Below are 52679 nucleotides of genomic sequence, written 5' to 3'. Positions count from 1 at the left end.
ACCACGATCGCCGAGTTGAAGAAATACCGGCCCATGCTCGCGGTATTCCACGCGTCCGACCAGTTCCCGAAGTGCAACGACGAAGGCAACGCCCAGGGAGAGGTGAAAATCTCCTTGTCCGTCTTGAGGGAACTCATCGCCGCCCACAACAACGGCAGCGTCACCAAGAGCCCCCACACGGCCAAAATGCCATGCGAGAACACATTGAGCACCCGGCCGCCCAGCTCACCCCCACGCCCGCCGCCGGACGCCACCGGCGATGTCTTGGTGAGCGTAGCGGCGTCCCCTTTATCCACTTTTTCCACGTCCGGCAGGCCCGCGGCCTTCTGCGGTGGCAGTCCGGTCACTGTGCTTCACTCCCCACATCGCGGCGTCGGCCGGTGTTCGGCAGCTGGTGGTTTTCGCCCGGGTGAGGTACGTGAGACGGGTGAGCCATATCAGAACTCCAGCCTTTCCCGGCGGCCAAGCCGCATCACGATCATCGCGAAGAACATCGTGACAATGAGCAGCGCGACCCCGAGCGCGGTGGCGTAGCCCGCCTGCCCGTCCCGAATGCCCTTCGTGTACACGAACCACGTCAGGACCTCGGTTGAATAGTCAGGCCCGCCGGGGCCGACCGTCATGATCTGCACCACCGCAAAGGCGTCAAGGGCCATGATCCCCATGTACACCCAGCCGGTTTGCACCGTGTCCCACAGCAGCGGCAGGGTGATGCGGAAGAACGTCGTGAACCGGTTCGCCCCATCCAGCAGCGCCGCCTCATAAAAGTCCCGGGGAATCGTGCTCATCGCGGCCGAGAACAACACCACGTAGAACCCGACGTTGCTCCACACCATCACGCCCATCACGCACCACAGCGCCAACTTCGGGTCACCGAGCCAGTTCGGCTGCACCGAATCAAGGCCGATCCCCGACAGGAACGAGTTCAGGGCGCCGCTGTTCGGGTTGTACGCGAACTGGAAGATCAGCGCCACGATCGCGATCGACAGCACCTGGGGGAAGAAGTAGATCACCTTGTAGATCGACGAGCCCTGCACGCCGGAGACCACCGCGTTCTTCCGCCGCCCGCCCACGTTCAGCATGAAGGCGAAGAAAAGACCCATGCCGAGCGTCACCAGCGGCAGCACAAGCAGCAGCACCAGGTTGTTCCGCAGCGCATGCCAGAACACATCATCGTCCAGCAACTTACGGTAATTATCGAACCCGACCATCTTCAGGTCCGAGCTCAGACCGCTCCAGTTTGTGAACGAATAGTAGATGGCCTGCACAAACGGCGAGACCACGAACACCGCGTAGATCGCCAGCGGGAGAATCAAAAACCCTGCGATAAATCCGTTCTTACCGTGCCGCACTGCTACCGACCCCGTTCCTCGCCCGCGGGAACCGCCGCTGGTGACGCGTCATCACTTGTGCCGGTACTTCGTCACTGCGCTGTCCTTCGCGGTCTCATCCGCGAACTTCTGGCACTTGGCCATGCACTCCTTCGGCGACATGCGGCCGGCCATCATCTCGCCCAACGCGGCCACGCCGATCTTTTCCTTCTGGAGCGTCACGTACCAGTCTTGGAGCCGCGGGTTCACGATCTTGTCCGGGTTGGCCTTCTGCCACAGCTCCTGTGCCGATGCGAGACCGGGGGCGAGCTCGATGCCCTCCGTACCACCATTGAGGGAGGACAGCGAAGAAACCTGCTGGATGAAGTTTTGCGTGGACTTCTTCCCCAGCATGACCCGCAGCAATTCCATACCGCCCCGCGGGTTCTTCGCGTTCTTCGGCACAATGAATGGCTCACCACCGGATGCCCAGATCGTCCCGAACGGCATCTTGTCGCTCGAATCCAGCGATGAGGGCGCGCCAACTGCCATGTCGAAGTTCTTCGGAGTCGTCTTCTTCGTCTCGTTCTCCACCCATGACCCGTTGGGTATGAACAGCGCCTTGCCCTCATTCCAGGCCACCTGCGACTGGATGTGGTCAAGGCCAGGTGTGCCCTTGAGGATGTAGCCCTTGCGCTGCAACTCGTCGTACGCCTCGAACGCCGCCTTCACCGCGTCGTTCTTCCACGCGTTGGGCTCCAGGTTGTCGATGGCATCCAGCGTCTCGGGGCCACCGATCTTCGCGATGAACGGGTACAGGCTGAACGGCAGGTAGTACGGATACTTCCCCGGGTACGTCCATCCCGCGATTCCCTGCTTCTTCGCGTCCGCGCACAGCGTCAGCATGTCATCCCAGGTCTGTGGGTACTGCCAGTCGTGCTTGGCAAGCAGCGACTTTGAATACCACACCCCGTAGATGGTGTACGCGTAGTAGAGGACCCAGACCTCTTCCCCCTCGAACTGCCCCATCTCCACGACGCCCGGCCGCAGCGTGTCCCGCACCTTCTTCGACGGGTCATCAAGCGATGGTGCGTCCAGCAAATCACGCAGATCCGTGAGTTGCTTCTTGGACACCAGCGTGCCGAAGTCCATCTGCTCGGCGCCCGAGTTATCGATCAGGTCCGGCGGCGTGCCGCCGTTGAACCGAGGCGCCAGCTTGGACTGAATTTTCTGCGTGGCGGCGTGCTTGACCTTTCCCTCGGTCTTCGGGAAAGCCTTCATGTACTCGGCCTGGGCGTCCTTCGCGTACTGGTCGCCGAAACCGCCGTCGAATATGACGACATCCAGGCTCGCGCTCTCATTGATCGCCAGCGGGTTCTTCGCCGACTTCGTGCCCTTGTCCACCTGCTTCGTTTTATCGCCGTCACCCGTCGCGCACGAACTAAGCGCCGCCATGGTGGGAACGGAGATCAGCCCGAGCGCCGCCGCCCGTTTGACCAGATCACGACGGCCAAAATCAGAGGTGAATCCCATTTCAAGTCCTCGCCTTCTACAGGACTCAGGCGGTGTCAGGTCTCCCGTTCTTCGCTCGCCTATGGCGAACGGCCCGACACCGCGGGTCAGTTGGAGCTGATGTGTGCTGCATATGCGCCGGGACGCCCCGGGGCGGTAGCGTGCCAGTTCGGCGCGCGCATCCTCCGTCGGGTCCGCTGCCGTAGACAACGGCGGCTCAGACGCGACAGGTATAGTCCACTTGGCGCGTACTGGGCAAGATCGAAGCCAGTATTCGTCGGCAGTCTTTCCCGAGTTGAGACCTGCGAGACTTACGGTGAGGCCCATGGTCCGGGTGTGTCGTCAGCACACCGGGACCGCTTTTTGCCATGTGCCTGACACTTACGCCTCAGAGCTGTCCCGACGGCATCTGGCATTGCCTCCGCCGCAGCGCCGCCGACGCCCGTCCGGGCATCCGTGCCCGTGCGCTGGTGCCCGTCCGCAGACACGGAAGCGGGCCGCATTCCTGGGGAATGCGGCCCGCTGTGTTACCGAAGCCGGCAGCCGGGCTCGCGCGAAACCGCCGCCTCAGCCCGCGCGGAAGCCGGTACCGAAGGGGTGGCGAAAGGGCCGGTTTCCAGCGGCCATCCGCGAGCATTCTCGGGGCCATTGGGCGCGCCGAGAGCCAGTGCGGCTGGCCCCGGCGCGCCCGGCCGGATTCCTACTTGCGGATCAGCGACCGCAGCACGTACTGCATGATGCCGCCGTTGCGGTAGTAGTCCGCCTCGCCGGGGGTGTCGATGCGGACGATGGCGTCGAACTCCACGCCGCTGTCCGTGGTGACCTTGACCGTGCGCGGCGTGATGCCGTCGTTCAGCGCGGTCACGCCGGAGAAGGAGAACGTCTCCTCGCCGGTGAGGCCGAGGGCCTCGGCGGACGCGCCCTCCGGGTACTGGAGCGGAAGGACGCCCATGCCGATCAGGTTGGAGCGGTGGATGCGCTCGTAGGACTCGGCGATGACGGCCTTGACGCCCAGCAGGGCGGTGCCCTTGGCGGCCCAGTCGCGGGACGAGCCGGAACCGTACTCCTTGCCCGCGAGGACGACCAACGGGATGCCCGCGGCCTGGTAGTTCTGCGAGGCGTCGTAGATGAAGGAGACCGGTCCTTCCGCGACGGTGAAGTCGCGGGTGAAGCCGCCCTCGGTGCCGGGCGCGATCTGGTTGCGCAGCCGGATGTTGGCGAACGTGCCGCGGATCATGACCTCGTGGTTGCCTCGGCGCGAGCCGTAGGAGTTGAAGTCGCGCCGCTCGACGCCGTGTTCGGTCAGGTACGTGCCCGCCGGAGTGTCGGCCTTGATGGCGCCGGCCGGGGAGATGTGGTCGGTGGTGACCGAGTCGCCCAGCTTGGCCAGAACGCGCGCGTCCGCGATGTCCTCCACCGGTGCCGGGTCCATGGCCATGCCATCGAAGTACGGGGGCTTACGGACGTAGGTGGACTCGGGGTCCCACTCGAAGGTGTTGCCGGTCGGGATCGACAGCGCCTGCCACTGGGCGTCGCCCGCGAAGACGTCGCTGTAGGACTTGCTGAACATGTCCTCGCCGATGGTGCCCGTCACCACGTCGTTGACCTCGGCCTCGGTCGGCCAGATGTCGGCCAGGTAGACCGGCTTGCCCTCGGTGTCGATGCCCAGGGGTTCCTTGGTGATGTCCACCTTCATGGAGCCGGCGAGGGCGTACGCGACGACCAGCGGCGGGGACGCCAGGTAGTTCATCTTGACGTCGGGGTTGATCCGGCCCTCGAAGTTGCGGTTGCCGGAGAGCACCGAGGTGACGGCCAGATCGTTGTCGTTGACGGCCTTGGACACCTCGTCCGGCAGCGGGCCCGAGTTGCCGATGCAGGTGGTGCAGCCGTAGCCGACGAGGTTGAAGCCGACCTTGTCGAGGTAGGGGGTCAGGCCCGCCTTGTCGAAGTAGTCGGTGACGACCTTGGAACCAGGGGCGAGGGTGGTCTTGACCCACGGCTTGCGGGTCAGGCCCTTCTCGACCGCCTTCTTGGCCACCAGCGCGGCGGCGACCATGACGTACGGGTTGGAGGTGTTGGTGCAGGAGGTGATGGCTGCGACCGTTACGGCACCGTGGTCGATCTCGTACGTCGAACCGTCTGGGGCCGTCACGGTGGTCGGCCGCGTGGGCACGCCGTTGGCGGAGGCCGGGGCGTCGGAGGCCGGGAAGGACTCCTTGCCCGCCTCCTCGTCGTCGCTCACGTAGTTACGCACGTCCTGCGTGAACTTCTGGGCGGCGTTGGCCAAAACGATGCGGTCCTGCGGGCGCTTGGGGCCGGCGATGGACGGGACGACCGTGGCCAGATCCAGCTCAAGCCGCTCGGAGTAGTCGGGCTCGGCGGCCGGGTCCAGCCACAGGCCCTGCTCCTTGGCATATGCCTCTACGAGCGCGAGCTGCTGCGGGGGACGACCGGTCAGCTTCAAGTAGTTGATGGTCTCGGCATCGATCGGGAAGATCGCCGCGGTGGAGCCGAACTCCGGCGACATGTTGCCGATGGTGGCGCGGTTCGCGAGCGAGGTAGCGGTGACGCCCTCGCCGTAGAACTCCACGAACTTGCCGACGACGCCGTGCTTTCGCAGCATCTCGGTGATGGTCAGCACCAGGTCGGTGGCGGTGGTGCCCGGCTGGAGCTCACCGGTCAGCTTGAAGCCGACGACCCGCGGGATGAGCATGGAGACCGGCTGACCGAGCATCGCGGCCTCGGCCTCGATGCCGCCGACGCCCCAGCCGAGCACACCGAGGCCGTTGACCATGGTGGTGTGCGAGTCGGTACCAACGAGGGTGTCCGGGTACGCCTGGCCACCTCGGACCATCACGGTCCGCGCAAGGTGCTCGATGTTCACCTGGTGGACGATGCCGGTGCCCGGGGGGACGACCTTGAACTCGTCGAAGGCGGTCTGCCCCCAGCGCAGGAACTGGTAACGCTCCTTGTTGCGGCCGTACTCCAACTCGACGTTCTGCGCGAACGCCTCGGAGGTACCGAACTTGTCCGCGATGACGGAGTGGTCGATGACCAGCTCGGCGGGGGCCAGCGGGTTGATCTTCGCCGGGTCACCGCCCAGCTCCTTGACGGCCTCGCGCATGGTGGCGAGGTCAACGACACAGGGCACGCCGGTGAAGTCCTGCATGATCACGCGTGCCGGGGTGAACTGAATCTCCTGGCTCGGTTGGGCCTGCGAATCCCAGCCACCCACCGCGCGGATGTGGTCGGCGGTGATGTTCGCGCCGTCCTCGGTACGGAGTAGGTTCTCCAGCAACACCTTCAAGCTGTATGGCAGCCGGGCTGAGCCCGCGACCTTGTCCAGCTTGAAGATCTCGTACGACTCGTCGCCCACGCGCAGCGTGCTGCGGGCGTCGAAGCTGTTCGCCGACACGACAGTCTCCTTCATGCATGAATTCGCGCGTACCACCGCATCCTGTCGCCCCTGGACCTTGCCGATCCGCTAAGGTGTGCCTAACTTAGGTACACCTAACTTGCGCGACAGCGGTACGCCTTCCCGGCAGATATCTCGATGTCGAGATAACTCTAATACATCACCGCCGCGCGGTCATGCGCTGGCTGCCCGCGCCGGCCGCGCACACAACCCTCGACATACGGGCTACCACGCCCGACCGACCCCTTGCCCACACCGCCGCACAGGTGCGTTCACCTGCCCCCGGCAGGTCGGCCCCACCGGACGCGGGCCTCGCCCGATGGGCCACAGCCCGAGCCACCCGGGCGTTTCGCGCCGCACGCCAACGGGTGCAGCGCTGACCGGCGCCAGCGCTGCGTGCGCCGCACCACTCGCACCGCACCGCACCGCACTGCACCGCACTGCACCGCAGCACAGAGGAGACGAGGCGGAAGGTCTCCCTCCGCCGCGCGAAGGCGCCATTAGCGCGCCGCGCCGCACGAGCCCACCAGCGCGAGAACATCTCATATCTGAGATAAGATCGAACTCATGACAGACGCGTACCTCTCCCGCATCGGGAAGCTCATCCGCGACGCCCGCCAGCACCGGGGCTGGACTCAGACGGAGCTAGCCGAGGCGCTCGGCACCAGCCAGAGCGCTGTCAACCGCATCGAGCGGGGAAATCAGAATATCAGTCTTGAGATGATCGCCCGGATCGGCGAGGCCCTAGATAGCGAGATCGTCTCCCTCGGCTACTCGGGCCCGATGCACCTGCGGGTCGTCGGCGGCCGTCAGCTTTCCGGCGCGATCAACGTCAAAACCAGCAAGAACGCATGTGTCGCGCTGCTGTGCGCCTCGCTACTCAACGCGGGCCGCACCACGCTGCGCCGGGTCGCCCGGATCGAGGAGGTCTATCGCATCTTGGAGGTGCTCGGCAGCATCGGCGTACGCGCCCGCTGGATCAACGATGGCAACGACCTGGAGATCGTGCCCCCGGCTGAACTCGACCTGGCCGCCATGGACACGGACGCCGCCCGGCGGACCCGAAGCGTCATCATGTTCCTCGGCCCGCTGCTGCACCGGCTCGACCGATTCCGTCTTCCGTACGCGGGTGGCTGCGATCTCGGCACCCGTACCGTTCAACCGCATATGACGGCCTTGCGCCACTTCGGCCTTGAGGTGACCGCGACCGAAGGTACGTACCACGCCGAGGTCAACCGCGAGGTCTCCCCCACCCGCCCGATCGTGCTGACCGAGCGCGGCGACACGGTGACCGAAAACGCGCTCCTCGCCGCCGCCCGGCACGACGGCGTCAGCGTCATCCGCAACGCCAGCTCCAACTACATGGTCCAGGACCTGTGCTTCTTCCTGGAGCAGTTGGGCGTACGAGTGGAGGGCGTCGGCACCACCACGCTGACGGTGCACGGCGTCGCACACATCGACCGCGATGTGGACTACGCGCCATCCGAAGACCCGGTGGAGGCCATGAGCCTGCTCGCCGCGGCCGTGGTGACCCAGTCGGAGCTGACGATTCGCCGAGTCCCGGTGGAGTTCTTGGAGATCGAGCTCGCGGTCCTGGAGGAGATGGGCCTCGACAACGAGCGCAGCCCCGAGTACGCCGCGGACAACGGGCGCACCAGGCTCATCGACCTCACGGTCCGCCCCTCCAAGCTGAGCGCGCCCCTCGACAAGATCCACCCGATGCCCTTCCCCGGCATCAACATCGACAACGTGCCGTTCTTCGCGGCGATCGCCGCCAGCGCCCAGGGCTCGACCCTGATCCATGACTGGGTGTACGACAACCGCGCGATCTACCTCACCGACCTCACCCGACTCGGTGCCAGCGTCAAACTCCTCGACCCGCACCGAGTCCTGGTGGACGGCCCCACCCGGTGGCGCTCCGCGGAGATGATGTGCCCACCCGCGCTACGGCCAGCCGTGGTGGTACTGCTGGCGATGATGGCGGCCGAAGGCACCTCGGTGCTGCGCAACGTGTATGTCATCAACCGGGGTTACGAGGACCTGGCGCAGCGGCTGAACTCCATTGGCGCACAGATCGAGATCTTCCGGGACATTTAATAGGCGAATGCGCCGCACCCTGCCTGACCTGCTATTTAGCGTGCCAGGGTGGGTGCGGCGGCACCTTCGGGACTTCCCCAGGCGGGTTTCGGCGCGTGCGAGTTGCAGCCCGGTATCCGGCTCTTCGGGAAGCTGACCGGTACCCGGCCCAGCAAAAAAAGCGCGTCACCACGCCGACCAACGCGCCCCGGGGGCGGCAGACCGGCTTCCGCCCGCCTGCCGCCCCCGGGGGTCACGGCCATCAGCGCGTGACGTCCACGAAGATCGGGTTGGTGTAGAACCACGTGTCGAGCCACGGGTCACCCTTGCCGGGCTCGTGCGGCAGCGGGCCGTGGGGGTCGATCTTCGCGCCGAGGAAGCCCGCGCCGTGGCGCTTGCCGTCGCTGCCGCGCAGCCGCAGGTAGAACGGGTGATCCGCGCGCCCGACCGGGATGCGCAGCGTGTACGTACCGCGGCGGCCCAGTACGTCGGAGGTGTGGACGACCCGGGTGTTCGGGGCTCGCCAGTCGTCGCGGTCGGTGGCCGGTCCGTGGACCGCGCCGCGAATGACGTCGACGTGTTGCAGACGGGGCAGCACACCGTACGGGTTGCGGCGGGAGGCCGCGGTCACGGTCACGGTGAGGGTGAGCCGCTCGCCCCGCCGGGCCCGCAGCCGGCCGCCGAGGGTGGCACTGTTGCCGCGCTCGCCGCGCACCTTGACGTCGATGCCGTCGATGAGGTGGCCGTGGTCGGCCCAGACCCGCCCGGCACGCAGCCCTTCCATCACATGGCGGTAGCCGTACCGGGTGACCCCCACATGCGTGCGGCTGAACTGGCCGGGCCAAAAGTCGCCGCCGGGCTGCGGTTCGGTGGTGTTGTGCGGGTCGGGGAGGCGGCCGGTGTTGTCGAAGTTCTGCCCGGGCCGCCAGTCACCGTTGACCCAGGTGTCCTGGGCAACGCGGTGGACATCGGAGTTGGAGGTGATGGTGAAGAGCTTGCCCTCCGCCAGCATCGCGTCCCACATGCCGCCCACGGTCGCGGTCGCCCAGTCGAAGCCGCCGTGGGTGACGTACGCCTCGCGCGGGTAGCCAGGCCAGGAGTCCGCGGAGGGCGAGTTGGTGTACTCGCCGCGGACGTTGGTGTCCGCATGCCAGCCGGGGATCGCACCTGCTTGGGCGCCGGGAGCGCCCTCCATGCCGATCATGATGTCAGGGGCGGCGTCGCGCCAGCCGCGCAGCTCGTGCGGAGAGTCGATGCCGAGCCGCATGGGGTGGTTGGCGAGGACCAGGACGTCGTCCACGTACCCGGTGCGACGCTGCTCGGCCAGCCACTTGATGGCCTTGATCGCGTGCGCCTCGTTGCGCGGGGTGTCGGGGTGGTTCGGACCGCCGGCCGCGTAGCCGAGCAGCTTGCCGTCAAAAGCTTCCTCGAAGCGGGTCAACAGGTCGACCTCGTGCCGGCCGGGCGGTGAGAAGACGGAGCAGTGTTCGGCACCGGGGATGTACCACTCAAGGCCCTGGAAGATCAGCATTCGTCTGTTTTCGGCGCGGGCCCGCAGGATCTCGCGGTGCTCCCGCGCGGCACCGAACTTGGCGTGGCCGATGTTGCTGTGCTCGGTGAAGACCATCCAGTCAAGGCCGAACTTCCGCCCTGCCGAGGCTATTTGGGAGAACGTGTACTTGGCGTCGTGGCTGTAGACGGTGTGGTTGTGGTGGTCCCCGACCAGGTAGACCAGGTTGGGGACGTGGCCGTGCCCGCCGTGCCCGTGACCGGGGCCGTGATGACCGTGTCCCCCGCCGTGCCCGTGCCCGTGGGCCAGTGCGGGAAGGGGAAGTGAGGCGGCGGCGAACCCCGCCCCGAACAGGCCGGCGCGACGCATCAGCCCTCGACGGCTGAGCCCCTGCGGGTCGAGTGATTCCGCGGGCACCTGAGGGTCGGCCCATTCGGGCACAGGGTGGGTCATGACGTGCGGTTCTCCGTCGGGTAGGAAAATGTCGTGCAAAGAGGAGGATTTCTGGATCGCGGAACGATGGGGTGAATCAGGGGCGAATTCCGCGGATTCCCGCTGTGGAGTGCTGGCCGCGGGGGCGCGGGGTGCGTGACCCGTGATCAGGGCATCACCACTGGTCACGACTGTCTGGGGTACCGCGGGAGCCGGGTGCCGGGTGTCGTCGAGGGCGGAGGCCAACCCTCGAAGGGCACACCCTCCGGCGTGGGCCGGCCCAGCGGGCTGTCGCCGAAGGCGGCGAGCACGCCCGCGCCGACGACAGGCGGTTTCGAAGCGAAGCTCGCCCATCCCCAACCATGGGTGACACGAATCATCAACAGCGCTGCCAGGGAGCCGAGTTACGCCTCAACGCGGTGCGCAGAAGCCGCGGCGTTCCGTCAGCCAGCGTCGGAGTCGTACCTCGCACGGTTGGCGAACACGTCGTCCGTGTGCGTCTCGGCCCAGGTCTTGTTGCCGCGCACCATGTGATGAAACGACTGGCCCAGTGCGGAACCGTTCGTGCGTGACGGTGACGGGCACGGTGGGCGGCACGACGCGGCTGATGAGCCCGTCGCGCTCCAGCGCTCGCAGCGTCTGGGTCGGCATCTTCTAGCTGGCACCCGCCAGCGTGCGCGACAGCTCCGAGTAGCGCGTCGGCCGAGGCTCACCGACGCATGCCCCACCCGGTTGGTGCGATCCGCCGCCCGTACGCGGACTGTGCGCGCAACGTGGACTGCGCCCGTATGCGAGCTGAGCCCCGTACGCGAACCGCGGGCGGTACGAGAGCCCTGGCGGGCACCCCCAGGTCCGAGCCCGGCCGGCATCAGCTCACGGCTCGTCGCCGGGCTGGGGCCCGGCGGCCTCAGACGACGGGCCCGGGCGACGGGCGAGGGGGGCGGGACGGGCGGCGGGCGAGGAAGGAAGGGGCGTGGCGCGCTCGCCCCGTGCTCAGCCCTTTGTGGCCCGTGCCGCCTGCTCGGCCTACTCGGCCTGCTCGGCCTTCTTCGCCTTCAGCCGGACGGCCTCCTTGCGGACCTCGGCCTGCGTGGCGCGCTCGCGCTCCAGCCACTCGGGCCGCTCTTCCTTCAGCGCGTCGATCTGCTGCGTGGTCAGAGGCTCGGTGACGCCGCCGCGGGCGAGGCCCGACGCGGAGACACCCAGCTTGGCCGCGACGACGGGGCGCGGGTGCGGACCGTTCTGGCGTAGGTCGCTCAGCCACTGGGGCGGGTCGGCCTGGAGGGCGTTCAGCTCGGTGCGCGAGACCTCGCCCTCCCGGAATTCGGCGGGGGTGGCCTCTAGGTACACACCCAGCTTCTTCGCCGCGGTGGCGGGCTTCATGGTCTGGCTCATGGATTAAGGGTAACGAGCCAATGCGCAAGCGTTGACCACGAGGGCTCGCCGCCGCCCGTACCCTCCGGTGGGTCGGTCGGTGACTACGGCCGGTAGTCTGGCGAGGTGACAGGCTCGGAAGAATCTCCCGCGTTCCGGCTCGCCTGCGTACCCGGGGTGACGCCCTCGAAGTGGGTGCGCATCTGGAACGAGCGGCTGCCTCACATCATTCTCACCCTCACCCAGGTGCCAGCCGCCGAGGTCTGCGAGGCCCTGCGGAGGGGCGAGGCCGACGCGGGGTTCGTTCGGCTTCCGGTCGACGGGGACGACCTCAGCGCGATCCCCCTCTACGAGGAGACGACGGTGGTCGTCATCCCCAAGGACCACCTCTTCGCGGCGGCCGACGAGGTGGCCGTGGCCGACCTCGCCGAGGAAGTGGCGCTACACCCGCTGGACGACACCCTGGACTGGGAGCAGCCGCCGGGGCGCCCTGCTCTTGAGCGCCCTGCCACGACCGCCGATGCCGTCGAACTGGTGGCGGCGGGCATCGGCGTACTGATCGTCCCGCAGTCCCTGGCCCGGCTGCACCACCGCAAGGACCTCACGTACCGCACGATCACGGACGTGCCCACCTCCCGCGTGGCGCTGTCGTGGCCCCAGGAGGCCACGACGGACATGGTGGAGGACTTCATCGGCATCGTCCGCGGCCGTACCGCCAACAGCACCCGGGGCCGCCGCGCCGAGCCCGAGCCGAAGGCCAAGCGCCCGGAGAAGGGCGCCACGCGACGGCAGCAGCCCGCCGGGGGCAAGGGCGGCGGCAGGGGCGCCGGCAAGACGGCGGGCAAGCCCGCCGCCAAGAACGCACGCCGCGGCTCCGGCGGCCCGAAGGGCGGCAAGCCCCGCCGCAGGCCGTAACGCCTGCTGCCGGCCAGCAACCAGGGGACGGCCAAGGGGTGGCTTCTTGCTGCCCGCGAACCGATCACCCCCGGTGGGCAGCCCCCGAGAGGTCTCAGGGCGCCCAACCGCCGGCTCGCGCGGCCCCGGCCGCGGGGCACGGGTGGCCGCATCGCGGGTCACCGCATCGCGGGTCACCGCATCGCGGGTCACCGCATCGCGGGTCACCGCATCGCGGGTCACCGCATCGCGGGTCACCCGGCTCGACGCCGGGCGACCCGCGTGTTCTAGCCGGTGGTTAGAAGATCTGCGTGTACTGGTTCCAGCCGGCGGAGCCGATCTTGACCTTCGCCTGGTACGGGGCGGACGCCTTGCCCGTGCCCTTGTACAACCACAGGGCGCCGGCCTTGTCGCGGGCGAGCAGGTCGGTGCGGCTGTCGCCGTTGACGTCCCCGGTGGAGACGAGGTGGTTGAAGGCGTTCCAGCCGGGACCGACCTTGCTGCGCTGGGCGAACGGCTTGGCGGAGTCCCCGGTGCCCTTGTAGAGCCAGAGCACGCCGGAGCGGTCGCGGGCCACGATGTCCGCTCGGCCGTCACCGCTCAGGTCGTGCTGCCCGGTGATGTGCGTGTACTGGCCCCAGCCCAGACCGACCTTCTTGCGAGCGGACAGGGTCCCGTCTGACTTGGCCGGGTGCAACCACAACACGCCGGCGGCGTCCCGGGTCACCAGATCCGACTGCTTCGTCCCGCCGAGGTCCCCGGGAGACAGCAGCACGTTGTACTTGTGCCAGCCTCCACCAAGAACCCGGGTGTTGCCGAGGCTGTCGGAGTACACGAGCGTGCCGTCGCTGCCGCGCGCGTACAGGGCTGCGGACGAGCCATTGCTGTGCAGGTCCACCTGGGTCGTTGCGTCGATGCCCGCCCAACCGTCTTCGGAGCGCTCGCGCTGGCTCAGGCCCCCTCGGCCGTCGGGCCAGTACCAGTACTGGTCGCCGGACCGGGTCACGGCCCATACCGGCAGAAGAGGAGCGGACGAACGCGCGGCAGCGCGTGCGCCAGCGTCTTGCGTGGCGCCCGGTGCGGCGACGGACGGGGACGCCGCCCGATCCGGAGCAGGCACGGGCGTCGGGACGTGGGTAGCCGCTGACGCGGCGGTGCCGGTCAGGGCCGTGGCCGTCAGCACGGTCGCCAGCCCCGTCAGGGCTCGACCGATGTGATGGCCGAAGCGGTAGGTCACGTGTGCTTCCCCCCAAGGAAGGTGACAAGGACCGAGGGCGCGCTGACGCCCCCGGTGATCGCGATATCGCCTTGATCTTCACATGAAACCCATACATGTCAACTTGCGGCCCGCCAGGGCAGTTTCGGAGCTGCCACGCCTCGCCACCGAGAAGCAGGGCGTGAGCCAGGTGCAGGGCGAGCCAGGTCCAGGGCGAGATGGCGCACGTGCAAGCGAGACGAACGCGGATACGTCACCGCGCCGCACACCACGAGGGCCGTGTTCTGGAGGCCGGCGCCGCCACGCTCGCTGGTCCGACGCCACCGGCATCGTGCTCGGGCCGTCTGTGCTGGGCTGGATGGCGCCGAAGAGGCATCCCCGTCGTCGCGGTCCGGTGCGGTCAACTGCTTGTCAGCCGCTGCGGGGCGGCGCCCCGGAGGTGCGCCGGTAGGCGACCGGGGTCGTTGCCAGCGCTCGGTGGAAGTGTTGGCGCAGGCTGTCCCCGCTTCCCAGTCCGCTTCGCTCGGTGACCGTGTCCCACCCCCCAATCCGTCGTCTCCAGCAGCTCTCGCGCCCGCGCCAGCCGCTGCTGGTTGAGCCACTTCAGCGGCGTGACGCCCACCTCAGCGGTGAAGTGGCGGCCGAAGGCTTGGGTGCTCATCCCTGCTCGGGATGCCAACTCGGCGATCGTCAGTGGTCGGTGGAGTCGGGCCAGCGCCCAGCCAGGGACCGACCCAAGGCCCTCCGCCCGCCGGGGGCGGGGTCGGGGGTCGAGGGTCGGGGGTCGGGAGCGGTACGTACTGGGTTTGGTCGCCCTCCCAGTGCGGGGCCACGGCCATCCGGCGGCCGGCCTCCGCGCCGCCACCGCCGTGCCGTAGTCGCCGCGCACGATGTGTAGCCACAAAGCGATGGCCGCGGCCGTCCCCGCGCTGGTGCGGATCGAGCCGTTATCGACGGACAAGGACCGGTCACACCGCTCCCGGCCCCGCAGCGCCGACACGTTGGCCTATGTGCGACAACTGGCCAAGCCTGCCATCCGTCGTTGACAGCCCTGTGACGGCACGCGAGCATCCGTCTCGATCCGCGGACCTAGAGGGGGAACCACTGTGTCTAGATCCCTAGCCGGCAGACCGGAGGTCGCGCCGAGTCGCCGCACTGTCCTTCTCGGCCTCACGGTCGGCGCCGCCACCGTATGGCCGGGACTCCCGGCGGCGCGTGCCGCCGACGCACCGTATGAGCCGGTCCTTTACTGGAGCAAGATTCTTGAGGGCGCGGTCAAGCAAACCGGCGGGGCCCCGGGGCCCGCGGCCAGGGCGGCGGCCATCATGCACCTGGCGATGTACGACGCGGCGAACTCGATCGTGTCCATCGGCCGCCCCTATCTGGCCAAGCAGCCGGTGCTGGGCGTCGCCTCGCTCAACGCGGCCGTCGCCACCGCCGCCTACACCGCGCTGCGCGCGCTTTATCCGTCCGGTGCGTTCGACGGGAACTACGGGTTCGCCCTGTCGCAGGACACCAGCACGCAGACGGAGAAGGACAAGGGCGCGGCCGTTGGCCGAGCGGCAGCCCAAGCGCTGCTTCAGGCGCGCGCCACCGATGGTTCGGCCACCACGGTCACCTATGTCCCCGACGGCGTCCCCGGGGCCTGGCGCCAGACCAACCCGCTGGAACCGGCCGTGACGCCGCACTGGGGCAACGTCACGCCATTCGGCGGGTCTGCGCCCGGGCAGTTCCGCCCCGGCCCACCCGGCGGCTTCACCACTTACCAAGACCTTCTGCGCAGCAGCCAGTACGCCGAACAAGTCGATGAGGTCCGGGTGTTCGGCGGGCACTCCAGTACGGCCCTGACGACGGTGGTGCGCACCGCGGAGCAATCCGACATCGGCAGGTTCTGGGCCAATGATCTCGATGGCACCTACAAACCCACATCGCAGCTCTATCAGCACGCTCGCATCATCGCCCGTAAGAAGACGTTGACGCCCGCCCAGAACGCTCAGTTCTTCGCCGTGCTGTCGATCGCTCTGGCAGACGCGGCGGTTGTGGCCTGGGACGCCAAATACAACACGCCGATTGATCTGTGGCGGCCGGTGTCCGCGATCCACGAGGCCGGCTCCGACGCAAACGCCGACACAACGGCCGACCCCGCGTGGCGGCCCCTGTCCGCCGCCCTGGACGGGTCCAGTTTTACGCCGCCGTTCCCCGCTTATATCTCGGGGCACGCCACCTTCGCCGGTGCGTGGGCCGGCGTCCTGAAGACCTACTTCGCCACCGACGCCATCGCGTTCAGCGCGACCACCGACAACGGCGGGGCCACCCGACGGTTCGCCACCATCTCGACCGCTGCCAGCGAGAACGCCATCAGCCGCATTTATCTCGGGGTGCACTTCCGGTGGGATGCCGAACAGGGGCTGGCAGCCGGCGAGAACGTAGCCCAACACGTCACCACCACCTACCTCTGAGCTGCTTCGCACGCCCATGACCGCTCCCCTCCTCCGGTTCGGGGCCACGCGTGGCGAGGCGGCGCTGAACACGCGCCGCCGCGCCACGCACCCCCGTGCGGGCGGCTGGTGTTTTTCCCCCTCACCAGCCGTGCAACATCTTCGACGGTACGGCGTTGGGGACAGGCGGCACATCAGACGGCCGACCGAGGTCAGTGCACACCCAGCGGTGCATCGCCTCGTTGCCGTGCTACCAGGGAGGTACGGCGGCCTCCTCCCTCCGGTGCAGTTCGGCCGGGGGCCTCGGCCGGCCGAACTCGGGTTCCCAGTAGGGGACATGGGCGGCTGGGGGCTAGGGAAGCAACGCGATGCCGTCCAGTTCCACCAGGGCCTGCTCGTCCCAGAGTCTGACCACTCCCACCACCGCCATGGCCGGATAGTCCCGGCCAGCCAACCGGCGCCAGATGCTGCCCAGTTGGGCGGCGTGTGCGCGGTAGTCGGCGACGTCGGTGGCGTACACCGTGACCCGGGCGAGGTGTTCGGGCTCGCCCCCGGCGGCGCGTAGCGCAGTGAGTAGGTTGCTCAGGGCCCGCTCGAACTGGGCCGGCAGCGCCCCGTCGATGACCCGACCTACTCCGTCAAGCGCGGTCTGCCCCGCGAGCAGAACCAGCCGGGACCCGGTGACGGCGACGGCGTGGGTGAAGCCGGTGGGTGGCGAGAGCTCTGGGGGGTTGATGCGACGTATCACAGGGGCGGTGGGCGGGGGCGACACAGGGTGGGTGGGCGGGGGCAAGGGCACGTTCGGGGCGTCGCGCTCCGGGGACGGGGGCGGGGACAACACAGCGTCGGTGGGCGGAGCCGGAACAGCGTCGGTGGGCGGGGGCAAGGGCACGTTCGGGGCGTCGCGCCCCGGGGACGGGGGCTGGGGCGGGGTGGGGCGTTGGGGCGATGGGGAGTTCACCGGTACAGCTCCTTCGCGATGATGGTGCGCTGGACCTCCGTGGCCCCCTCGTAAATTCTGGGCGCGCGCACCTCGCGGTACAGGTGCTCCAGGGGGTGGCCGCGTTCCAGCGCGCGGGCTCCGTGGATTTGGACGGCGGCGTCAACCACGTACTGGGCGGTCTCGGTGGCCAGTAGCTTGGCCATCGCGGAGCGCCGCGCGATGCCGCTTTCGCCAGCGTCGTGTGCGGACGCCGCGGCGTAGACGAGCAGTTGGGCTGCCTCGGTGCGGGTGGCCATTTCGGCGAGTTGGTGCGCGACGGCCTGGAGGTCCTTCAGCGGGCCGCCGAACGCGGTGCGCTCCTTCGCGTGCGCGAGGGCGAGGTCGAGCGCGCTGCGCGCCATGCCAACGGCGAAGGCGCCGACGCTGGGCCGCAGCAGGTTCAAGGTGCGCATGGCGACCTGGAACCCGGCGTCCACCTCGCCGAGCACATCGGCGCGGGTGACGGGCACGGCGTCGAAGAACAGTCGGCCGATCGGATGCGGGCTGAGCATGTCCAGGTGTTCGCCGGTGAGGCCGGGGCGGTCGGCGGGGACGAGGAACGCGGTGATGCCCCGGCTGCCTGCGCCCGGTGTGGTGCGGGCGAAGACGGTGTAGAAGTCGGCCTCGGGCGCGTTGGAGATCCAGCACTTCTCGCCGGTCAGTCGCCAGCCCGCGGCCCGGGAGACGCCTGTGCTCTGCGCCCGCCCCGGCCCATCCGTGCGCCCCACCCGCCCCGCAGTCCCGGTACGTCCTACACAGCCCGCAAGCCCCGCAGGTCCCGTAGACCCCACAGGCCCCGTATCGCCGGCGCCGTTCTCGTCTGCGCCACCGGCCTCTTCGCCACCCGCCGCAACACCGCCAACGGGGTGGTCCCGACCAACACGACCGGCCAGTCCAGCAGAGCCGCGCGGGCCGCCCCGTGGCCCGCTTCGCGCACCGGCTGGTTCCGCCGCCAGGGTGAGGGCCGCGGCGTCGGAGCCCGCCCCGGGCTCGCTGAGCGCGAACGCCGCGACCGCGCGCCCCGCAACTACCTCGGGCAACCAGCGGGCGCGCTGTTCGGGGGTGCCGGACTGGACGACGGGGTAGCAGCCGAGGCCCTGAAGGGCGAGTGCCGTCTCGGCCTGCGTGCACTCCCTGGCCAGCGACTCGCGCAGCAGACACAGGTCCAGGGCGCGCACAGGGGCCTGACCGTCGAGGGGGAAGAGGCGTCGTAGCAGACCCGATTCGCCCAGGGCCGCTACCAGCGGCCGGTTCACCCGGCCGGGGTCGCAGCGCGCGGCGAGCGGGCGCAACTGTTCGGCGGCAATGGCGCGCAGCGTGGCGCACCACTCCCGCTGCTGCGGGTCGAGTGCGAAGGCGGTCACCGGCACCCCTCCTTTATCGCGACATGTTGACTGCCGTCATGAACACGTTACGCTTGGCATGCATCTTCGGGACAGGACTGCCGCACTTCCCCATCGGTTAGAGGGGGCGCATCCGCGATGGAGCTCACGCCTTCGGCGCACATCGATACCTTCGCCCGTGACCATCTGCCGCCCGTGCACCAGTGGCCCACGTTGCTGCGCGATCCGCCGGTCCCGGACTATCCGAAGCGGCTCAACTGCGCGGTGGAGTTGCTCGCGGAGACCGATGGCAGGCGCCAGGCGAATCGGGTGGCGCTGCGCGGCGGGGACGGGGAGGTGTGGACCTACGGCGAACTGCGCGGCCGGGTGGATCAGCTCGCGCACACGCTCACGGAAGATCTTGGGGTGCGGCCTGGCAACCGGGTACTGCTGCGCGGCCCGACCTCGCCTTGGCTCGCCGCCTGCTGGCTCGCGGTGCTCAAGGCGGGCGCGGTGGCGGTGACCGTACTGGCCAGCCAGCGGTCCCACGAGCTGGCCACCATCTGCGAACTGGCCCGAATACGGCACGCGGTGTGCGCCGCGGAGGTCCTCGACCATTTGCAGCGGGCCGGCGTGCCGGGGCTGCGGATCGCCGCGTACGGCTCGGGCGCACCAGACGATCTGCTGCGGCTTGCCGCCGCCCGGCCCGGGGCGTACGAGCCGGTGCGTACGTCTGCCGATGACGTGGCGCTGATCGCCTTCACCTCGGGCACCACCGGGCGGCCCAAGGGGTGCATGCACTTCCATCGCGATGTTTTGGCCATCGCCGACACCTTCTCGGCGCGGGTGCTGCGGCCCGCGCCAAACGATGTGTTCGCGGGCAGTCCGCCACTGGCTTTCACCTTCGGCCTCGGCGGGTTGGTGATCTTCCCGTTACGGGCCGGCGCCTCCACGCTGCTCGACGCCTGGGGCGGGCCGGCCAAGTTGTTGCAGGACATCGCGCGACACCGGGTAACGGTCCTGTTCACCGCGCCGACCGCGTACCGGGCCATGCTGGAGCGGCTGGGCGGCCACGACGTCTCCTCGCTGCGGCGCTGTGTGTCGGCGGGCGAGAATCTGCCAGCCGCGGTCTGGCACGCCTGGTACGAGGCGACCGGGCTGCGGCTCATCAACGGCATCGGTGCCACCGAGTTGTTGCACATCTTCATCTCGGCCGCCGATGAGGCGATCCGCCCCGGCACCACGGGCGTTCCGGTGCCCGGCTTTCAGGTACGGGTCGTGGATCACGACGGTGTACCGCTGCCGGACGGCGAACCCGGCCTGCTCGCGGTGCGCGGCCCCACCGGCTGCCGCTATCTCGCGGACGAGCGGCAACGGGAGTACGTACGAGGCGGCTGGAACCTCACGGGCGACACCTATGTCCGCGAACCAGATGGCTACTTCCGCTTCGTGGCACGTACGGACGACATGATCATCTCGGCCGGCTACAACATCGCGGGCCCCGAGGTCGAGGAGGCGTTGCTGCGCCATCCGGACGTGGTCGAGGTGGCGGTCACGGGCCAGCCGCACGAGGTGCGCGGCGCCGTGGTCGTCGCCCATGTGGTGTTACGGGACGGCGTGCCGCCCGGGGCCGGCACGGCCGCGGCGCTCAGGGAGTTCACCCGGGCGGAACTGGCCCCGTACAAGTGCCCCCGCGAGGTCCGCTTCCTGTCCGCACTGCCGCGCACTCCCACCGGCAAGGTCCAGCGGTACCGGCTGCGCGAGGGTGGCCCAAGGACCGCTCTAGAGTGACCGGGTGACCGATCCGCTCGCGCAGTACACCCCGCGTTCCCTGATCGTGACGTACTACGGTGCGTACGGCCGTGGCATTGGGCCCGCCTTGGAGGACCGTGGCACGGGGAACGGGCCGGGCGGCCGTGGCGCAGGCAGCAGCGCAGACGGCACCGTGCCGGTTGCTACGTTGATCCGGCTACTCGGCGCGGTCGGCGTGGACCCGCCATCGGTGCGCTCGGCCGTCTCCCGGCTCAAGCGGCGCGGGCTCCTGGTCGCCGCGAAGACGGCGGATGGGGCCGCCGGATACGCGCCGTCCGAGGCCGCTGTCCAACTGCTGGACGACGGTGACCGGCGCATCTTCGGGCGGTTGGACGCTTACTGCTGCGCTACGCGCCCCGGCGCGGGCGGGTTCGCCCAGTGCGCCCGATCCGGCCAGCCCGCTCAGCCCGGCCAGCGCACCCAGCCCGCTCAGCCCGACCAGCCCGCTCAGCCCGGCGAGTCCAGTCGGTCTGCGTCGCGGTCCGCGTCCGCGTCGGGGCTCGGGCCGGCATCCGGGGCCGGCCCCGGGCCCGGACCCGAAAAGGAGCCCGGTGACTGGCTTTTGGCCGTTTTCTCGGTTCCCGAGCAAGAGCGCCACAAGCGGCATCTGCTGCGCTCCCGGCTCGCCCGGCTCGGCTTCGGCACCGCCGCGCCCGGCGTGTGGATTGCCCCGGCCCTGCTGCGCGAGGAGACCCGGCACACCCTGGAGCGGCTCGGCCTGGCGTCGTATGTCGATCTCTTCCAGGGCGAGCACGCCGGGTTCGCGCCCACGGCGGACGCGGTGCGGCGCTGGTGGGACCTGGACGCGCTGGCCGCCCGGCATCACGCCTTCCTCGCCACCCATGAGCCGGTGCTACAGCGCTGGGCGCGCCGGAAGACCGTGCCACCGGCCGACGCGTACCGGGACTATCTGCTAGCGCTCGACTCCTGGCGCGCGCTCCCCTACGCCGACCCCGGGCTGCCTCCTGGGCTGTTGCCCGACGACTGGCCGGGCGAGCGGTCGGCGCGCGTTTTCGCGGGACTGCACGAGCGACTACGGGACGCGGGCGCGGAGTTCGTGCGTACGCAATCGGGCTGAGTGACGAGCCCAGCGCACGAGGGCGAGCGCGCAGCGGTGGACGGGAGCGTACGCGAGCGCACAGTGCGCCGTGAGCGAGGCGGGTGCGGCGCGGTGCCCTTCGCGGCCGACTCGGCGGGCCGCGGCCTCGCAAACCGCACGGGTACCAGTACGAGAGCACTACGAGAGTACGAGGCCCACCCTATGGACATCAGCACGGACCGACCGGGTGGGCACCAGTACGGACCGCATAAGGTGCTGATCATGCCTACGTCACACAGCCCTCAGAGGCCCCTCCAGCACCGTAAGCACCAACAGCACCATGGCTCAGGGCCGCTTCGTCGAAACAAGGTCTTGGTTGCGGCCGTCGGTATCGGCATGGTCCTCGCCGTGAGCGGATGCAACGACTCCGACAGCGGCGACGACAAGGGCGCCGGCAGCACCGCGCCGAAGAAGCCCGCGTCCGGGGCGCCCGCGCCCGCCTCCTCTGGCGCGACGGACCCCGCGGCCTCGGTGGCCCCCACCGGCGAGCAGCCGCTCGTCGCGGGATGGCAGACGCAGAGCCGCGCCGAGCACCACTTCCGCTACGACGTGCCCGCCAAGGCGGCGCAGTGGAAGCTGCTCACCCAGGACACCGCCCTGTCGTACACCGACGAGAGCGGCAAGCCGATCGTCGTGATGACCGGTGCCGCCAACTACCGTGAGGGCGGCTGCGCGTCGAGCCCCAACCCCAAGGCGCTCGGCGAGGCGGGCAAGGGCCAACTCGCCACGGTTGGCACCACGGGCGGCGGCAAGGACGGCACGCTTCAGGACAACGCCCGAAACTGGGCGGGCAACTGGGGCTTCGCCGCGTACGGCGGTGCGGACCACAAGCCCAAGGTCGAGGTCAGTGAGGCCAAGCCGTGGAAGCGGGGCGGCCTCGACGGCTTCACCGCGACCGCCAAGGTCACCGTTACCAACCGTCCGAGCGCCTGCGTCCCCGCGACGGCCATCGTGCACAGCATCGCGCAGAAGCTGCCGGACGGCACCATGCACGGTTGGGTCATCTACGCCGACCAAGGGGTCCCTAACGCGCTGACCAGCGCCGAGATCAAGAAGGTCATGGACACCGTGCGGTCCACGGACGGCTGACGGCAAACGCACCGGCCTCGGCAGCGGGCCGCACCACGGCCGTCAAGCCCCGTGCGCCGAGCCCGCCCACCGTGCCCCAGGTGCCGCACCCGGGGCGTCGAGCCCCGTCTCGTGGCCCGTCATCGAGCGGCTCGCCGCGGCGTATCGGCGGGCCAACCGTCCGCAGGCGGCGGCGAGTTCCGGTGGGCCGACCACCTCGATATCGCTGGCGAACGTGCCGATCAGGGCGGCGAGTCCGGTCCAGGACCAGGCGCCGAGGGTGAGCCGGCACCGGTTGGCCGTGACCTCTTCCACCATGGCGCCGCCGGGGGCCCAGCGGGCGACCACGGCCGCGGGGGCGTCGAGCAGCACCTCGCCGCGGCAGGGCCAGTGGCCGGGGGCGTCGCCCCGGTCGAGCTCGCCGGTGATAAACGTCGTCAGGTCGGCACTCGGCATCTCGCGGGGCGAAAAGCGGACCCCGGTGGGCGGGCCGAGGGTGATGCGGTCGGCCCGAAAGGCCCCCCACTCGCGCCGCTCCACGTCCCACGCCACGAGGTACCAGCGGCCCGACCAGACGGCGAGGCGATGCGGCTCCAGGCGGCGCGCTGATGACCGGCGCGGCGCGGCGCTTTCGTCCTCGGGCGGGTCCGCCGCGCTCGCGTAGTCGAGTACCAGCACCGCACCGTCGTGTACGGCGGTGCCAAGGGCGAGCAGCAGCGGGGAGTCGATCGGGGGCGCCGCGAAGTCCCAGGCGTTGCCGATCGAGGTGACGTGCACCGCGTCGATCCGGTGGCGCAGATGCGTCGGCATCACCTGGCGGACGGTGGCGAGCGCGCGGGCTGCGGCCTCCTCGATGCCAACGACGGTGGTGGGCGCGGTCTGAAGCGCCACGGCGACGGCTATCGCCTGGTCGTCGTCGAACAAAAGCGGCGGGAGCCTGGTGCCCGCATCCAGCCGGTACGCGCCACCCGGCCCCCTGCTGACGCGTACGGGATAGCCGAGTTGCCGCAGCCGGTCGATGTCCCGGCGCAACGTACGCGAGCTCACCTCCAACCGCTGCGCCAGCGCCGTGCCTGACCACTCCCGCCGCGACTGGAACAGGGAGAGCAGGAGCAGCAGCCGTGCCGAGGTCTCCGCCATGGCTCGATCCTGACATAAGAAGCATGAGAGGCGGACAGTATGTGGCCACCTCTGCTGCGACGGTGATCGTATGACCCCCTTTCCCACGCAGAGCGGCGAGGCTGCCCCCGGCGCGCCAAGCCCACCCCAACCCGCCACGGTCTCCGGTCGCTCGGCGGTGATCGCGCTGGTCGTGGTGCTGGTCGCCGCATTCATGGAACTCCTCGACGCCACGATCGTCAGCGTGGCGGCCCCCGTCATCGCCAGGGACCTCGCGGCGAGCGAGGCCGCGGTGCAGTGGATGGTCGCTGGCTACACCCTGGCGCTGGGCGCGGGGTTGATCACCGGTGGCCGGGTAGGCGACCAGTTCGGACGACGCCGGGTCTTCCTCCTCGGCCTGGCATCGTTCGCCCTCGCGTCCGCCGCCTGCGCCTTCGCGGCGAACCCGGCAACGCTCATCTGCACCCGCGTCGCACAGGGTGTGGCGGGCGGCCTGATGGTCCCGCAGGTGTTCGGGATCATCCGCTCGGTCTTCCCACCGGCAGCGCGGGCCCGGGCGTTCGGTGCCTACGGCGCGGTTCTTGGGCTTGCCTCGGTCGCGGGGCCGCTGCTCGGTGGTCTGCTCGTCGAAGCGGACGTCTTCGGCCTGGGCTGGCGCACCATTTTTTGGATCAACGTTCCCATCGCGCTCATCGGCCTCGTGCTGGGCGCCCGGGTGCTGCCCGAATCGAGCACGTCCGACCGTACGCGGCTCGACCTGCCAGGCGCGGCCCTCGCCGCGGCCCTCGCGGTGCTCGTCTTGCTGCCCCTGGTGCAGGGGCGCGACTGGGGCTGGCCCTGGTGGGGCTTTGCCCTGCTGGCCTTGGCCGTGCCCACAGGAGCGCTGTTTTGGTGGCGGGAGCGGAACCTGGTCGCCGGCGGTGGGCAACCCATCCTCGATCCGGCGCTGTTGCGCGTACGGGCGTTCAGCGGGGGGCTCGCCGCCTCCGGGTTGTTCTTCGGGGCACTCGGTTCGTTCTTCCTCATGTTGTCCCTGTACCTCCAGTGGGGCACCGGGCGTTCGGCCTGGCAGACGGGACTTGTCATCCTGCCGTACGCGATCGGCTCAATCATCACCTCCGGCATCGGCGTGCAGTTCGCGGCGCGCGCTGGGCGCACGCTCCTCATCTCCGGGGCGCTCGTGCTGGCCGCATCACAGGTGCATCTGCTACTGGTCGTACGAAGCGGGGCAGAGCCTTCCTACTGGCAGTTGGCCGCTCCGCTGTTCATCGGCGGGCTCGGCCTTGGGCTGACGGCGCCCTCGCTGATGAATGTGGTCCTCGCCGGGGTGCCGGCGAAGGACGCGGGCGCCGCGGGCGGCGTGCTCACCACCGTTGGCCAGCTGGGCAACTCCCTGGGCGTGGCCGCGCTCGGCGTGCTGTTCTTCGCCGAACTCGACGCATCGTTCGGCGACGGCGCGCCGCCGCACGCCGCCTACGGCGACGCCCTGACCGCGGTCCTCCCTTGGCAGGTTGCGTGCTACCTCGCGGCGGCGGCCCTGATGCTGCTGCTACCCAAGGCGGCGAAGCCCGACTGACGGTCGGCCCGGCCGACGTCACGGCCGGGCCCCGGGGTGTCGGCGGCGGCCGTCAGTCGCGGCCCGCGCCGGGTGTGGGGCCGCTCAGGGTCAGGCGCGGCCTGGGGTCGCCCGTGCGTCCCGTGGGTGGTCTGCGGCTGCCCGCCCGGTACTGCACCGGCCAGGGTGCGCCAGGCCCGGAGTACCCCTGCTCTGCCGCCGCGTGCAGGGTCCAGTGCGGGTCGTACAGATGCGGCCTGGCCAGCGCGCACAGGTCAGCGCGCCCGGCGAGCAGCAGGGAGTTGACGTCGTCCCAGGAGGAGATGGCGCCCACGGCGATGACCGGGAGGCCGAGTTCGTTTCGTATCCGATCGGCGAACGGAGTCTGATACGAGCGTCCGACCTCCGGCGTCTCGTGGGCGACGACCTGCCCGGTCGATACGTCGATGGCATCGGCCCCGTGCGCGGCGAACGCCGCCGCGATGGCGACCGCGTCGTCCGCCGTGGTGCCGCCGTCCGCCCAGTCGGTCGCGGAGATACGCACCGTCATCGGCGCGTTGGCCGGCCAGACGGCCCGTACCGCGTCGAAGACCTCCAGCGGGTAGCGCAGCCGCCCGGGCAGTTCGCCGCCGTAGCTGTCGGTGCGGTGATTGGTGAGCGGGGACAGGAAACCGGAGAGCAGATAGCCGTGCGCGCAGTGCAGTTCGAGCAGGTCGAAGCCGGCGCGGGCGGCGCGCTGCGCCGCGCGTACGAACTGCTCGCGGATCTCGGTGAGTCCCGCGGCATCCAGAGCCTGCGGAACCTGGTTGACGCCCGGCCGGTACGGCAGCGGGGACGGGGCCACAAGCGGCCAATTGCCGTCCGGCAGCGGCTCGTCGATGCCTTCCCACATCGGCCGGGTCGAGCCCTTGCGACCGCTGTGCCCGAGCTGAACGCCTAGTGCCACACCCGGTGACGCGGCATGCGCGAACTCGGTGATCCGCCGCCAGGCGGACTCGTGTTCCGCCGCGTACAGGCCCGCGCAGCCCGGTGTGATGCGCCCGGTGGGGCTGACGCAGACCATCTCGGTCATCACCAGGCCCGCGCCGCCAAGGGCCCGGCCGCCAAGGTGGACGAGGTGGAAGTCACCGGGGGCGCCGTCGATGGCGGAGTACATGTCCATCGGGGAGACGACGACCCGGTTGCGTAACGTCAGGTCGCGCAACCGCAGCGAGGCGAACATCGGGGGCGTATCGGGCGGCAGCTTCGCCTCGCGCTCAACGGCGGTGACGAAGTTCGGGTCCCGTAGCCGCAGATTGTCGTGGGTGACGCGGCGGCTGCGGGTGAGCAAGTTGAATGCGAACTGCCCTGTTGGCTGGCCGAGATAGTCGGCGAGGTTCTCAAACCAGTCAAGGCTGGCGCGGGCCGCCCGCTGCGTGGAGGCCACGACGGGGCGCCGCTCCGCCTCGTACGCGGCCAGCGCCGCGGCCACCGTGGGCTGCTCCTCCAGGCATGCGGCCAGCGCGAGCGCGTCCTCGACGGCGAGTTTGGTGCCGGAGCCGATGGAGAAGTGCGCGGTGTGGGCGGCGTCGCCGAGCAGCACGATGCGCCCGTGTGACCAGCGCTCGTTGACGACCGTGCGGAACGCCGTCCAGGTGGAGGCGTTGCTGCGCAGTGGCCGGCCGTCGAGCGCGGCGGCGAAGAGTTTGGCGCACTTGTGGGCGGACTCGCGCTCGTCGCAGCGGTCGAGCCCCGCCGCGCGCCACACCTCCTCGCGGGCCTCGACGATGACGGTGCTGGCCCCGGCGCGCGTGCCGGCGCGGGCCTCGGCGCGTACCTCTGTGCGGGCTTCGGCTCGCGTGCCAGCGCGGGCTTCGGGGCTGCGGGCTTCGGCCCAGGCTTCGGCGGGGGTTTTCGCGCGGGGAGGGCCGTCCGGTATGCCGGATGGCGGTAGGGCGTGGGCGTACGGATAACCGTGGAGTTGGAGCACGCCGTGCTCGGTCTCGGCGATCTCGAAGCGGAACGCGTCGAAGGCGAAGTCGGCGGCGAGCCAGATATAGCGGCAGTGGTGGGTGGTCAGGTGGGGCTGGAAGACGTCGGCGTGCGCGCTGCGGGTGGTGCTGTGTACGCCATCGGCGGCGATGACCAGGTCATGATGGCGGGCGAGTTCGGCTGCGGGTGGCGCGGTCGTACGCTCACGCAGCCGGATGCCCAGGGAGCGGCAGCGCTGATGCAAGATCTCCAGGAGCCGCTGCCGGCCGAGCGCGGCGAAGCCGTGGCCTCCGCAGGTGCGCACCTGGCCCCCGCGTACCACGTCGATGGCGTCCCAGCGTACGAACTCGCGGCGCAGCGCCTGGTAGACCACGGGATCGGCGTTTTCGATGCCGCCCAGCGTCTCGTCCGAAAGGACCACACCGAAGCCGAACGTGGTCTGCGGCTCGCCCCGCTCCCAGACGGTGATCTCGCGCTCCGGTCGCAACCGCTTGAGCAGCGCGGCGGCGTACAGGCCGCCGGGGCCGCCACCGATGACCGCGACCCGCGCGGCCGTTGGCGCCGTCACCGCCCCTGCCACTGGGGCGGGCGCTTGTCGGTGAACGCCGCGTGGAACTCGGTGTAGTCGGCGCTGGTCATCAGCAGCGCCTGGGTAGCGGCGTCCAGTTCGATGGCGGCGGCGAGCGGCATGTCCAGTTCGGCGGTGAGCAGCGCCTTGGTTTGCGCGTAACCGAGGGCTGGGCCCTGCGCGAGACGGTGGGCGAGCCGGGTGGCCTCGGCGTCGGCCTGCCCCTCGTCGGTGAGCAGGCTGAGCAGGCCGATCCGCTCGGCCTCGGGGGCACATACCGGCTCGCCTAGCATCAACAGCCGGGTGGCGTGCCCGAGTCCGACGATTCGGGGCAGCAGATAGGCGGCGCCCATGTCACCGCCGCAGAGGCCGACCTTGGTGAACAGGAACGCGAATCGGGCGGTCGGGTCGGCCACTCGGAAGTCGGCGGCCAGCGCGAGCACGGCGCCGGCGCCGGCGGCGATCCCGTGCACCGCGGCGATCACCGGGAACGGGCACTCGCGCAGGGCCCGCACCACCTGCCCGGTCATGCGGTTGAAGTCGAGAAGCGCGTCGGTCTCCATGCCGAGCGTCGCCCCGATGATCTCGTCCACGTCCCCGCCGGAACAAAACCCCCGGCCCGCACCGGCCAGCACCAGCGCGCGTACGGAACGGGCCCTGGACAGCTCGGCGAGCAGGTCCCGCAGATCGGCGTAGGCGCCGAAGGTCAGTGCGTTGAGCTTCTCGGGACGGGCGAGGGTGACGGTGGCCACGGCGCCGTCGAGGGTGAGGCGCAGATGCCGCCACTCCCGCGTATCGGGCGCGGACCCGGTGAACGGACTCATACGCATGGCCTCCTTCGGCCGAACGGTGGGTGCCCGCATCATCTCGAAGCTATCACTGTTATGTGACTGTCGTCATGAGTACGCGATAGCCGAAAGCGGGGCGCCGTCCACGCCGGCAGCGCGGTCCGATCGGGTCGGTACGCGGTCAGCTTTGGGATGAGTTGGTGGAGGCCCGCTTCTGGTGGGGCCCGGATGGCGTGGTGTAGGCGTCGCGTAGGCGCGAGTGGCGTCGCCCGTACGCCGCGTACAGCCCCATCCCCACCAGCAGGAACACCCCGAACTGAAGCCAGGCCGCCGCGCCCGTTCCGTAGATGAGGTAGCCGCAGCAGGCGATGCCAAGCAGTGGGGGCAGCGGGAAGAACGGCATCCGGAAGGGGCGGGCCAAACGTGGGTGGGAGCGGCGCAGGGCGATCACGCTGGTGTTGACCACCACCATTGCGGCCAGCGTGCCGATCGTGGTCAGGTCAAGGACCACGTCCAGCGGCACCACCGCCGCGGGCACAGCGAAGACCGCGGCGACGATCCAGGTGCCCGCTACCGGGGTCGCGGTAGCGGGCGAGATCCGCTCGAACACCCGCGGAATCAGGCCGTCCCTTGACATCGACATCAAGATGCGGGTCTGCCCGTACATCACCGCGAGCACCACCGATGCGATGGCGACGACCGCGCCGAAGGCGATGATCCCGCCGCCCACCGCGGAGTCGGTGACCCGGTTGACGATCAAGGAGAGCGCGGCCGGCTTGCCCGCCACGTCATCCGCGGACATGGCGCCGATGGCGGCGACCGCCACCAGGCAGTACAGCAGCGTGACCACACCGATGCAGATCATGATGGCGAGCGGGATGGTGCGGCGCGGATTCTTCACCTCCTCGCCGGCGGTGGTGATCGCGTCGAAGCCGATGTACGAGAAGAAGGCCACCGACGCCCCAGAGGTCACCCCGGCCACGCCATGCGCCGCGAACGGGGTGAGGTTTCCGGCCTCGAAGGCCGCGAAGGCGATGGCGCAAAACAGCGCGAGGACGCCGAGCTTGAGCACCGCCATGGCCGCGGTCGCACGGGCGCTCTCCCGAACGCCGCGCACCAGCAGCGTTGCGGCCAGCACGATCACCACGACGGCCGGCAGATTGAGGACGCCGCCCTCGCTGGGAGAGGTAGACAGCGCCGCGGGGAGCTGCCAGCCGGTCACGCTGTGCAGCAGCTCGTTCAGATACTGGCCCCAGCCCACCGCGACGGCCGAAACGGAAACCCCGTACTCCAGGAGGAGACACCAGCCGGTGATGAACGCCGCGCCCTCGCCGAGGGTGGCGTACGCATAGGAGTACGAGCTGCCCGAGACGGGGATCGCGCCGCCCAACTCGGCGAACGAGAAAGCGGTGAGTACACAGGTCACAGCGGCAAGGGCGAAGGAGACCACGGTCGCGGGGCCGGCCTCGGCAACCGTGTCCGAGAGTCCGACGAAGATGCCGGTGCCCACGATCGCACCGACGCCGAAGCACACGAGCTGAAACAGGCCCATGGAGCGGCGCAGGCCGTGCCCTTCGAGGTCCGCGCCGGATTCGGCGATGAGCACATCGGGGGACTTGACGCGGGTGAGGCGCGGGCGCATGGGGGGTTCTCTTCTCTGGGTCTGACAGGCGGTGCTGGTTGTGCTGGTTGTACTGGCGGGCTGGCGGGGCGGTGGGAAGCACGAGGTCGGCGGCGGAGCCTTTACGGGGAGCGGTTGGGAGCGGCACAACTCCGGTGGTGGTGGTGCTGGCGGGTGGCGGTGCTGGCGGCCGGCGAGGGCTGGGCCGACCAAGCCGGCTAGCCCGGCAGCGTTAGCGGGCCGGCACAGCACAATGGGGCCCGAGCCGGCAGGCCCGAACCCCACTGAATACGACCATTCTACCCACATGGACTGCATGGTCGCGCATTCAAGCGTATGATTATTCACTCATCGTGCGAGGGTGGCGACCATGATGGCCTTGATCGTGTGCATGCGATTCTCGGCCTCGTCAAAGACCACCGAGTGCGCAGACTCGAAGACCTCGTCGGTGACCTCAAGCGAGGTCAACCCGTGCCGCGCGTGGATTTCCCTGCCGACGCCCGTGCCGAGATCGTGATAGGCGGGAAGGCAGTGCAGAAAACGCACGCCCGGGTTGCCCGTGGCGCGTAGCACGTCCATGGTGACGGCGTACGGGCCGAGCAGCTCGATGCGCTCGTCCCACACTTCCTTGGGCTCCCCCATCGAGACCCAGACGTCGGTGGCGACGAAGTCCGCGCCGCGCACTCCCTCGGCCACGTCCTCGGTCAGCGCGATCCGCGCACCCGACGTCTCGGCGAGCCGCCGGGCGTGCGCCACGATCTCATCGGCGGGCCACAGCGCGCGGGGGGCAACGATGCGTACGTCCATGCCGAGTAGCGCGCCGGTGATCAGATACGAGTGGCCCATGTTGGCGCGGGCGTCGCCGAGGTACGCGTACGCCACCTCGCCCAGCGGCTTCGCGCAGTGCTCGGTCATGGTGAGCACGTCGGCCAGCATCTGAGTGGGGTGCCACTCGTCGGTCAGGCCGTTGTAGACCGGCACGCCGGCGTGCGCCGCCAACTCCTCAACGACGGGCTGGCCCGCACCCCGGTACTGGATCGCATCAAACATCCGACCGAGCACCCGGGCGGTGTCCTTGACCGACTCCTTGTGCCCGAGTTGCGAGCCCGCCGGGTCAAGATAGGTCGTGGATGCGCCCTGGTCGGCCGCGGCCACCTCGAAGGCGCAGCGGGTGCGGGTGGAGGTCTTCTCGAAGATCAGCGCGATGTTCTTGCCGGACAGCCGCTTGATCTCGGCGCCCGCACGCTTGGCGGTCTTCAGCTCGGCGGCCAGACTCACCAGGCTCACGAACTCATCCGCGGTGAGGTCCAACTCCTTGAGGAAGTGACGGCCGAAGAGGTCTGTCGCCATGGCAGGCTCCTAGGTCACAGCATTCGGGAACCTCGGAAGCATATACGAGGATCGGCATTTATATGCGATCGGTGATCAACGCATGTGCTTGCCGGCCCGGCCCCGGCCGCGCTCCGCACACCGACCGTACTCACACCGCGTCGCGCTCGACCGGGCAGCTCATACATCGCGGTCCGCCCCGGCCCCGGCCCAGCTCGCTGCCGGGGATGGTGATCACCTCGATGCCGCGCTTGCGGAGGAACGTGTTGGTGGTGACATTGCGCTCGTACGCGACGACCACCCCGGGTTCGACGGCCAGTACGTTGCAGCCGTCGTCCCACTGCTCCCGCTCCGCCGCGTGGACATCCTGGGTCGCGGTCAGCACCCGGATCGAGTCCAGGCCAAGCGCAGCCGCTATGGCCCGATGCATGTGCTCCGGCGGATGGTCGGTGACCTTGAGGTCGCTCTCTTCGGCGCCCGGCTCAATGGTGTACGAGGGCAGCATTCCCAGGCCCGCATACTGCGTGAAGGTGTCGCCGTCCACCATGGTCATCACCGTGTCCAGGTGCATGAACGCCCGGCCCTTGGGCATGTCGAGCGCCACGATCGTACGGGCCGACCCGGCCTTGAACAGGCCGCGCGCCAGCATCTCCACCGCCTGCGGCGTGGTGCGCTCGCTCATTCCGATCAGCACCGCGCCGTTGCCGATGACCAGCACATCACCGCCCTCGATGGTGGAGGGGAACGCCGCCTGCCCCTCCGACCAGACATGGAAGTCCTCGTTCGCGAACAGCGGGTGGTGCCGGTAGACGGCCTCGTAATGCACGGTCTCGTGCCAACGTGCTGGCCAGCGCATCGCGTTGATGGACACCCCGTCATACACCCAAGCCGACGTGTCGCGGGTGAACAGATGGTTGGGCAGCGGGTGGACGACAAAGTCATCCGGCTCCAGGACGTGGAAACGCACGGACACCGGCTCCGGGTGCCGCTCCAAAAACTCCCGCTTGGTCTCCCCACCGACCAGCGCCTGGGCCAGCTCCGGCGCGGACAGTTCGGCGAATGCGGCCCGCAAATGGTCCGTGGCCAGCGGCCCGTACTCCTTCTCGTCGAACACCCGGTCAAGCACCAGAGCGCGCGCCGCGGGCACCTCAAGACTCTCGGCCAGCAAGTCGCCGAAGAGATGCACCTCCACTCCGCGGTCGCGCAACACATCCGCGAACCCGTCATGCTCCTGTCTCGCCCGCCGCACCCACAGCACGTCATCGAAGAGGAGTGCGTCCTTATTGGTCGGCGTGAGCCGCTTCAGCTCCAGGTCGGGGCGGTGCAAAATGACACGGCGCAGCCGCCCGGCCTCGGAATCGACATGGAATCCCATGCCCCCATCCTCACCCGAAGCCGGGCCCCTGCACATCGGTTACGACACGCCCCGCACGCGGCGGGAGCGCTCCGCGCGTCGGAGCGCAGCGCCGGCGGTTCGCCCGCGGCCGAGCCCCGACCAGGCCCGCGCCCGTTGCGACGCCCGGGGCGGCCCTGTCGCCCCGCCCCAGCGGCGGAGCCGCACGCGACGCGGCGGCGGCGCGGCCCACCGGTCGGCGCGGTACGGTTCCCGACAGCTGTCGGGAACCGTACCGCGTGCGTACGCCGCCATCCTCGCCGCCTGTGCTCTTCAGCGCCTCGCCTTCACAGCCGCGGATCGACCGCCTCGGACTCCAGCGCGAGGACCGCGAACACGGCCTCGTGCACCCGCCACAACGGCTCTCCCTCGGCCAACCGCTCCAGTCCCTCAAGCCCCAGCGCGTACTCGCGTAGCGCGAGCGACCGCTTGTGGCCCAGGTGCCGCGCCCGCAGCCGCTCCAGGTTTTGCGGACGGGTGTACTCCGGGCCGTAGACGATCCGCAGGTACTCCCGGCCACGGCACTTGACGCCGGGCTGCACGAGCCTGCCGTTCTTGGTCCGTACGCCCGCCTCGACCGGCTTGACGACCATGCCCTCGCCGCCGGCCCCGGTCAGCTCCAGCCACCATGCGACGCCCGCCGCCACCGACGCCTCATCCTCGGTGTCCACGCAGAACCGGCGGGTGGGGGCGAGCAGCCGGTTTCCCTCCGCCTCGATGAGCCGGTCGATCAGGGCGAGTTGCCCATCGTGCGGCAGCATGGCGAGGCGACGCCCCTGCCCGGCCAGCAGCTGGAACGGCGCCAGTCGAACCCCGTCGAGGCTGCCGAGGCCGGTGGCGTCGCTCAGTGCGTCCAGGTCGTCGAGGCTGGTGGGGGCCTTGAGGTTTGGAACGTCGGCCGGGCGGCGTGTGTGAGCGGTTGCCAGCTCACCCGGCCGGCCGCGCGCCGGGTCGCCAACGGGCCAGCAGTAGCGCCGGTACGCCTCGGTGAACGCGTCCGCGTCCGCTGCGCGCTCCCGCTGCCTGCCCAGGAGTTCGGTCACCTCCAGGCCGCGGGCCGCCGCCGACTCCAAAGCGCCGAGCACGCTGGGGAACACGGCACGCGAGGCCGCGCCCACGGCCGCGTACTGGCTACGGAGCAGCCCCTCAGCCTTCAGCGACCACGGCATCAGCTCGGCGTCGATGAGCAGCCAGTCCGTGTCCAACTCCGCCCACAACCCGGCATCGCCGACAGCGGCGCTGAGCCGGCGCAGTAGCCGCTCGGTCAGTTCCGGGTCGGCGAAAAATGGCCGCCCCGTGCGGGTGTGCAGCGCGCCCGTCACGCCGGCGCTCGCGCCGAAGCGCGCACGGGCGACCTCCGCGTCCCGGCACACCAGGGCCACCGCCCGGGAGCCCATGTGCTTCTCCTGACACACCACCTGCCGTACGCCATCGGCACGGTAGGCGGCGAACGCCTCGGCCGGGTGCTCCAGGTAACCGTCTTCCTTCGACGTCGCGCATGGCGCCATGGTCGGCGGCAGATACGCCAACAGGCCCGGTTCCACGGCGAATCGACTCATCACCTCAAGCGCCGCCGCCGCGTTCTCCTCATGCACCGTGACCCGGCCCAGCTCCTTGGTCTCCACCGCGCGCCGCCCGATGACATCGCCGATGTCGAGCGGGCGGCCGTCCGCTCCCCCGGGCGCCTCGTTGGCCAGCGGCTTGACGGGCGCGTACCACACACGCTCGGCAGGCGTACTCACCAGCTCGCGCTCCGGCCAGCGCAGCGCGGTCAGCGAGCCACCGAAGACACAGCCGGTGTCGAGGCAGAGAGTCTTGTTGAGCCAACTCGCCCGCGGGACGGGCGTGTGCCCGTAAACAACGGCCGCGCTGCCCCGATAGTCCTCGGCCCACGGATAGCGCACCGGCAGGCCGAACTCGTCGGTCTCGCCCGTCGTCTCGCCGTACAGCGCGAACGAACGCACCCGACCCGACTGGCGGCCGTGGTACTTCTCCGGCAGACCGGCGTGGCAGACCACCAGCTTGCCCTCATCCAATACGTAGTGACTGACCAGCGACCGGATGAACGCGACCACCCGGGGCCGGAACTCGGGGTCGCTGACGTCCTCCTTGGCCAACTGCTCGATGGTCTCGGCGAGACCGTGTGCGTGCCGAACGGTGCTGCCGGCCAGATAGCGGGCCAGCTTGTTCTCGTGGTTGCCGGGCACGCACAGCGCCGAACCGGACTCCACCATGCCCATCACCAGGCGCAGCACGCCCGGACTGTCCGGGCCGCGATCCACGAGGTCACCGACGAAGACCGCCGTACGCCCCTGCGGGTGCGCCGCTTCCACCGCGCGCCCGCTCGCGTCACGGCGCAGCTCGTATCCGAGGTCACCGAGCAGGGTCTCCAGCTCGGAGCGGCAACCGTGGATGTCGCCGATGATGTCGAACGGCCCGGTGAGGTGCCGCAAATCGTTGTGACGCCGCTCGCGCGTGACGGTGACGGCGTCCACCTCGGCCACCCCGCGCAGCACATGCACCCCGCGGAACCCCTCGCGCTCCAGATGGCGCAGCGAACGGCGCAACTCGCGCTGGTGTCGCTGGATGACATGGCGCGGCAGCATGGCACGATCCGGCCGCCCAGCGTTGCGTTCGGCACACACGCCCTCTGGCACATCGAGCACGATCGCAACCGGCAGGACGTCGAACTCTCGGGCCAGCGCGACGAGTTGTTTACGGCTTGCGGGTTGCACATTGGTCGCATCGATCACGGTCAACCGGCCGGCCGCAAGCCGCTTGCCCGCGATGAAGTTGAGCAGTTCGAACGCGTCGGAGCTGGCGCCCTGGTCGTTCTCGTCATCGCTGACCAGCCCGCGGCAGAAGTCGGAGGAGATCACTTCGGTGGGCTTGAAGTGCCGCGCCGCGAAGGAGGACTTGCCCGAACCGGTGGCGCCGACCAACACCACAAGCGACAGATCGGGCACCGTGAGAACTCGCTCACCAGTCATGCGGTCGCCTCCTTGTCCTGCGCGCCGCCCTGCGGGGCGAGCTGAGTGGTGTTTTCGGGGGTGCTTTGGGGGGAGTTCTGGGTGGTGTTCTTGGGTGTGGGTTGTGTGGCGCTTTGGGGGGAAGTGGGTTGTGCGGCGCTTTGGGGAGTGAGTTGCGTGGCGCTTTGAGGGGTGGGCTGAGCGGTGTTGTGGAGGGTGGGCTGAGCTGGCGCCGCTACGTCGAGTGGCACGGCGCCCTCGGCCGCCTGGCCTGGCGTGGCGGCGGCCCGGCCCGCGGCTCGCCGCGTCCCGTGCACGGTGAACAGCGCGAGCTGGGTCGGCGGCCCCACCTCGGGATCGTCCGGGCCAACCGGCCGAAACTCCACGTCGTAGTCATGCCGGTGCGCGACCGACCGGGCCCAGACCCGGAACTCCTCACGGGTCCACTCGAACCGGTGGTCGGCATGCCGGACCTGGCCCGCGGGCAGGCTCTCCCAGCGCACGTTGTACTCCACGTTCGGCGTCGTCACCACCACGGTTCGGGGCCTCGCCGAGCCGAACACCGCGTAACTGAGGGCAGGCAGCCGCGGCAGATCGACATGCTCGATCACCTCGCTCAACACCGCCGCGTCGTACCCCTTCAACCTGCTGTCGGTGTACGCGAGCGAACCTTGCAGCAGCTTGATGCGGGCCGCTTGACGTTCCGAGAGTTGATCGAACCGCAGCCGCCTGGCCGCCGCGCTCAACGCGCGCTGCGACACATCGACGCCCACCAACTCCGTGTACCGCGCATCCTTCAGCAGTTCGGCAAGGAGCTGCCCCTGTCCACAGCCGAGGTCGAGCACCCGCGCCGCACCGGCCTCGCGAAAAGCGGCCACGACCGCCTCGCGCCGCCGCACGGCCAGCGGCACCGGAGCCTGCTCGGTGTCGGTGAGCTCGTCCACCGCGTTGTCCACGTCCTCGGGCTCGGCGTCATCCGCCTCGGCGAGTCGGGCCAGTTCGAGCCGCTCCAACGCGTCCTTCGTCAGTGAGCGACTACGCGCCAAGTAGCGGCTGGCAATCAGCTCATGCTCCGGGTGGCCCGCCAACCAGCCGTCACCGGACCGCAGTAGCTTGTCCACCTCGTCGGGCGCGACCCAGTAGTGCTTGGCGTCATCGAGAACCGGCAACAGCACGTAAAGCTGCCGCAACGCATCGACCAACCGCGTCTCACCCGTCAACGCCAGCCGGACGTAGCGCGAATCGCCCCACTCGGGGAACTCCTCGTCCAACGGCACCGGGGTGGCCGTCACCTCCCAACCCAGCGGTACGAACAGCCGCTCCACCAACTCCGCCCCACCGCGCGCAGGCAGTACCGGCACCTCGATGCGCAGCGGTAGCAACCGTTCCACCAACTCCGGGCGTGCCGTGCATCGCCCCTGGAGCGCACTGGAGAAGACCGTACGCAGCGCGACCGCGAGCAGCGAAGAGGCCGCATAGGGGCGGTCGTTGACGTACTGTCCGAGCGCCGCCCCGACCGCTGCCCCGGGGCGCGCGCCGCCAGCCCCCTTGCCTCGTGCCTTGCGGACCAGGGCCACCGCGTCCACCTCAAGCAGCAGCGCGGCCGTGCACCGCTCGGGCGAAGCCTCGGGGTAGAGCACATGAGCCACGCCATGTGACGTCGAGAACTGCTGCACCTTCTCGGGATGCTTGTGCAGCAAATAGCCGAGGTCGGACGCGGGTCGTTCGGGGGCACCTGTGGTGCTGAGGGTCAGGAACACATGACCGAGTATCACCCGCTCCCGCCAGATGCTCCCACCGATTTACCCGCGCTACGACGCCCCCGCTATCCCCTCTCACGCCCGTGCTGTCGCCCTTCCGCCCGTACCGCCGCGGCGAGTTCGGCGATCCGGTCGGGACCCACTCGGCAACAGCCGCCGACGAGCCGCGCCCCATCGCGCTGCCATGCACCGACCCGGGCCGCATCGAACGTAGCGCGGCCCTGCCAGTCCCCCACCGTGGCGTCCCACTCCTCCCCACTGTTCGGGTAGAGGACCACCGGCTTGCCCGCGACCAGCGCCGCCAGGCGCACCGCGGCCTCAGCATCGGCGGGCGTACTACAGTTCACCCCCACCGCGATCACCTGATCGTTGTCCGCCGCAAGCGCGAACGCACGCTCCAGCGGCTGCCCGGACCGAGTGAATCGGCCCTTGACGCTGTACGAGAGCCACACCGGCACCCCACAGTCCTCGGCCGCCCACAGCATCGCCTCTGCCTCGTCGATGTCGGGCACCGTCTCCAGCGCCAGCACATCGGGCCGTGCCCCGGCCAGCGCCGCGATGCGCGGGCGATGAAACGCCGCCAACTCCCGCACACTTAGACCGTATTGGCCCCGATACTCGCTCCCATCGGCGAGCATCGCCCCGTACGGCCCCACCCCGCCGGCAACCCACACCCCGCCCGCGTCCGCGCCAGTACCGGCGCCGACGCCAGTACCTGTGCGTCCCGCGCCGCCCGCCGCCTCGGCGCTTTCCGCCGCCGCCCGGCGGGCCAGGTGGACGCTCCGCCGAAGCAGCGCGTCCACCTGCCGTCGATCGAGGCCGCGTCGGGCGAAGCCCTCGTAACTGGCCTGATAGCTGGCGGTGATAAGCACCTGTGCGCCCGCCCGGACGTACGCCGCGTGGGCCCGCTCAATCTGCGCCGGGTCGTCCGCAAGCAGCCGAGCCGACCACAGCGCATCGGACAGATCGCAGCCCTGTGCCTCCAACTGGTGGGCGAGCCCGCCATCCAGCACAACCGTCCCGCGCGCGAGAGCCTCCGCGAGCGAGAGCGTCGAGGACTGCGCTCCCGAGGACGCAAACCCGGAAGGTGCAAACCCGGAAGGTGCAAACCCCGAAGACGGGGCCACCGAAGACGGCGGCACCGAAGGCTGAGACGCCGAAGTAGACGGCGGCGGGCCCCATGGGTCCGGTCCTTCTGCGGGCGATCCCCCGGCAGGCGGTCTGCTGGCCGTTGGGTCAGCGGGTCCAGCAGGACCAGCAGGTTCGGCGGGTTCGGCGGGTGGTTCAGCGGCGGACGTCACGGGCACTCCGTCTTCAACTGAGTTGCGACTGCACCTGGGACGAGATGAGCTCCAGATGATCGAGATCTTCGAGGTCGAGGATTTGGAGGTACACCCGGGACACGCCGATCTCCGCGTAACGACCGATCTTGTCCAGCACCTCGGCCGGCGAGCCCGCCAGCCCGTTCGCCTTGAGCTCGGCCACCTCCCGGCCGATGACGGCTGCGCGCCGGGCAACCTCATCGTCGTCCTTGCCGACGCAGGCCACCAGGGCGTTGGAGTACACCAGGTCGTCGGCCTTGCGCCCGAAAGCCTCGGCCGCCGCCCGCACTCGGCCAAACTGCCGCTCGGTGTCCTCGATCGAGGCGAAGGGGATGTTGAACTCGTCGGCGTACTGCGCCGCGAGCCGCGGGGTACGCACCGCCCCATGGCCGCCGATGAGCACCGGGACCTTCGACTGAGCCGGCTTGGGTAGCGCAGGCGAGTCGGTGAGCTGGTAATGCGTCCCGTTGTGGTTGAACGTCTGGCCAACGGGCGTCTGCCACAGCCCGGTGACGATCTCCAGTTGCTCCTCAAGCCGCCCGAACTTCTCCTTCGGGAACGGGATGCCGTACGCCCGGTGCTCCTCCTCGAACCAGCCGGAGCCAAGACCGAGCTCAACTCGCCCACCGGACATCTGGTCCACCTGCGCCACCTGAATGGCAAGCACGCCCGGCAACCGGAAGGTGCCCGCGGTCATCAGCGTGCCGAGTCGGATACGGCGAGTCTCCCGAGCGAGACCAGCCAAGGTGATCCAGGCGTCCGTGGGGCCCGGCAGCCCATCCGCACTGCCCATGCGCAGGTAGTGATCAGAACGGAAGAAGGCGTCGAAGCCCAGGTCCTCGGTCGCCTTGGCAACGGTGAGGAGGGTGTCATAGCTGGCCCCCTGCTGGGGCTCGGTGAAGATACGTAGGTCCATGGCCTCCATCCTGCCCTCTTCCCCGCATGTCACCGATGCGCCCCGACCCGTGTCAAGCTCCGCCGTCGGCATGTGGCTCGGCTTGCAGGTGTCTGGCGTGGAACGGATACGTCCGCCGCTTCGGTACACCGAGGGGGGCCTCCCCCCTCCCCTCCCCCCGCCCCGCCCCTTCGCGTCCCACGCCCCAAAGGGCCCGCCATCGCCCGGTCCCTTCCTCACGGCCCGGGCCGGGCCGGCCGGCACCCAGCCGAGCCCATGTGTCGGTACCTTGCTGCACGCCTGTGGTCGGCCGCGCTCGCCTGCATTCCGCGCGCCGGCTCTGCCGCTTAGGCCGCGCCGCCCTCCTGCCTGATGGAGAGTTCCCTCAGCATGCCGAAGATGCGGTCCCTGGACTCGTCGGCGGCGTCCACCGCCTCAACGCACTGCCAGTACAGGCCCTCCTCCGCCACGCAAGCCACCTCCACCAGGGCGATGCCGACTTCGCCGAGCAACACCCCCAGCGCCAGCAGTACGCGCCGGGGGTCGCGCACTTCCGTTAGTTGCATGGCCCGTATCGCGCCGGTGCGTAGGGCGGGGTGGCTGAGCGCGGGTCGGTTGAGCGCGCCACAGGCCCGGCCGCCTGCTTCGCTCAGCCCTTCTGCCTCCCAGCGCGCGGCCGGGGAGGCACTTCCTGCGAAGTAGTCCCCGATCACCTCCGCGAGCGCCTGTGCCTGCCACGCTTCGGCGACGATGTCCTGCACGGCAGTTGCCTGTGTCAGGGCCAGCCGGGTGGCGTCGATGAGCCGCATCGCCTCCATGTCTCGTATCCCTCTTCCGCCGCGCTGGGTTGGTTACTGGTTCGCTACCCAGAGTGATGAATGGTGGGCGGAAAAGCTAGGGGAATCTAGGAACCTGTGGACAAGAGTTGCGAGGGGAGAAAGTTCGTCACTACATAGAGTGATGATCATCTGCGGTGGGCGGAGCGTCTCGGCGCGCCGGGAAGCGCAGTTCGTTTCGTTCGATCTTGGCTGAGAGTGCCTTCAGCGGGTCGATTCCCAACGTCTCGCAGAACTGTAGGAGGTAGGCGAGGACGTCGGCCACCTCGTCTTCCACTCGTGCCGATGTCTCGGGGCCGTGCATGACCGCGGCCGACTCCTGCGGGGTCAGCCATTGGAAGATTTCCACGAGTTCGGCGGCCTCGACGCTCAGCGCCGAGGCCAGGTTCTTCGGCGTGTGGAAGCGCTGCCAGTCTCGCGCCGCCGCGAAGTCGGCGAGTCGGCGCTGCAACGCTTGCAGATTAGGATCGGGACGGGGTTCCTTGGTCACGCCCCAGGTCTACCACCGTCAGCCCGGGCACCCCGAACGCACCCTTACCCACACCAGGCGCACCGGCCGCACCTGACGTGCGAGGCACGCCAGCCGCGTCAGCCGTGCCGAATGCGCCGTATGCGCCGGGCCGTCCGCCGTCAGGGCCCGTGTCCTTCCCGCGGTCTGTCCGCTCCCCGCCCCGGGGGTTTGCGGCGCCATCGCTTCCGGCCCCGCTGCCCCCGGCAGCGCTGCCACTGCGGGCAGCGCCGCCGCGGGGGTCACCGCTGCGGGCGCCGTCGCCCGCGCCGTCGCGTACGGCCTCGGCGTCATCGTCTCGGTAGCCGTCGCGGACACCGCCGTCGTCGCCCTCGCCGCCCAGTGCTGCCGCGCGCGGAACCTCGTGCACCGCGCCCACCAGTCGGATATGCCCCCTTTCGCACATACGTCCAGCCAGTTCGAGTAACAGCCGGGCCTGGCGCTGATCCAGGCATCGATCGAAGCCATCGGCGAGCACGGTCAGGGTCTGTAGGGCCGGCAACACGTCCGCCACCGGGTCCACGTCCAACACTCCTGGCCCGGTGAGCAGCACCAGCGCCAGGGCCAGATAGCGCAGTTCCCCGTCGCCGAGCCGCTCGATGGGCATCCGGCCGTATTCCCCCAGGCCGAGCACGGCCCGCACGCCGGCGCCGGTCTGTACTCCAGCACCGCTCTGTACTCCAGCACCGGCCTGTCCACCGAGCCCACCGGCATCGCCCCGCGCACCGAACCCACCGGCGCCGCCGAACCCGCCACATTCGCCGTCCGCGCCCGCCGCGGCCTGTCCGCCCGCCGTGCCACCGGCCGGCCGGTGGCCCCCGCCGGCCCGCCCGGGTGTGCCTGGATGGCTCCCGTTACTCCCGTTACTCCCGTTGGGTCCCGCCTTCTCCACCGTCAGTTCCCTGACGGCCGGGCCAGCGCAGCCCGCACGTACCGCTGTGACCAGCGCGGCATGCCGGGTACCGCACTCCTTGCGCGTGCGGTAGAGCACGGCGGCTAGGTTGTCGCAGCCGCCCCGAAGTTGTCCGTCCGATCGCTTCGTGACGGCGCGCATGGTCTCTGGTCTCGGGTCGCAGGCGAAGACGGAGCGCAGTGCCACAACGACCTGTTCCGCAGCGGCGAGGGCGAGCCGCTGGCCCGCTGTCTTGCCTGCGATGCGCAGCGGCAGCAGCGCCGTGGCCAGCCGGTCATCGGGGAGCGGGGCGCGGGTGACGGGGACGGAGCCGGCCGTGTACCAGGCCGCTTGCACCGTGTGCCGGCTCGGGTCGCGCAGCGCCGTCTCCAGCAAGATCTCGCCCGCGCCGGACATGCGCTCGCCTACGATCCGCAGTTCGGGTTCGGCTTGTACGGCGACGTCCAGCCGCACGGGCCCGACCGGGCCGTCTACGGTGCAGCCGATGCGGAAGCCGCGGCGTCCCTGTGCATCTGGGCGGGCCTGTCGCGGCACGCAGCCGGCGGGGTCGGGGAAGACTTCGGCGAGTTGGTCGCCCGCAGCGAGCCTGGCCAGGGCCGCGTATGCCTCCAGGGCACCGGACTTTCCGCTTCCGCTGGGCCCGGTGAAGAGCGTCACCGGGCCCAGGGGAAAGACCGCGCGCCGGTGTGTCTTGTAGGCAGTGAGCCTGAGTTCCGTCACGGCGGGCCGCTGGCCTGGTGCGTTCATGGCCGGGAACGTACCGCCGATGGATTTCGCCGAACCGTTTGCTCGTCGGTGCGTTCCTACGATCGGGGGATAGTAGACCCAGTTACGGTCGTGAACGCGGGGCGCAGTTCAGGCTCGTCCACCTCGGTGCCGGCCGGGGCGAGCAGGAACACATTGGTGTCCACTCGGTGCATGCCGCTGCCGAGGCCGAAGACGACTCCGCTGGAGAAGTCGAGGATGCGCTTGGCGACGTCCGCCTCGGCGCCGCTCAGATCGAGCAGCACGGGTATCTGGGCGATCAGGTAGTCGGCGACCTCGCGCGCGTCGGCGAAGACTTGTACTCGCAGGACGACGAACTGGCGCTGGTCCTCTTCGGGCTCTTCTTCGGGGAGCGCACGGTGGTTCGGCCAGGACGGCCATGCGTTGTTGCTGCGCAGCGGGACGACTTCGGCGAGCCCCTCCCACTGTTCGTCGGTGACGTCGTGGCTGTTCACCGGTTCACCCCGCAGGTGTGCTCACTGAATATCTGCATCGGGCGATTCTAGGGATAAGCGTGTGATCCATTGGCGCACCGACACAGGTATCGGCGCAGGTAGTGACGTAGGCAACGGGATCGGAACGGGGCTGGGAGCCGGTGCGCGAGCCCCGCGCGGTGCTGAACCGGCCACCGCGCGCCGCGTCCCCCGACGCCACACGCGACCGGCTCGGCAGCCCCTCGTTCGAGCCCGACGCCATGTGGCTGGAGCCTTGAGGGCCGACCCTCGTCGGCCCTCCCCCGTTGCGCTCCAGCCACCAGCGCGGCCAACTCCCACCAGCATCCCGGCATGTTGCCTGAGCGCCTTGCGGTCGGCGACTTAGCGGCCGTGCCAGCGTGGGATGGCCCCGCGCCGGCCCCCGTACCGTCTAGCCGCCGACGCGCCGCGCCGACTCCACCCGGGACGCTCCCCCGAAGCCAAGTGACGTTCAGGGCAGCACGAGTTGGAAGAGGCGGCGGCGAGCCCCCCGTTTAGTGCTTCCCCCGACACCACCGCCTCTGCACTCCGAGCATCACATGCCAACGGGGCAAAACTCAACGCCGCGTTGAGTTTTGTCGAAACTGCGTTACTTGCCTGTCGAACAGCTACGGTGAGCCGCATGGACGACAACGGGGACGAAGCACCGCACACGACGCTGCCGCCCCCGGCTCAGGTCCGGGGGCGCAGGCGTCCTCGGCTGAGCCGAGGGGACCGCAGGGAGGTAGCGATCCTTGACAGCGTCGTCCGCCTCTTGCGCGAGCGCCCTGCGAGGAAGATCACCATTGAGGAGATCGCCAAGGGCGCCGGGCTCTCGCGTCCCTCGGTGTATTTCTACTTCGACAGCAAGCAGGCCATCATCGATGCGGCGGTGCAGCGCGTGATGGGCGGTTTGCTGACGACCGCCGCGGCCGTGGCCGGCGACGCGGACGTCACGCTGGAGGCGTCACTGGACGGACTGATCCACAACGTCCTCAACACCTGGGTGGAACACGGCTCGCTGTTTTGCGCCGCCATCGACTACGTGGGGCGTGACGCGGACGCCCGAACGGCCTGGCGGGACGGGCTGGAGGCCGGTGCGGACGAACTGGCGGCCATGCTCGAACGAGACCGCTCCCGCGGGCTGATCACACCGGGCGGTGACGCGCGGGCACTGGCCGTAGCGGCGCACTGGATGGTCGAGCGCAATTGCTACATGCTCTTCAGCCGCGAGCACTCGGCCGCCGAGGAAGACCTACTGCGCGCCACGATGGTGCTCACCGCACGCCGAGTTCTTGGCATACCCGATCCAACGACCGTGGCCTGAGCCACCTTTCCCCGACACGACACGACACGACGCGACACGACGACACGCGATACGACACGCCCCACCACTCCCCCACCACGCCGCGCCGCGCGACGCCTCCCTGAACGCGCGGGCCTACGACCCGGCCGCGGCGGGCCGCGAACCCGCAACCGTGCCGCAGCGGAGCCGCTGAGTGGCTAGCCCACAGCCGCCGTTGAGGGGACGCGGTCGGCGCGGATGACTACGAGTTCCTCTTCCGCCTGGCCGCGGTCGATCAGCCCGCGGTCCGCCAGCCACGTGGCGCGGGAGGTGAGGACCGGTCCAAAAGGCTGGTTACGGCGAGCCACGATCGACGCTTTGAGACCTGACTCGCCGAGTAGCCGCAGGGTCTGTTCCGGTTCGCACAGGGCGGAGTGGACGATGAGCATCATGCCGTCCTCGGTGAGGAGCTCCGGGGCCATGGCGCACAGCCGATCCACGTAACGGCGCCCGTCGAGGCCCGCGTTCCACGCCCTGGCCCTGCCTCGTCCCCGGTCGGCTTCGCTGGGGCAGGGGACGTACGGCGGGTTGGCGGTGATCACGTCATAGCGCTGGCTCGCCGTCAGGCAGGAGCGGAAGTCGCCGTGCTCGACGCGTATCGGTAGTCGGTTCAACCGTGCGTTGCACCGGGCGGTCAGCACCGCTCGGTAGCACGTGTCCACGGCCCGCACCCGCAGGGCGCCGAGCCTGGCCGCCGTCAGCGCGATCAAGCCGGTGCCGGTGCACACGTCCAGGACCTGGGCGCCGGTGGGCACCGACGCCCTCAACAGGGCCTCTCTGAGCAGAAAGGAATCGCCTTGCGGCCCGTACACACCCCACGTTTTCAGCAGCATCGTGTCCACCTGTCGTCTCTCCCCCGGCCTCACCGCGCCCGCGGCTGAGCCGGCTGCCGATGCGCGCACCGGCCGGCGCGCGCTCGTGTTACGCACCACCCGGCGCGCTCCTCTGTGTCTTTTAGGTCGGCATGCTGGTATCGCATTCCGACCGGTGCGCTCATGTCCTGTGCTGGCCTGCGGTTTTACGGTTCGTCACCGTGCCGCGTAAGGGGCCGATTCACAGCCGTGGCGCGTAGGGGGCCATGCCGATGATGAGGATGCGGCGCTCACCGGGCCCGGGGCCGTCGCCGAGTTGCACCGGGCCGACGTAGTGGCTGACCCGATGGTCATGGACGGCATAGCCGTCCAGCGGGTCGTTCAGGGTGAAGCGCGCATGGAGGTCATCGGGCGGCAGATCGTCGGGCTGCCGCCCGGCGCTTTCCGGCGTGGCGATGACGTTCTCGCCGCCGCTGATGTTTCCGCAGCTCACCAGGTGGGCGAAGGTGAACGTGGCGGACGAACCGCCGTCCTGGTGCAGACAGTTGGGAGACGATACGGCGATCTCTGCCGGGTCACTCACGGCCAGCTTGATCAGGTGTACGCCGATGTACAGCGGGGCCCGCTGGAGTTCCTCCAGCCACAGGGCCTGCTCGATGTCGGAGTGGATGAGGTGCTGGAGCAGCGCATTGCTTTGCAGCGCGGCGGGGATGTCGGGCAGGCGGCGCCGCATGTCCGGGTATTCCGGATTGTGGCCGTCCTGCCAGTATTCGGTGACCGAGCCGTAGGTGGCGTCCGGTGCCCCGGGGATGAAGGAGAGCTCTCGCGTCCAGGGCAGATAGACAGCGTGCGAGTAGCGGCGGAATCGGTTGGTGGTGGGGGCGTACGGGTCCGGGGGAAGCTGAGCGTAGGCGCCGGTGATCTGTGCCAGGTCGCCGGCGTGCGCGGCCAGCGACACGCCGAGGTCCTCCGCGCGGTAGCGGGCGAAGCCATGTCGCCGTAGGTCGCCCGGGCCGCCAATCGCCGCGGCGCGGGCTGACGTCAGGCTCTGCATGGTCGGGGTGTCCTCCATAGGCTCCTCCAGTGTTGCCGGGTAGGGCCGACGCCTCCCCCTCGGCATTTCCCAGTACCCCAATCCCTCCTCAGTAGACTCACACGGCCTCTGGTGGTACGTCCTGGTAGCTCCGCCATTGCGGTGAAGCAGGAACGCTCTCCTCCACTGCGCCGACCGTGGTCGTCCGCGGGCTCGCGGTGAGGCTCGTCAGGTCGTCCACCACGGCGGTCAGCCCGCCCGGGCGCCCGGCCACGGCGCGCTGGCGGTGCGCTCCGGAGCCGCGCCGCGACAGCCGCCCCAAGAATGCCGTGACCACCTCCACATCGCCATGGTCTTCCAGCGCCGGGCGCACGTGTTCGAGAAGCCGGATGCCGCGCTCCGGGGCGGGCAGGACGGCGCCGGACAGGGCGTCCACGCCGCGGCCCCACCAGCCGTCGCGGGTGGCGTACCAGTAGGCGGAGCGCAGCAGCTCGCCGCACGTCCGCGGGCCCGGGTCGCCGCTGCGTACCAGCCCGGCCGACGTCACTACCAGGGCCCTGGTGACCGCGGCGAGTGCGGCGGTGTCCGCGGGGTCGGCCGGCACGTCCATGCAGCGCACCTCCAAGGTCGGCAGCTGCGGGTGCGGCCGGATGTCCCAAAAGGGCAGCTCGGCGAACGGCATCGAGCCCGTCTCCGCCATCGCGGCAGCGGTCTGCTGGTAGTGGGCGAAGGACTCGGCGTACGGGGGTGGCCCCAGGCAGGGGAACCGGCCCCGAATCACCGAGCGCCAGCTCGCGTATCCCGTGTCCCTGCCGCCGTGGAAGGGCGAGTTCGCGCTCATTTCCACAAGGAGTGGCAGCCAGGGCCGCAGATGGTTGCCGACGAGCACGGCGAGCTCGCGGTCGGGCAGGTGCACATGGACGTGCAGCGCGCTGATGGCGTAGTCATCGATCATCGATCGGAACAGGTCCACGCTCGTCCGGTAGCGCGGGTGGTCCCCGACTACCACAGGACCCGCTCCGCCGAGCACCGGCGTGGCCGAGGGGCACACCCGCAGGCCCTCTGCCGCTGCGGCAGACGCGACGGCGGCCCGCAGCCGGATCAGCTCTTCGTGGAGCTCCGCCGGCGTTGTACAGGGCGTGGTCTTCACCTCGATCTGGTAGTCGGTGAACTCCCCGGAGACCAGGTCGCCCAGGGCCTCCGCGGCCCGTGCGACCACCCGCGGCCCGGCGGGTTCCACGGCCCGGCTGTCGGGGTGTACGAGGAAGTGCTCCTCCTCCACGCCCACCGTGGGCGGTCCTGCATGCGTGTGCGTCCCGTGTCCGGCCTTGTATCCGCTCCCGTTCATCGCCTCAGCATTGCCCGCCGTTCGCCCCCTGTCGCGACGTACGGCGCGGCAGGGCGCATCGCGTGCGAACAGCGGCATACGAGCGGGGCCGGGCCGGAGCGGGGCCGCCGTCCTGCTGCGCCACGCGTGGACGGCGCACGGCTGGGCACTCGGGGAGACTCAACTGTGTGGAGGTTGCCCATGATCCCGGTCAGGTCCGATGAACGCCCCGCTTCCGTGCCCCGGCCCCCGGTCCCTGTGCCCACCGCACGCGGCCCGCTCTCCGAGTTGGTGACGAAGGTGCTGGCGGGGCCGGCCACCGGCGGCTGCCAAGGACCGGTCGAGGCGGCGCTGGGCGATGTGGCCGGCGCCGATCCGCTCGGCGATGACCTCCAGTTGGCCCTGTACATGTGCTACGAGCTCCACTACGAGGGCTTCGCCGGCGTGGACCCGGACTGGGAGTGGCAGCCGGACCTGCTGCGGTTGCGCGGCGCACTGGAGCATGCCTTCTGTGGCTTCGTACGGGACCACGTGGCCGGCGGGACCGACCTCGATGCGGAGCTGGACGCCCTGCTCATCGAGCCGGTGGACGGCTCCGGACTCTCGCACCACCTACGGCGCGAGGGCACGTGGGAGCAGGTACGGGAGGTGTTCGCGCACCGCTCCATCTACCAGCTCAAGGAGTCGGACCCGCAGGCGTGGGTGATTCCCCGACTGTACGGGCGGGCCAAGGCCGCGCTGGTGGCAGTCGAGTACGACGAGTTCGGCGCGGGCCGGGCGGAACACGTGCACTCCCAACTCTTCGCCGACCTGATGGCCGCAGCCGACCTCGACCCCCGGTACGGGGGCTATGTGGAGGCCGTACCCGGCAGCACCCTCGCCGTGGTCAACCTCATGTCGTATCTGGGCCTGCACCGCGCACGCCGCGGCGCCATCGTGGGGCACTTCGCCGCCGGGGAGATCGCCTCGGCACCCGGCGCGAAACGCATGCTCCAGGTGCTCGACCGGCTCGACGCTCCGGCGGCATGTCGCTACTTCTACAGCGAGCACGTCGAGGCCGACGCCGTACATGAACAACTCATGCGCCGCGAGGTGATCGGCGGGCTGCTTGAGGTCCAGCCGGAACTACGCGGCGAGGTGGTCTTCGGCATTCAGGCGACGAACTTCGTGGACGGCCGCTTCAGCGCGCACATCCAGGACTGCTGGCGGCGCGGAACCACCTCGCTGCGCGGGCCGCTGCCCACTCTCGCACCCGCGCCGTAGCGTGTCAGGACGGCCCGGACGGTAGGCGCTGCGCTGGCGCGATGGGGCGGGTGCAACGCGCCAGCGCTGGGCGGGCAGCGCGATGATCCGCGAGGAGCGGGGCGCATGGGCTGCGTGGCCCGGGGGCGTACGGGGCCGTGCGGGAGCCGGCGTACGCGGCAGGACAGCGGGCACAGCGGGCTCGGGCTCAGTTCTGCGCCTCGCCTCGCTGCCGTGGCTCCTTGCGCCGGTGGCTGGTGTCGCACCAGGGGAAGGACCGGCTGCGGCGGCAGACACACAGCGCCACCTGTGGGCGGTCCGAACGCGCTATGCGGCCGTCGCCCCACTCCACCTCGACAGGGCCCTCGATCAACAGCGGGCCGTCAGGCGCGATGACGACGCGCGTGGGTCGGGCGACACGCGTGGGCTGGGCATCCTGCGGTGCGGCGCCCGATGCGGCGCTCGTGGGAGCCCCGGGGCGCGCACCGCCGCCCGCCCCATCGCTCGTACCGCCGCCCGCTCCTGCGTCTGCGTCGAACTGAGTGCCAGGCTGGGCGCCGAGCGGGGCGTCCGGCGGGGCAACGGGCTCCTCCGCCGGGATTCCGGGCCGTGGTGCGGCCGTCACCGCCCGCCACCGCCCACCGCGCTCGAACCCGCGCCGCCACCCGGGCGGCGGCAGCGCGAAGCCAAGGAGCGAGGGCGGATCGGGGAGTGATCCCGATCCGGGAAGGAAGCCGGGGCCGGACACGCGGTCGGGGCCACGAGGGACGCAAGCACACGAGGTAGCAGCACGGGCTGCGAGTACCGCGGCAGCCCTGCGCCGAAACGTCCGCCGCCCCGCCCCCAGCGGCCCGTTCACCCGCGACGTTCACTCACCGCCGATGGCCGACGAAGCGCGGCGCACGGCTTATGGCGTACGACTCACGGCGCGCGGTGCTTCGCGCGGGCGATAACTCGGTTGCCCCTGAGTTCGCCATCTGTTGCACTTCTCGACGGTGCCGGCCCACCACGGGCCGATACACCAACACACATCACGAAAAGCAACAGCAACAGCAACCAGGGAGACGGTTATGCGTTCTGCGTCCATGTCCAACCAAAGGGAAATCACCATCTCTTCGAAGGACATGACTCGTAGTGCATACGTTGAACTTGGGAATTCTCGCGCATATCGACGCCGGTAAGACCAGCCTGACCGAGCGGCTACTGCATGCGGCTGGTGTCATCGATGAGGTCGGCCGGGTCGATGACGGCAACACCCATACTGATTCGCTGACGCTGGAAAAACAGCGCGGGATCACGATCAAATCCGCGGTCGTGTCCTTCGCCATCGATGGCCTGACGGTCAATGTGGTCGATACTCCGGGGCACCCGGATTTCATCGCAGAGGTCGAACGCGTGCTGAGCGTGCTCGATGGCGCCGTGCTCGTCGTCTCCGCGGTCGAGGGCGTGCAGGCGCAAACCCGCGTGCTCATGCGGGCTCTGCGGCGGCTGCGCATCCCGACCCTGATCTTCGTCAACAAGATCGACCGACGCGGCGCACGCGAGGAGAGTGTGCTGCGCGAGTTGTCCGCGAAGCTGGCCCCTACCGTCGTTCCCATGGGCACGGTCCTTGACGCGGGCACCTGTGACGCAGCGGTGAGGCCGTACGACCTAGGCGACGTCCGTTTCGCCGCGACCCTCGTCGAAACCCTCGTCGATCACGATGACGCGCTGCTCGCCGCGTATGTGCACGATGAGTCGGCGCTCTCACCCGACCGGCTCCGCGCGGAGTTGGCCGCGCAGACCGGCCGCGCGTTGGTGCATCCGGTGTTCTTCGGCTCGGCAATCACAGGTGCGGGCGTGGCTGCGCTGACGGTTGGGATCAGGGAGTTGCTCCCCGCGGCGCGTGGTGCCGTTGACGGCCCGGTGGCCGGCAGCGTCTTCAAGGTCGAACGCGGCCCGGCCGGCGAGAAGATTGCGTATGTACGGATGTCGTCAGGCACCCTGCGCGTCCGCGACCGGCTGCGGTTCGGCGCGGCATACGAGGGCAAGGTCACCGCCATCAGCGTCTTCGACCAGGGCGCGGCCGTGCGGCGCACGACGGTGAGCGCGGGCCAGATTGGCAAGGTGTGGGGGCTCAGCAAGGTTCGCATCGGTGACGCGATCGACGCGGCTGCGGGAGATACGGGGCGCCCGAGCGCAGGCGCGCGGGATGCCCAGCCTGCTCCCGGCATACGTAACCAGCACTTCGCGCCGCCCAGCCTGGAGACGGTGATCTCCCCGCGCTGCGCCACCGACCGGCCTGCCCTTCATCTCGCGCTCACTCAACTCGCCGAGCAGGACCCGCTGATCAATCTTCGACAAGACGAGGTCCGACAGGAACTCTTTCTCTCGCTCTACGGCGAGGTACAGAAGGAGGTCATCGAGGCGACGTTGGCGGATGAGTACGGCATCAAGGTCGCCTTCCGTGCGACCACCACGATTCACACGGAACGCGTGCTCGGCACGGGCTCAGCTGTGGAAGTAATGCACAAGGAGCCCAATGCGTTTCTCGCCACTGTCGGGCTGCGCATTGAACCGGCGCCGGTTGGTTCCGGGGTGGGATTCCGGCTTGAGGTGGAGCTCGGGTCCATGCCGTACGCCTTCATCAAGGCAGTTGAGGACACCGTTCGACAAACCCTGCAACAAGGGCTGCACGGTTGGGAGGTAGCCGATTGTGTGGTCACCCTGACGCATTCTGGTTACGCGGCTCGGCAAAGCAACGCCCACGCGGTTTTCGATAAGAGCATGTCGAGTACCGCTGGCGACTTCCGTCAGCTGACGCCGCTGGTGCTGATGGCCGCACTGCGCCAGGCGGGCACCCGGGTGTACGAGCCGATGCACCGTTTCCGGCTGGAGGCTCCCGCCGACGCGGTCGGGGTGCTGTTGCCCCTTCTCGCGCGGCTCGGCGCCCTTCCGCGCCCCCCTGCCGTGGGCGATGCGTCCTGTCTGCTGGAGGGTGACATTCCGGCCGCGTCGGTGCACGCGCTGGAGCAGCGGTTGACCGGCCTTACCCGCGGCGAGGGCGTACTGGAATCCGCGTTCGACAGCTACCAGCCGGTCCGTGGAACGGTCCCGATCCGAGAGCGCACCGATCACCATCCGCTCGATCGCAAGGAATACCTACGACGCGTCATGCGAGGAGTTGCCGGGCATGGCCCGCAGGTGTGAGACGAGCGAGCCAGGCAGTTGAAACGACTGGGGCGAGTGGGGCGAAATGAGCCAGAGGAGACAAAAACGAACGCATGCGACACTTCGAGGTGCGTAAATCAGTCCTTTCAAGGGCTATATGGGCGTAACTTCGCGCGGTATCCGGCCGTTGATCCGGACATGAAGATGCTCGACATGTTCACCGTGGCATCTGTGGTCGCAGGTGCCGTCACAGCAGTGGGCGCTCCGTTGGTTCAGAGCGACCTGCCCGGGACCGAATGGAGCAAAGCGCTGAGCCGTACCGACGCGCTCGGTGACCTCAACCACCACCCGGCCGAAGACTCTTCCTTCACCGAGGCCAACCCCTCATCCGCTGCCCCGAGCAACGCCTAACGGCGCGGGGCCCGAGTTCGCCGGGGTGGGGGGGGGGGGGGGGGCCCCCCCCCCCCCCCCGCGGGGGGTGCCCCCCCCCCCCCCCCCCCCGGGGGGGCCCCCCCCCCCGGCCCCGGGGCCCGCCCCGGGCCCGGC

At 69.7% G+C, this 52679-nt stretch carries 39 protein-coding genes and 1 pseudogene; 12 read left to right on the top strand and 28 right to left on the bottom strand.

All coding sequences use genetic code 11. The features are described from left to right. The 4 genes and pseudogenes from FHS42_RS37885 to acnA all read right to left on the bottom strand — a co-directional run. A pseudogene (locus FHS42_RS37885) lies at window positions 1-347 on the bottom strand (hypothetical protein); the annotation flags it as partial. 90 nt (window positions 348-437) lie between these two features. Beyond that, window positions 438-1352: a carbohydrate ABC transporter permease gene (locus FHS42_RS33620; protein ID WP_184579675.1), complete on the bottom strand. Its 915-nt coding sequence runs from the start codon at window positions 1350-1352 to the stop codon at window positions 438-440. A 51-nt stretch (window positions 1353-1403) separates the two neighbouring features. After that, window positions 1404-2843: an N-acetylglucosamine/diacetylchitobiose ABC transporter substrate-binding protein gene (ngcE, locus tag FHS42_RS33615; protein WP_184579672.1), complete on the bottom strand. Its 1440-nt coding sequence runs from the start codon at window positions 2841-2843 to the stop codon at window positions 1404-1406. 679 nt (window positions 2844-3522) lie between these two features. Continuing rightward, a complete protein-coding gene (gene acnA, locus FHS42_RS33610) occupies window positions 3523-6237 on the bottom strand; it encodes an aconitate hydratase AcnA (RefSeq protein ID WP_312867154.1) in 2715 nt (904 codons plus the stop codon). Window positions 6238-6804: 567 nt separating this feature from the next. Between acnA and FHS42_RS33605 the strand changes: the two genes are divergently transcribed. Further along, window positions 6805-8334, top strand: a complete 1530-nt coding sequence (locus FHS42_RS33605; protein WP_184579668.1) for a helix-turn-helix domain-containing protein — start codon at window positions 6805-6807, stop codon at window positions 8332-8334. 241 nt (window positions 8335-8575) lie between these two features. On the opposite strand, the gene FHS42_RS33600 is transcribed toward FHS42_RS33605, so the two are convergent. Beyond that, entirely contained in the window at window positions 8576-10276 is a 1701-nt protein-coding gene (locus FHS42_RS33600; protein ID WP_184579666.1) for a PHP domain-containing protein, read from the bottom strand. Between the two features lie 1005 nt (window positions 10277-11281). Beyond that, window positions 11282-11650, bottom strand: coding sequence for a DUF5997 family protein (locus FHS42_RS33595; protein WP_184579664.1), 369 nt, complete (start codon window positions 11648-11650; stop codon window positions 11282-11284). A 105-nt stretch (window positions 11651-11755) separates the two neighbouring features. On the opposite strand from FHS42_RS33595, the gene FHS42_RS33590 reads away from it, so the two are divergent. Next, window positions 11756-12544, top strand: a complete 789-nt coding sequence (locus tag FHS42_RS33590; RefSeq protein WP_184579662.1) for a LysR family transcriptional regulator substrate-binding protein — start codon at window positions 11756-11758, stop codon at window positions 12542-12544. Window positions 12545-12821: 277 nt separating this feature from the next. Here the strand turns inward: FHS42_RS33590 and FHS42_RS38865 are convergent, their stop codons facing one another. After that, window positions 12822-13760 (bottom strand): FG-GAP repeat domain-containing protein, encoded by a 939-nt coding sequence (locus FHS42_RS38865; protein WP_184579660.1) that lies wholly within the window; start codon window positions 13758-13760, stop codon window positions 12822-12824. A 379-nt stretch (window positions 13761-14139) separates the two neighbouring features. Continuing rightward, window positions 14140-14400, bottom strand: coding sequence for a hypothetical protein (locus FHS42_RS39295; RefSeq protein WP_221477116.1), 261 nt, complete (start codon window positions 14398-14400; stop codon window positions 14140-14142). 247 nt (window positions 14401-14647) lie between these two features. On the opposite strand from FHS42_RS39295, the gene FHS42_RS36405 reads away from it, so the two are divergent. Next, entirely contained in the window at window positions 14648-14785 is a 138-nt protein-coding gene (locus FHS42_RS36405; protein ID WP_221477115.1) for a hypothetical protein, read from the top strand. 60 nt (window positions 14786-14845) lie between these two features. Then, window positions 14846-16198: a vanadium-dependent haloperoxidase gene (locus FHS42_RS33575; RefSeq protein ID WP_184579658.1), complete on the top strand. Its 1353-nt coding sequence runs from the start codon at window positions 14846-14848 to the stop codon at window positions 16196-16198. Between the two features lie 331 nt (window positions 16199-16529). Here FHS42_RS33575 and FHS42_RS33570 read toward each other — a convergent pair whose 3' ends face one another. Together FHS42_RS33570 and FHS42_RS33565 are read right to left on the bottom strand one after the other, a co-directional pair. Continuing rightward, entirely contained in the window at window positions 16530-16925 is a 396-nt protein-coding gene (locus FHS42_RS33570; protein ID WP_312867155.1) for a RidA family protein, read from the bottom strand. 209 nt (window positions 16926-17134) lie between these two features. Continuing rightward, window positions 17135-18523 carry an acyl-CoA dehydrogenase family protein gene (locus FHS42_RS33565; protein WP_184579656.1) on the bottom strand — a complete coding sequence of 463 codons (1389 nt, stop codon included), beginning with the start codon at window positions 18521-18523 and terminating at the stop codon, window positions 17135-17137. Window positions 18524-18640: 117 nt separating this feature from the next. Between FHS42_RS33565 and FHS42_RS33560 the strand changes: the two genes are divergently transcribed. The 3 genes from FHS42_RS33560 to FHS42_RS33550 all read left to right on the top strand — a co-directional run bounded on the left by FHS42_RS33560 (window position 18641) and on the right by FHS42_RS33550 (window position 22481). After that, the gene (locus tag FHS42_RS33560; protein WP_184579654.1) at window positions 18641-20272 is read left to right on the top strand and encodes an AMP-binding protein; all 1632 of its coding nucleotides are present in this window, start codon (window positions 18641-18643) and stop codon (window positions 20270-20272) included. Between the two features lie 88 nt (window positions 20273-20360). After that, window positions 20361-21371 carry a PaaX family transcriptional regulator gene (locus FHS42_RS33555; protein ID WP_446696890.1) on the top strand — a complete coding sequence of 337 codons (1011 nt, stop codon included), beginning with the start codon at window positions 20361-20363 and terminating at the stop codon, window positions 21369-21371. Window positions 21372-21740: 369 nt separating this feature from the next. After that, a complete protein-coding gene (locus tag FHS42_RS33550; protein WP_312867152.1) occupies window positions 21741-22481 on the top strand; it encodes a DUF8017 domain-containing protein in 741 nt (246 codons plus the stop codon). A gap of 42 nt (window positions 22482-22523) precedes the next feature. On the opposite strand, the gene FHS42_RS33545 is transcribed toward FHS42_RS33550, so the two are convergent. Then, the gene (locus FHS42_RS33545; RefSeq protein WP_184579652.1) at window positions 22524-23600 is read right to left on the bottom strand and encodes a helix-turn-helix transcriptional regulator; all 1077 of its coding nucleotides are present in this window, start codon (window positions 23598-23600) and stop codon (window positions 22524-22526) included. Window positions 23601-23670: 70 nt separating this feature from the next. Between FHS42_RS33545 and FHS42_RS33540 the strand changes: the two genes are divergently transcribed. Next, window positions 23671-25155, top strand: coding sequence for an MFS transporter (locus FHS42_RS33540; protein ID WP_184579650.1), 1485 nt, complete (start codon window positions 23671-23673; stop codon window positions 25153-25155). Between the two features lie 52 nt (window positions 25156-25207). Here FHS42_RS33540 and FHS42_RS33535 read toward each other — a convergent pair whose 3' ends face one another. The 13 genes from FHS42_RS33535 to FHS42_RS33475 all read right to left on the bottom strand — a co-directional run bounded on the left by FHS42_RS33535 (window position 25208) and on the right by FHS42_RS33475 (window position 43227). Further along, on the bottom strand, window positions 25208-27673 hold the full coding sequence (locus FHS42_RS33535; protein ID WP_312867151.1) for an oxidoreductase: 2466 nt from the start codon (window positions 27671-27673) through the stop codon (window positions 25208-25210). Beyond that, complete coding sequence (locus tag FHS42_RS33530; protein ID WP_184579646.1) at window positions 27670-28497, bottom strand: enoyl-CoA hydratase family protein; 828 nt, start codon at window positions 28495-28497, stop codon at window positions 27670-27672. Before FHS42_RS33530 ends, FHS42_RS33535 begins: the two co-directional genes overlap by 4 nt. Before the next feature lie 145 nt (window positions 28498-28642). After that, entirely contained in the window at window positions 28643-30103 is a 1461-nt protein-coding gene (locus tag FHS42_RS33525; RefSeq protein WP_184579644.1) for an amino acid permease, read from the bottom strand. A gap of 327 nt (window positions 30104-30430) precedes the next feature. Then, the gene (gene argF, locus FHS42_RS33520; RefSeq protein ID WP_184579642.1) at window positions 30431-31432 is read right to left on the bottom strand and encodes an ornithine carbamoyltransferase; all 1002 of its coding nucleotides are present in this window, start codon (window positions 31430-31432) and stop codon (window positions 30431-30433) included. 130 nt (window positions 31433-31562) lie between these two features. Then, complete coding sequence (locus FHS42_RS33515; protein WP_184579640.1) at window positions 31563-32786, bottom strand: arginine deiminase; 1224 nt, start codon at window positions 32784-32786, stop codon at window positions 31563-31565. Window positions 32787-33091: 305 nt separating this feature from the next. Beyond that, complete coding sequence (locus FHS42_RS33510; RefSeq protein WP_184579638.1) at window positions 33092-35794, bottom strand: polynucleotide kinase-phosphatase; 2703 nt, start codon at window positions 35792-35794, stop codon at window positions 33092-33094. Further along, entirely contained in the window at window positions 35791-37533 is a 1743-nt protein-coding gene (locus tag FHS42_RS33505; RefSeq protein WP_184579637.1) for a 3' terminal RNA ribose 2'-O-methyltransferase Hen1, read from the bottom strand. Before FHS42_RS33505 ends, FHS42_RS33510 begins: the two co-directional genes overlap by 4 nt. A gap of 65 nt (window positions 37534-37598) precedes the next feature. After that, window positions 37599-38546, bottom strand: coding sequence for a homocysteine S-methyltransferase (gene mmuM / locus FHS42_RS33500; protein WP_376772776.1), 948 nt, complete (start codon window positions 38544-38546; stop codon window positions 37599-37601). Window positions 38547-38847: 301 nt separating this feature from the next. Further along, window positions 38848-39771, bottom strand: coding sequence for an LLM class F420-dependent oxidoreductase (locus tag FHS42_RS33495; protein ID WP_184579632.1), 924 nt, complete (start codon window positions 39769-39771; stop codon window positions 38848-38850). A 326-nt stretch (window positions 39772-40097) separates the two neighbouring features. Next, window positions 40098-40568, bottom strand: coding sequence for a DUF6099 family protein (locus FHS42_RS33490; protein ID WP_184579630.1), 471 nt, complete (start codon window positions 40566-40568; stop codon window positions 40098-40100). Window positions 40569-40698: 130 nt separating this feature from the next. Beyond that, on the bottom strand, window positions 40699-41076 hold the full coding sequence (locus FHS42_RS33485; protein WP_184579628.1) for a nucleotide pyrophosphohydrolase: 378 nt from the start codon (window positions 41074-41076) through the stop codon (window positions 40699-40701). Further along, window positions 41048-42754 (bottom strand): AAA family ATPase, encoded by a 1707-nt coding sequence (locus FHS42_RS33480; protein WP_246495782.1) that lies wholly within the window; start codon window positions 42752-42754, stop codon window positions 41048-41050. Before FHS42_RS33480 ends, FHS42_RS33485 begins: the two co-directional genes overlap by 29 nt. Window positions 42755-42810: 56 nt before the next feature. Beyond that, on the bottom strand, window positions 42811-43227 hold the full coding sequence (locus tag FHS42_RS33475) for a cell division protein SepF (protein WP_184579626.1): 417 nt from the start codon (window positions 43225-43227) through the stop codon (window positions 42811-42813). 640 nt (window positions 43228-43867) lie between these two features. Here FHS42_RS33475 and FHS42_RS33470 point away from each other — a divergent pair. After that, the gene (locus FHS42_RS33470) at window positions 43868-44551 is read left to right on the top strand and encodes a TetR/AcrR family transcriptional regulator (protein WP_184579624.1); all 684 of its coding nucleotides are present in this window, start codon (window positions 43868-43870) and stop codon (window positions 44549-44551) included. A gap of 176 nt (window positions 44552-44727) precedes the next feature. On the opposite strand, the gene FHS42_RS33465 is transcribed toward FHS42_RS33470, so the two are convergent. From FHS42_RS33465 to FHS42_RS33455, 3 genes are all read right to left on the bottom strand, one after another. Then, a complete protein-coding gene (locus FHS42_RS33465; protein ID WP_184579622.1) occupies window positions 44728-45402 on the bottom strand; it encodes a HemK2/MTQ2 family protein methyltransferase in 675 nt (224 codons plus the stop codon). Between the two features lie 220 nt (window positions 45403-45622). Continuing rightward, window positions 45623-46453 carry a 2OG-Fe dioxygenase family protein gene (locus tag FHS42_RS33460; RefSeq protein ID WP_246495780.1) on the bottom strand — a complete coding sequence of 277 codons (831 nt, stop codon included), beginning with the start codon at window positions 46451-46453 and terminating at the stop codon, window positions 45623-45625. Window positions 46454-46532: 79 nt separating this feature from the next. Next, entirely contained in the window at window positions 46533-47762 is a 1230-nt protein-coding gene (locus tag FHS42_RS33455) for a carboxylate-amine ligase (RefSeq protein WP_184579620.1), read from the bottom strand. A 180-nt stretch (window positions 47763-47942) separates the two neighbouring features. Here FHS42_RS33455 and FHS42_RS33450 point away from each other — a divergent pair, with 180 nt between their 5' ends. Beyond that, window positions 47943-49004, top strand: a complete 1062-nt coding sequence (locus tag FHS42_RS33450; protein WP_184579618.1) for an iron-containing redox enzyme family protein — start codon at window positions 47943-47945, stop codon at window positions 49002-49004. Window positions 49005-49191: 187 nt separating this feature from the next. On the opposite strand, the gene FHS42_RS38860 is transcribed toward FHS42_RS33450, so the two are convergent. Beyond that, window positions 49192-49608 (bottom strand): CDGSH iron-sulfur domain-containing protein, encoded by a 417-nt coding sequence (locus tag FHS42_RS38860; protein WP_312867150.1) that lies wholly within the window; start codon window positions 49606-49608, stop codon window positions 49192-49194. A gap of 509 nt (window positions 49609-50117) precedes the next feature. Here FHS42_RS38860 and FHS42_RS33440 point away from each other — a divergent pair. Beyond that, on the top strand, window positions 50118-52172 hold the full coding sequence (locus FHS42_RS33440) for an elongation factor G (RefSeq protein ID WP_184579616.1): 2055 nt from the start codon (window positions 50118-50120) through the stop codon (window positions 52170-52172). A 159-nt stretch (window positions 52173-52331) separates the two neighbouring features. Continuing rightward, entirely contained in the window at window positions 52332-52544 is a 213-nt protein-coding gene (locus tag FHS42_RS33435; RefSeq protein ID WP_184579614.1) for a hypothetical protein, read from the top strand. Window positions 52545-52679 lie beyond the last annotated feature (135 nt).

Source organism: Streptomyces zagrosensis (genome assembly GCF_014203645.1).
Classification (GTDB): domain Bacteria; phylum Actinomycetota; class Actinomycetes; order Streptomycetales; family Streptomycetaceae; genus Streptomyces; species Streptomyces zagrosensis.
The sequence above is the reverse complement of the archived record's forward strand: the minus strand, read 5'-3'. Positions and strand labels throughout refer to the sequence as shown.

Excerpts from the sequence above, each read along its gene's own strand:
- ngcE (WP_184579672.1), bottom strand. The coding sequence starts at position 2,843 with ATGGGATTCACCTCTGATTTTGGCCGTCGTGATCTGGTCAAACGGGCG.
- FHS42_RS33605 (WP_184579668.1), top strand. The coding sequence starts at position 6,805 with ATGACAGACGCGTACCTCTCCCGCATCGGGAAGCTCATCCGCGACGCC.
- FHS42_RS33600 (WP_184579666.1), bottom strand. The coding sequence starts at position 10,276 with ATGACCCACCCTGTGCCCGAATGGGCCGACCCTCAGGTGCCCGCGGAA.
- FHS42_RS33595 (WP_184579664.1), bottom strand. The coding sequence starts at position 11,650 with ATGAGCCAGACCATGAAGCCCGCCACCGCGGCGAAGAAGCTGGGTGTG.
- FHS42_RS39295 (WP_221477116.1), bottom strand. The coding sequence starts at position 14,400 with ATGAGCACCCAAGCCTTCGGCCGCCACTTCACCGCTGAGGTGGGCGTC.
- FHS42_RS36405 (WP_221477115.1), top strand. The coding sequence starts at position 14,648 with ATGGCCGCGGCCGTCCCCGCGCTGGTGCGGATCGAGCCGTTATCGACG.
- FHS42_RS33560 (WP_184579654.1), top strand. The coding sequence starts at position 18,641 with ATGGAGCTCACGCCTTCGGCGCACATCGATACCTTCGCCCGTGACCAT.
- FHS42_RS33545 (WP_184579652.1), bottom strand. The coding sequence starts at position 23,600 with ATGGCGGAGACCTCGGCACGGCTGCTGCTCCTGCTCTCCCTGTTCCAG.
- FHS42_RS33540 (WP_184579650.1), top strand. The coding sequence starts at position 23,671 with ATGACCCCCTTTCCCACGCAGAGCGGCGAGGCTGCCCCCGGCGCGCCA.
- FHS42_RS33530 (WP_184579646.1), bottom strand. The coding sequence starts at position 28,497 with ATGAGTCCGTTCACCGGGTCCGCGCCCGATACGCGGGAGTGGCGGCAT.
- FHS42_RS33525 (WP_184579644.1), bottom strand. The coding sequence starts at position 30,103 with ATGCGCCCGCGCCTCACCCGCGTCAAGTCCCCCGATGTGCTCATCGCC.
- argF (WP_184579642.1), bottom strand. The coding sequence starts at position 31,432 with ATGGCGACAGACCTCTTCGGCCGTCACTTCCTCAAGGAGTTGGACCTC.
- FHS42_RS33515 (WP_184579640.1), bottom strand. The coding sequence starts at position 32,786 with ATGGGATTCCATGTCGATTCCGAGGCCGGGCGGCTGCGCCGTGTCATT.
- FHS42_RS33510 (WP_184579638.1), bottom strand. The coding sequence starts at position 35,794 with ATGACTGGTGAGCGAGTTCTCACGGTGCCCGATCTGTCGCTTGTGGTG.
- FHS42_RS33495 (WP_184579632.1), bottom strand. The coding sequence starts at position 39,771 with ATGGACCTACGTATCTTCACCGAGCCCCAGCAGGGGGCCAGCTATGAC.
- FHS42_RS33490 (WP_184579630.1), bottom strand. The coding sequence starts at position 40,568 with ATGGAGGCGATGCGGCTCATCGACGCCACCCGGCTGGCCCTGACACAG.
- FHS42_RS33480 (WP_246495782.1), bottom strand. The coding sequence starts at position 42,754 with ATGAACGCACCAGGCCAGCGGCCCGCCGTGACGGAACTCAGGCTCACT.
- FHS42_RS33470 (WP_184579624.1), top strand. The coding sequence starts at position 43,868 with ATGGACGACAACGGGGACGAAGCACCGCACACGACGCTGCCGCCCCCG.
- FHS42_RS33465 (WP_184579622.1), bottom strand. The coding sequence starts at position 45,402 with ATGCTGCTGAAAACGTGGGGTGTGTACGGGCCGCAAGGCGATTCCTTT.
- FHS42_RS33460 (WP_246495780.1), bottom strand. The coding sequence starts at position 46,453 with ATGGAGGACACCCCGACCATGCAGAGCCTGACGTCAGCCCGCGCCGCG.
- FHS42_RS33455 (WP_184579620.1), bottom strand. The coding sequence starts at position 47,762 with ATGAACGGGAGCGGATACAAGGCCGGACACGGGACGCACACGCATGCA.
- FHS42_RS33450 (WP_184579618.1), top strand. The coding sequence starts at position 47,943 with ATGATCCCGGTCAGGTCCGATGAACGCCCCGCTTCCGTGCCCCGGCCC.
- FHS42_RS33435 (WP_184579614.1), top strand. The coding sequence starts at position 52,332 with ATGAAGATGCTCGACATGTTCACCGTGGCATCTGTGGTCGCAGGTGCC.